The organism is Lentzea terrae, from assembly GCF_003265345.1.
Lineage (GTDB): Bacteria > Actinomycetota > Actinomycetes > Mycobacteriales > Pseudonocardiaceae > Lentzea > Lentzea terrae.
Genome location: NZ_QFWW01000006.1, coordinates 520,011 through 576,712, shown reverse-complemented (window position 1 = coordinate 576,712; position 56,702 = coordinate 520,011). Strand labels below are relative to the sequence as shown.

Below are 56,702 nucleotides of genomic sequence, written 5' to 3'. Positions count from 1 at the left end.
CTCACACGCCTGCACCTACTGCATGGCCGGCGACACCCCGATCCTGCTGGGCAACGGCCGCACCAAACCGTTGGCGGAGCTGCGGGTCGGCGACGAGATCTACGGCACCGAGCTCGTCGGCAACTATCGCCGCTACAAGCTGACGACCGTGCTGGCGCACTGGGAGACGCGCAAGGTCGCGTACCGGTTGACGTTGGAGGACGGCACATCGGTGGTCGCGTCCGGTGACCACCGCTTCCTGACCGACCGCGGCTGGAAGCACGTGACGGGCGAAACCGCGGGCACCGGCCGGCGCCCGCACCTCACGACCGGCAACAAGCTGATGGGCACGGGGGCTTTCGTCGAGCAGCCGACCGTGACCGACGACTACCGCCGCGGCTACCTGCGCGGCATGGTGGACGACGAGCAGGAGTTCCGCATTCCGTTGGCCGACATAGAGGCCATGGACCGCACGCAGGAGTACCTCGACTACTTCGGCGTGCGAGAAGGGAGGGGATTTCTGCACCAAGTGCGCGAGCTCGCGCACTGGCAGATAGCCCCGAACCCCGACTGGCTCAAGGGATTCCTGGCCGGCGCGTTCGACTACCTCGGGACCTGCTCGCGCAGCATCCTGCGCATGTCGACGCGCAACACGGTTGTGCTCGAAGCGATCTGCTTGGCGTTGAAGCACTTCCACTTCGACTTCGCGATCGAGGAGCTGCGCCGCCGTCGTGGCGTGCGGGTCGTGCGCCTGCGCGGCGGGCTGCGGGAGAACCTGCGCTTCTTCCACACCGTCGACCCGGCGATCACCCGCAAGCGCGACATCGACGGGGTGGCGATCAAGTCGCAGCAGCCGCTGGGCGTGGTGTCGGTGGAGCTGTTGGACGAGATGCCGTTGTACGACATCACGACCGGCACCGGCGACTTCATCGCCAACGGCGTGGTTTCGCACAACTGCTTCGCCCGCAAGACGCATTCTTATCTGGATCTTGACACCGGCCGCGACTTCGACAGCCAGCTGATCGTCAAGGTCAACGCGGGGGAGGTGCTGTCGCGTCAGCTCCGTTCGCCCCGGTGGAAGCAGGAGCACGTCGCGCTGGGCACCAACACCGACCCGTACCAGCGGGCTGAGGGGCGGTACGCCTTGATGCCAGGGATCATCGAGGCGCTCACCGCCTCTCGTACGCCCTTCTCGATCCTGACGAAGGGCACGCTGCTGGCCCGCGATCTGCCGCTGCTGTCCGCTGCGGCAGAGGTGGTGCCGGTCGGGATCGCGGTGTCGCTGGCGTTGATGGACCGCGATCTGCACAAGTCGCTGGAACCCGGCACGCCGACTCCGGCCGCTCGGCTGGAGCTGGTGCGGAAGGTGCGGGAAGCCGGGTTGCCGTGCGGCGTCTTCGTGGCTCCGGTGCTGCCCGAGCTGACGGACTCCGTTGAGCAGCTCGACTTTCTGCTGGAGCAGATCGCGGCGGCTGGGGCTACGGGCGTGACGGTGCTGCCGTTGCACCTGCGTCCTGGCGCGCGGGAGTGGTTCGCGGCCTGGTTGAAGCGCGAGCACCCGGATCTCGTCGAGACGTACCGGTATCTGTACGGCAACGGGTCCTATGTGGACAAGCGGTACCGCGCCCGGCTGACGGCGCGGGTGGTTCCGCTGATCGAGAAGCACGGGCTGGCGCCGCGTGGACGGTCCACCGACGCCGTCACCGGTGTGCCCGGTGACGACGACGGCGTGTGGCCCGACGGCAGTCTGCCGGTGGGTGTGCCGGCTCCTCGGGTGGATCAGGAACAGCTCACCCTGCTCTGAATTTCGCGGTGGGACGCCCTCTTCCCCAGGGTGTTTCCCCGGCTTCCTACGCCCAGCCGCCCTGGACCATCGTCTGGAACTTCCACTCGTCGCCGACCTTCACCAGCAGGTCGCCGTAGCGCACGGTGAAGTCGTTGATCGTGCCGTCCGTGATGACGAAGACCAGGTTGTCGTTGATGAAGTGCGGCGTCCTCGTGGACTCCATCTTCACTTCACCGCCACCGCCGAGCTGAGCCCCCATCTCCTTGATGAAGCGCTCCCGGTCCCACGACGTCGCCGAGCCGTCGGTGACCGTGTTGATCGGGAACAACGCCATGTCGGCCATCTTCTCGACGTCGCCCTTGACCGCGAGCTCGTCCCACGTTGCGAACCACTGCATGACCTCGTCGTACGACATACCGTACATTGTACGGACTTTACGCCGTGCCTGCCACTGCATTGGTGTCTTCGCTGGTCACGAGCTTGGAGTCGAGCCCTGCGGCGGTGAAAGCGGCCAGTGCCGCCGGTGCCTGGCGTTCGCTCGTCTCGCTCAGCAGGTGGCCGCCGGGCTTGAGCCAGGCCTTCGCTTGTGCCGCGACCCGCCGCATCACTTCGAGTCCGTCCGTGCCGCCGTCGAGGGCTACTCGTGCCTCGTAGTCGCGTGCCTCGGCCGGCATGAACTCAATGTCGTCGGTGGGCACGTACGGCACGTTGGCCACCACGACGTCGATGTGTCCTCTGAGTTCCGTGGGTAACGCATCGAACAGGTCGCCCTCGAACACGTTCGTGAGGTTCTTGCGCGCGCACTGCACCGCTACGGGGTCGATGTCCGCCGCGTACACCGTGGCGTTCGGCAGCCTGTGTTGCAGCACTGCACCCACCGCGCCGGATCCGCAGCACATGTCGACGACGATCCGCGGGTTCAGTTCGGTGGCGAGGTCGACCAGCAGTTCGGTGCGGTGGCGCGGCACGAACACGCCCTTGGTGATTGCGATCCGTTGCCCGCAGAACTCGGCCCAGCCCACGACGTGTTCGAGCGGCAGCCCGCTGACCCGTTGACTGATCATGTCTTCGAGGTGCTCGGCGGAGGTGGCGGCGTCCTCCAGCAGGGCGGCTTCTTCCTCGGCGAAGACGCAGCCTGCGGCCCTCAGGCGTTCGACGATGCTCATCAGTGCCGGACGCTACCCGTGGCATTTACAAGCAGGCTTGACTGTTTGTTTGTGGGCCGGAACACTCGAAGGCGTGGAGACGAGGCAGCGCCAGGCCGACCGCAGCGCCGGCACCAAGCGGAAGCTGATGGAGGCCACGGTCGAGTGCCTGGTGGAACGTGGCTGGTCAGGCACCACGACCACCGAGGTGGCCGAGCGAGCAGGGGTGTCGCGGGGCGCCCAGCTGCACCACTTCCGCACGCGCGGTGAGCTGGTCGCGGCGGCCGTGGAGCACGTGGGCGCGGAGAGCGTCGAGGTGCTCAAGCGCCGCGCGGAGATCGCGGACAAGAGCACGCACGCCGTGGTGGAGCTGATCGCCGACTTCCACGCCAGCGACCTGTTCACCGCCGCCCTGGAACTGTGGGTGGCCGCCCGCACCGACCCGGAACTGCGCTCCCAGGTGCTCGAACTGCAAGCCCGGCTTGGTCGCGAGGTGTATGCGCTCGCTCTGGAGCTGCTGGACGTCGACGACTCGCGGCCCGGTGTGAAAGACGCCGTGCAGGCAACCCTTGATCTTGTGCGCGGGCTGGCGCTCGCCAACCAGCTCGCCGACGACGCCAAGCGCCGGGCGCACGTCGTGCGCTACTGGGCGCGGATGCTGGAGGAGCAGCTGTGATCACGGAACTGCTGGCCGACCTCGACGCCGAGTCCCGCTCGCTCGACGACCTCGTCGCGGGTGTGGAGGACTGGTCGCTGCCGACGCCGGCCGAGGGGTGGACCATCGGGCACCAGATCGGCCATCTCATGTGGACGGACAAGGCGGCCGTCCTCGCCATCACCGACCCGGAGTCGTTCAAGGCACAGCCGCTCACCGGCGACATCGTGGACCGCACGGCGGCCGAGGCGGCGGCGTTGCCTGATCTTTTGGAGTTGTGGCGAGCCAGCCGTGCCGCGTTGCAGGAGCACCTGGCCAGGGCCACCGGGAAGATCGTGTGGTTCGGGCCGCCGATGAGCCCGGCGTCGATGGCCACCGCGCGGCTCATGGAGACGTGGGCGCACGGGCAGGACGTCTTCGACGCGCTGGGGGTGGTGCGGGAGCCTTCTCCGCGGATTCGGCACGTTTGCCACATCGGGGTGCGGACGATGGGGTTCGCGTTTCTGTTGAACGGGTTGGCGGTGCCTGAGGTCGAGGTTCGGGTGGAGTTGACCGGGCCTGGTGGCGAGTTGTGGACGTGGGGGCCGGAGGGGGCGGAGAACCGGGTTTCCGGGCCGGCGTTGGACTTCGCCTGGTTGGTGACGCAGCGGCGGAATCGCAAGGAGTTGGCGATCGAGGCGACCGGCCCCGTCGCAGAGACCTGGGTGCCGATCGCGCAGGCATTCGCCGGGCCGCCTGGAGGTGGCCGGTGATCAGGATCGGCAATGCGTCCGGGTTCTACGGCGACCGACTCTCCGCCATGCGCGAGCAGTTGGAGGGCGGGGACCTCGACGTCCTCACCGGTGACTACCTGGCCGAGTTGACCATGCTCATCCTCGGCCGAGACCGCATGAAGGATTCGCAGCTCGGCTACGCCAAGACGTTCCTGCGCCAGATGGAGGACTGCCTCGGCCTCGCGCTCGACAAGGGCGTCAAGATCGTCGTCAACGCGGGTGGGCTCAACCCCGAAGGCTTGGCCCGCAAGCTCGACGCCAAAGTCGGGTACGTCACGGGCGACGACCTGAAGGCCCGGTTCCCGGAAGCCCTGACCGCCAACGCCTACCTGGGCGCTTGGGAGATCGCCGACTGCCTCGACCAAGGCGCCCAGGTCGTCGTCACCGGCCGCGTCACCGACGCAAGCCTCGTCGTCGGCCCGGCTGCGGCCCACTTCGGCTGGGCCCGCGACGACTGGGACAAGCTCGCCGGTGCCACAGTCGCCGGCCACGTCCTGGAATGCGGCACCCAGGCCACCGGCGGCAACTACTCGTTCTTCACCGAGATCGACACCACCAAGCCCGGTTTCCCGATCGCCGAGATCGACGAGGACGGCTCCTGCCTCATCACCAAACACGACGGCACCGGCGGGACGGTCACCACAGACACCGTTACGGCGCAACTGCTCTACGAGATCGGCGCGCCCGAATACCTGGGCCCGGACGTCACCACGCACTTCGACACGATCAAGCTCGAACAGCACCCAAGAGGCGTCCGGATCTCCGAAACCAAGGGCAGTCCGCCACCGGACACGCTCAAGGTGTGCCTGAACACGTTGGGCGGGTTCAGGAACTCCACGACGTTCGTCCTCACCGGACTCGACGTCGACGCGAAGGCCGACCTCGTCAAGCGGCAGTTGCAGCAGGCCATCGGCGACGAAGGCCTGACCTGGACCCTGGCCCGCACGGACCAAACCGACGCGCCGACCGAAGAGCAGGCCAGCGCGCTGCTGCACGTGACGATCAAGACCACCGACCCCAAGCGCGCCAAGGGGTTCAGCCGGGCCGCGATCGAGCTGGCACTCGCGAGCTATCCCGGGTTCCACGTCACGGCACCGCCCAGTGATGGGACGCCGTTCGGGGTGTACAAGGCGGCCTACGTCAACCGCGACGAAGTCAGCGCCAAGGCGGTGTTGTTGTGAAGAGGCCGTTGGGAACCATCGCCGGGGCACGCAGCGGTGACAAGGGCGGGGACGCGAACCTCGGCGTCTGGGTCCGCACCGAAGAAGCCTATGAGTGGCTCAGCACCTTCCTGACCAAGGAGAAGCTCAAGGAGCTGCTGCCGGAAGCACAGGAAGTCACGAGGTACGACTTGCCCAACCTCAAGGCGCTCAACTTCGTGCTGCACGGCCTGCTCGGTGAGGGCGTGGCGAGCAGCACGCGGTTCGACCCGCAGGCGAAGGCGCTGGGCGAGTGGTTGCGCAGCAGGGAAGTGGAGATTCCGGAGGAGCTGCTGTGATCACCAAGGACCTCTACGAAGAGCGCAAGGAGCTCAGGAACCTCGTCCGGGAGTTCACCCGCAACGAGATCGTGCCGCACCTCGACGAGTGGGAGAAGCGGGGCGAGGTTCCGCGCGAGCTGCACAAGAAGGCGGCCGAGCTGGACCTGCTGGGCATCGGGTTCGAGCACGGCGACCTGCTCGACACGGTCGTGCTCACCGAGGAGATCATCCAAAGTGGAGGGTCGAGCGGGCTGATCGCGGCGCTGTGCACGCACGGCATCGCGATCCCGCACATCTGGCAGTCGGGCAACGAGGACCTGATCGAGCGGTTCGCGAAGCCCGCGATCAGGGGCGAGAAGATCGGCAGCCTGGCCGTCACCGAACCCGACGCGGGCAGTGACGTCGCGAACATCAAGACGAAGGCCGTCAGAGATGGCGATCACTACATCGTCAACGGCACCAAGACGTTCATCACGTCGGGAATCCGCGCGGACTTCGTCACGACCGCCGTCCGGACCGGCGAGCCGGGCTACCAGGGCATCTCGCTGCTGGTGATCGAGGACGGGTTCACCCGCCGCAAGCTCGACAAGATGGGCTGGCACTGCAGCGACACGGCCGAACTGCACTTCGACGACGTGCGGGTGCCCGCGAAGAACCTGGTGGGCGAGGAGAACCAGGGATTCGTGCAGATCATGCGGCAGTTCCAGGTCGAGCGGATCACGATGGCCGTCGAGGCGTACGCGACGGCGCAGCGCGCGCTCGACCTGACCGTCGAGTGGACCAGGAACCGGGAGACGTTCGGCAAGCCGTTGATCAAACGGCAGGTGGTGAGCCACAAGCTCGCGGAGATGGCGCAGAAGATCGACCTGGCGCGCACCTACACCCGTGAGGTCGCGGCGCGGATCAGCCGCGGCGAGGACTGCGTCACCGAGGTGTGCTTCGCGAAGAACGCGGCCGTCGAGACGTGCGCGCAGGTGGTGGACGCGGCCGTGCAGTTGCACGGCGGCATGGGCTACATGCGGGAGTCCGAAGTGGAGCGGCACTACCGGGATGCCCGCATCCTCGGCATCGGTGGCGGGGCGAGTGAAGTGATGACCGAGCTCGCGGCACGACGATTGGGGTTCGCCTGATGGGCAACAGGGAGGCGCTGCTCGCGAAGATCGCGCAGTTGGACGCCGAGCACGCCAAAGCGCTCGCGGGAGGTGGGCCGAAGTACGTCGAGCGGCACCACAAGCGCGGCAAACTGCTTGCGCGCGAACGGGTTGAGCTGCTCGTGGACGAGGACAGCCCGTTCCTGGAGCTGTCGCCGCTCGCCGCGTGGGGCACCGACTTCCCGGTCGGGGCCAGCGTGGTCACGGGCATCGGGCGGATCGAGGGCGTCGAGTGCGTGATCGTCGCGAACGACCCGACGGTCCGCGGCGGCGCTTCAAACCCGTACACGCTGCGCAAGAGCCTGCGGGCCAACGACATCGCGCTGCAGAACCGGCTGCCGCTGGTGAGCCTGGTCGAGTCGGGCGGCGCGGATCTGCCCACGCAGAGCGAGATCTTCATCCCCGGTGGCCGGGCGTTCCGGGATCTCACGCGGCTGTCCGCGGCCGGCATCCCGACGATCACGGCGGTGTTCGGCAACGCCACGGCGGGTGGCGCGTACGTGCCGGGCATGTCGGACTACGTGATCATGATCAAGGACCGGTCGAAGGTGTTCCTCGGCGGTCCGCCGCTGGTCAAGATGGCGACCGGTGAGGACGCGGACGACGAGTCACTGGGCGGCGCGACCATGCACGGCGCGACGTCGGGCCTCGCGGACTTCGTGGCGGAGGACGAGACCGACGCGATCAGGCTGGCGCGCAGGGTCGTCGCGCGGCTGAACTGGAAGAAGCAAGGCCCTGAACCAATGCCAGTGGAAGAGCCGCACTACGACGCCGACAGCATCCTGGACATCGTGTCCGAGGACCAGCGGGTTCCGTTCGACCCCAGGGACGTCATCGCACGGCTCGTCGACGGGTCGCAGTTCGACGAGTTCAAACCGTTGTACGGCAACAGTCTCGTCACCGGGTGGGCCAGGATCCACGGCTATCCGGTCGGCATCCTGGCGAACGCGCGCGGCGTGCTGTTCAGCGAGGAGTCGCAGAAGGCCACCCAGTTCATCCAGCTCGCGAACCAGAGCGACACCCCGCTGGTCTTCCTGCAGAACACCACCGGCTACATGGTCGGCGCGCAGTACGAGCAGGGCGGCATCGTCAAGCACGGCTCGATGATGATCAACGCCGTCTCCAACAGCAAAGTGCCGCACCTGACGATCACAATGGGTGCGAGCTACGGCGCCGGCAACTACGGCATGTGCGGCCGGGCGTACGACCCGAGGTTCCTGTTCACCTGGCCCAACGCCAAGTCCGCGGTGATGGGTCCGGCGCAGCTCGCCGGTGTGCTGTCGATCGTCGGACGGCAGGCCGCCGCGGCGAAGGGGCAGGAGTACAACGAGGCGCACGACGCCGCCATGCGCAAGATGGTCGAGGCGCAGATCGAGGAGCAGTCGCTGGCGCCGTTCCTGTCCGGGAAGCTCTACGACGACGGCGTGATCGACCCTCGCGACACCAGGACCGTGCTCGCCATCTGTCTCTCCGCTGTCCACAGCGGACCGATCAAGGGCGCCGACGGCTTCGGCGTCTTCCGGATGTGACCCGATGATCAAGACTCTGTTGATCGCCAACCGCGGCGAGATCGCCCGCCGGATCATCCGCACCTGCAACGCGCTCGGAATCCGCACGGTCGCGGTGTTCTCCGACCCGGATGCATCAGCTCCGCACGTACGGGAGGCCGACTTCGCGGTCAACCTGCCCGGCGCGTCGCCGACCGACACCTATCTCCGCGCCGACCTGATCGTCGAGGCGGCGACCAGGGCGGGAGCGGACGCCGTCCACCCCGGTTACGGCTTCCTCAGCGAGAACGCCGACTTCGCGAGGAAGGTGCAGGCTGCGGGCCTGACCTGGGTCGGGCCGGAGCCGGACTCGATCGAGGCCATGGGCTCCAAGGTCGCCGCCAAGAAGAGGATGGCGGCCGCGGGCGTGCCCACGTTGCCCGAGCTCGACCCGGAGACGGTCCCCGAGTTCCCGGTGCTGATCAAGGCCTCGGCCGGCGGCGGCGGACGCGGCATGCGCATCGTGCGTGAAAAGGCGGAGTTCGCGGACGCCCTGGCCAGTGCGCGCAGGGAAGCCGAGTCGGCCTTCGGCGACCCGACGGTGTTCTGCGAGCCGTTGCTGGAGCATGCGCGGCACGTCGAGGTGCAGATCCTCGCGGACACCCACGGCACGGTCTGGGCGCTCGGCGAACGCGAGTGCTCGATCCAGCGCAGGCACCAGAAGATCGTCGAGGAGTCGCCCAGCCCGGCGGTCACCGACGACATCCGCAAGCGCTTGTTCGCGGCGGCAACAGCTGCGGCTGAGTCGATCGGCTACGTCGGCGCGGGCACCGTCGAGTTCATGCTGAAGGGCGAGGACTTCCACTTCCTGGAGGTCAACACCCGGTTGCAGGTCGAGCACCCGGTCACCGAGCTCGTGCACGGCGTCGACCTCGTCGAGTGGCAGCTCCGGATCGCCGAGGGCGCCGAGCTGCCGGCGGAAGCGCCGGAACCGCGGGGCCACGCCATCGAGGTCAGACTGTACGCCGAGGACCCCGCGAACGACTGGCGCCCGGCCAGCGGCACGCTGCACAGGATCCACGTGCCCGGCGACGTCCGGCTGGACAGCGGCGTCGAGGACGGGTCGGAGATCTCGGTCTTCTACGACCCCATGCTGGCCAAGGTGATCGCACACGCGCCAACGCGCCTGGCGGCCGCTCGCAAACTAGCTACAGCACTGGAAAGCGCGCACATCCACGGCCTGATCACGAACCGTCAGCTGCTCGTGGACATCCTCCAGAACGACGCTTTCCTGAACGGCGACACGCACACCGGGTTCCTCGCCGAGCACGACTTCACCCGAACCGTTGACCCGCAACCGTTTGCGCTCGCGGCGGCACTAGCTGCCGCCGCCGGTCGCAAGATCGGACACCTGCCGCTGGGCTGGCGCAACGTCCGCTCGCAGCAGCCGAAGGCGAAGTTCCTGTTCGGGGACACCGAGATCGAGGTCGAGTACGACCCGATGCAGGCCACGCCAGACGTGGTCACGCTCGACCTGGACGGCGTGCGCACGCCTTTCCGCGTTGCCAGGTACGGCGACCTCGTCGAGGTCGACTCGCCGCGCGGATCGGTCAGCCTCAAGTCCGTGCCGCGGTTCCCCGAGCCGGAGACCAAGCTCGCACCGGGCGCGACCATCGCCCCGATGCCCGGCACGGTCGTCCGCGTCTCCGTGCAACAGGGTGACGCAGTCGAAGCAGGAATCGAGCTCCTGGTGCTGGAAGCCATGAAGATGGAACACCGCGTGCTGGCGACCAACGCGGGCACAGTCACCGAGCTTCTCGTCGAAACCGCCCAGCAGGTCAATGCGGGCGACGTCCTGGCCGTAGTGGAGGAACAGTGAGCTTCGTCGAGTCCGAAGAGCGGATCGCGCTCCGCAAGGCCGTCTCCGAGTTCGGTGCCAAGTACGGCCATGACTACTTCATCGCCAAGGCCCGCGCGGGGGAGAAGACCACCGAGCTGTGGGAAGAGGCGGGCAAGCTCGGCTACCTCGGCGTGGCGGTGCCCGAGGAGTACGGCGGCGGTGGCGGCGGCATCGGCGACCTCGCGGCGGTGTGCGAGGAGCTGGCCGCGGCGGGCTGTCCGTTGCTGCTCATGGTCGTCTCGCCGGCGATCTGCGCGACGGTGATCGCGCGGTTCGGCACGGAGGAGCAGAAGTCCAAGTGGCTGCCCGGTTTCGCGGACGGCACAGTGAAGATGGCGTTCGCGATCACCGAGCCGGACGCGGGATCGAACGCGCACCAGCTGAAGACGCACGTCCGCCCCGACGGCGACGACTGGGTCCTCAAGGGCACCAAGACGTTCATCTCCGGCATCGACGAGGTCGACGCCGTGCTCGTGGTCGCCATCCAGAAGACCGGGCCGGTGCTCGTCGTCGTCCCCACCAACGCCGAGGGCTTCACCTGGCACCAGATCGAGATGGACCTCGTCGCGCCGGAGAAGCAGTTCACGCTGTTCTTCGACGACGTCCGGCTGCCATCGGACGCCGTCGTGGGCTCGCCGGACCAGGGCCTGCTGCAGGTGTTCGCCGGCCTCAACCCCGAACGGATCATGGGCGCGAGCATGGCCACCGGTTCGGCCAGGCTGGCGATCAGCAAGGCCGTCACCTACGCGCAGCAGCGCCAGGTGTGGGAGCACCCGATCGGCTCGCACCAGGGTCTGGCGCACCCGCTGGCGAAGATCCACATCGAGATCGAGCTGGCGCGGCTGATGACGCAGAAGGCGGCCGCGCTGTACGACTCGGGCCGCGACAAGGACGCCGGTGAGGCCGCGAACATGGCCAAGTACGCAGCGGGGGAGGCGATCGCGGCCGCGGTCGATCAGGCGATCCAGACGCACGGCGGCAACGGGCTGACGTCCGAGTTCGGGCTGGCGTCGATGCTCGGCATGTCCCGGCTGTCCCGCATCGCGCCTGTCAGCAGGGAGATGGTGCTCAACTTCGTGGCGCAAAACAGCCTGAAGTTGCCTCGCTCTTACTGAGAGACTCCCCGGCATGGGGACTTTCAGCTCGTACGACGGCACCAAGCTCGCGTTCCACGGCCCGGCAGGAGATGACCCGCTCATCTGCCTGCCGGGCGGGCCGATGACGGCGTCGTCCTACCTCGCACCACTTCCGCTGGACAACCTGCTCAGGCTCGATCTGCGCGGTACTGGCGAGTCCGAGGCAGCTCCCAGGGAGACCTACCGCGTGGACCGCCAGGTCGACGACGTGGAAGCGCTCCGGCAGCACCTCGGGCTGGACCGGATCAGATTGCTCGGCCACTCGGCGGGCGGCACCCTCGCGATCCTCTACGCGACGCGACACCCGCAGCACGTCGAGGAACTCGTCCTCATCGCGCCGAGCCCGCGGGTCGTCGGCCTCGACGTCACCGACGACGATCGGCGCGCGATCGCGCTGAGCCGCAGCGGCGAACCCTGGTACGACGAGGCCATCAAGGGCTTCGAGGAGATCTGGGCGGGCAACGCGACACCCGAGGCGTTCGAGAAGATCGCCCCGTTCTGGCACGGGCGCTGGGACGACGAGGTGCGCGCGCTCGACGACCACCCGACCAACGAAGAGGCGGCCGAGGAGTTCTACGCCGAGGGTGCGCTGGACCCGGAGGCAACCCGCGCGGCGCTCAAAACTCTCGACGTGCCAACGCTTCTGCTCTTCGGCGAGGTCGACGTCGCGATCCCGCTCAACCGCGCGCGCGAGTACGCCGAACTACTCCCGCACGCGCGGCTCGTGATCCAGCAGGCAGCCGGTCACAATCCCTGGCTCGACGACCCCGAGGCGTTCGCGGCCGCGGTCCAGCGCATGCCGTAAAGGCCCGGTCCGAAGTCGAGTGCGGCGGCGTGCGCGTAACCCCAGGTGTCCACCGGGGCCGGGCGGGCGCCGCCGAACATTTCCGAACCCGCCGGACCGGACGCGAATTGCTCGCAGGAAGCGGGCGGGGAGTCGGCCGGGAATTTGATCTCCAGCACGTAGTCGTGCACCCGTTCGGCGAACCGCCGGAAATGCGTGTGCTCGACCGTCGGATGTGGATAGATCAATTCGTACTCGATCGCGATCGAGGCGCCGGGGGAGATCGGCTCGTCGAACAACAGCTCCGCGACGAGGACGCCGTTGGTGCGTTCGCGAGCTACCCTGCCGACCCTGCACGAGCGGACGGCGGTCAGGGCCGGGAGTGCGGCGCCCTGGGCGGAACCCGTTTCGTGGCAGAGGATCCAGCGGTCCACATTGGCCGACGTCGCCTGCATGACCTGACGTGACCGGATGCTGCGCACGCCGCCGCAGGGCGCGACGTCCACCCGGTCGTGCTGCGCGGTCAGCATGAGGCCGGAACCGTCCCACGGCGCCCGTGCCGACTGCTCCCGCCTGCGCGAACGGCCGCGCGGCCGGGGTGGGCCGAGCAGCCGGGAGAGCGCTCCCCCTGGCAGGCCGAGCACGTCCTCGAGCTGGGCCAGCGCCATCAGCGACTCCGGTCGCTCGGGTCTGCGCCGGCCCGACTGCCAGTAGCTCAGCGCCGTCACGCTGATCGGCGCGCCACGCACCCGCAGGCGGTGCTGCAGCCGTTCCAGACTGAGACCCCGCACCTGGATCGCGACCCGCAACGCGTCCGCGAACGGACCCGTCACCAGAAGGTCGGCGAGCTCCTCGCGCGGTGGGTAAATCGTCAGCATCCAGTCCTCCGTTTCCCGGAGTCAAGTCCGAGAGGTTATCGGCAGCAAAGGGAACGCGGTACAGCCGATCGGCGGTTTCGGGAGGGTGACAAACCCGGAAAGTTCAGATCTCGGGTCTATTACGCCGCCATAGTCCCGATTGGGTTCCTGATCACCCCTGCGACGAACAGGACAACGCAATGCGCAAGACAGCAACTCTGCTGGGTTCGGCGGTCATGATCGCCGCGTTCGCGGCACCCGCGCAGGCCGCCGTCGGTGAGATCCTCACCTTCGACGGAGCGCAGAACATCCCCGGCAGCTTCGTCGTGAAGCTGAAGGACAACCGCGTCACCGCGAGCGCCGCAACGCTCGGTGCGCGCTTCGGCGGCCAGATCGGGTACGTGTACGACGCCGCGTTCAAGGGCTTCTCGATCAAGATGTCCGACGCCCAGGCGCGCAGACTGGCCGCGGACCCCTCGGTCGAGTTCGTGGAACGCGACCAGGTGCTCAGCATCCAGGCCACTCAGGTCAACCCGCCGTCGTGGGGCCTGGACCGGATCGACCAGCGCAACCTGCCGCTCGACCAGCGCTACACCTACAACACCACCGGTTCCGGCGTGAACGCCTACGTCCTCGACACCGGTGTCCGGATCAGCCACCAGACGTTCGGCGGCCGTGCCAAGAACGGCCGCGACTTCGTCGACAACGACGCCGTCGCGCAGGACGGCAACGGCCACGGCACGCACGTCGCCGGCACGATCGCGGGTGCTCAGTACGGCGTGGCGAAGGCCGCGACGATCGTCGCGGTGCGCGTGCTGAACAACCAGGGCTCCGGCACGCTCGCCGGCGTCAACGCGGGCATCAACTGGGTGGCCGCGAACCACGTCAAGCCCGCCGTCGCCAACATGTCGCTCGGCGGCGGTGCGAACGCGTCGCTCGACAGCGCGGTGCAGGGCGCGATCACGCGCGGTGTCTCGTTCGCGGTCGCGGCCGGCAACTCGAACACCAACGCTGCCAACACCTCGCCCGCACGGGTGGGGGCGGCGATCACCGTCGGCTCGACCGACATCAACGACGCCCGGTCCTCGTTCTCCAACTACGGTCCGGTCGTCGACGTGTTCGCGCCGGGCAGGAACATCACGTCCTCGTGGCACACCAGTGACACGGCCACGAACACCATCTCGGGCACCTCGATGGCGACGCCGCACGTCGCCGGCGTGGTGGCGAGGTACCTGCAGGGCAACTTCAACGTGACGCCCGCGCAGGTTTCGACCGCGATCACCTCCAACGCCACCAACGGCAAGGTGACCAACCCCGGTGCCGGTACGACGACCAGGCTCCTCCACTGGCCGCCGACCAGCTGACCTCTTCTGTTGTGCGGCCCCGGCTCTCTGCGAGCCGGGGCCGTTTTTTCCCTGCGAAGAAAGGAAACTTCCTGTGAGAGCCCTGCTGGCAGTCGCCGCCCTGGCGGCAGCGGTCGTGGTCGCTCCGGCGTCCGCGGCCACGTCCTCGTACATCGTGGTGCTTCGCGATGGTGCCGTGTCTTCGTTCGGCGGTGTTGTCGAACACCGGTACACCAGTGTTTTCAACGGTTTCAGCGCTCGGCTGACAGCTGCGCAGCTGCGTTCGCTGAAGGCCGACCCGAACGTGTCCCACGTGGAGCGTGACGGGATCGTGCACGCGAACGCCACCCAGCTCAACCCGCCGTGGGGGCTGGACCGGATCGACCAGCGCGCGTTGCCGTTGGACCAGCAGTACTCGTACACGAGCACCGGCTACGGCGTGAACATCTACGTGATCGACACCGGCATCCGGGTCACGCACACGGACTTCGGCGGCCGTGCCAGGAACGGCTACGACTTCGTCGACAACGACCCGGTCGCGCAGGACGGCAACGGCCACGGCACGCACGTCGCCGGCATCGCCGCGGGCACGAAGCACGGCGTCGCCAAGCGCGCCACCGTGTGGGGAGTCAAGGTGCTCGGCGACAGCGGCAGCGGCACGATCGCCGGTGTGATCGCGGGCATCGACTGGGTGACGAAGAACGCCGTCAAGCCCGCGGTGGCGAACATGTCGTTGGGCGGCAGTGCTTCCGCCGCACTGGACGACGCGGTGCGCAAGTCGATCGCGTCCGGTGTCTCCTACACGGTCGCGGCGGGCGGCAGCAACACCGATCCGAAGAACACTTCTCCGCAACGGGTTGCGGAGGCGATCTGCGTGGGTGCGTTGACGCGGAACGACACGAAGTCGTCCTCGTCGAACTTCGGTCCGCTGGTGGACATCTGGGCGGCCGGCGTAGATGTTCCCTCCACCTGGAACACGAACGACACGGCGACCAACACGTTGAGCGGATCCTCGATGGCCGCACCGCACGCGGCCGGTGTCGCGGCCCGTTATCTGCAGTTCAACCGTGCCGCCACGCCTGCTCAGGTGGAGCGCGCATTGGTTACCACGGGCACTCCGGGAACGCCACCCGTCACTCGTATCCTTTACTGGCCACCGTCTCTGTGAATGGTGAAAACACAGGTTCGTCCTAATCTTTAGGACACTCTTGGCAGGAGCCGGGTCACAACTTTAGCGTCGAAAGTGTTCGTTCCCCTGCAAAGAACGGAATGCACATGACGCGTAAGACCCGGTTCCTGGCCGGTGCCGGCGTGGCGACTCTCGCCATGTCGGTCCTGATGACGCCCGGAGCGTCCGCCGCAGAGGGCGAGATCCGCTCTCTCGGCGCCCCCGAGAAGATCGCCGGCAGCTTCATCGTGAAGCTGAAGGACAGCAAGACCTCCGCGCACTCCCTGGCTTCCCGCTTCGGCGCGAACGTGGAACGCGACTACGCCAGCTTCGGCGGCTTCAACGTCAAGCTGACCGAGAAGCAGGCCAAGCGTCTCGCGGCCGACCCGTCGGTCGAGTACGTCGAGCAGGACCAGGTGATCCACACCCAGGCGACGCAGACGAACCCGCCGTCATGGGGGCTTGACCGCGTCGACCAGCGCAACCTGCCGCTGAACAGCTCCTACAGCTACACGACCACCGGCTCCGGTGTGAACGTGTACGTCGTGGACACCGGCGTGCGCATCAGCCACTCCACGTTCGGCGGCCGCGCGGTCAACGGCTACGACGCGGTCGACAACGACAACGTCGCCCAGGACGGCAACGGCCATGGCACGCACGTCGCCGGTACCATCGCGGGTTCGCAGTACGGTGTCGCGAAGAACGCGCGCATCGTCGGCGTGCGCGTGCTGAACAACTCCGGCTCCGGCACGCTCGCCGGTGTCGTGGCGGGCATCGACTGGGTGGCGCGCAACGCGGTCAAGCCCGCGGTGGCGAACCTGTCCCTGGGCGGCGGCGCCAACTCCTCGATCGACGACGCCGTGCGCCGCGCCATCGCGGCGGGCGTGACGTTCGCGGTCGCGGCAGGCAACTCCAACGCCAACGCGTCGGGCTTCTCCCCGGCCCGTGTCGGTGAGGCGATCACCGTCGGCGCCACCGAGCGCACCGACGCCCGCGCGTCCTACTCGAACTTCGGCTCGATCCTGGACATCTTCGCGCCGGGCAGCAGCATCACCTCGGCCTGGCACACCGGTGACAGCGCCACGAACACCATCTCGGGCACGTCGATGGCCACCCCGCACGTCGCCGGTGCGGCCGCGCGGTACCTGCAGAGCAACCCGTCGGCCACGCCGGCTCAGGTCGCTTCGTACCTGATCGCGCAGTCGACGCCGTCGAAGGTGACTTCGCCGGGCTCGGGTTCGCCGAACCGTCTGCTGTACCTCGCGCCCACTGCGTGAGTTGAGTTTTGAAGGGGCCGCGGCTTCGGTCGCGGCCTTTTCCTATTCTGGTGTCCATGTTGGAGGGCCTGAACTCCGTTGCGTGGCACGAGATCGACCACGCGTACGGTCCCGCGCTGGACACGCCGGGCCATCTGCGGGCGTTGCTGTCCAACGATCCCGAGGAAGTCGCGCAGGCCATCAGGGACCTCGACCGGACTATCCATGAGGAGGGCGGGTTCGTCTGCCCGGCGGCCACGGCCGTGCTGCCGTTCCTGGTCGAGGTGATGCCCGTGCTCGGCGCCGACCATCGGGCCGCGTTGCTGGACATGATCGAACGGATTGCCTGCTACGGGGACGCCGAGCAGGTCGACCGCGGCTGGCACGCCGCGTGGGCGTCGGCTCGGCCGCAGTTAGAGGACGTGCTCCGCGACCTTCAGTGACACGAGGTAGAGGACGACCATCAGCGCGGCACCGAGGTACGGCCAGTAAGCGCGCGGCTCACGCAACGCGCGGAACCACGTCGCGAAGGTGGCGGACAGGCCGATCACGATGGTGCCGACCGTGGCCATCATGAACGGCGCGTAGCAGGTACCGGTGCACGTCTGGACCGGGGTGAAGCCGAGAATCCCGAAGAAGAGCACGCCGACGCCCACCACGAACATCACGAGCATGCCGAAGACGGCGACCGGGATCCGCATATCGACGCACGCTAGCCAACCGAGATCATCTCCGCCTGGGAAACCCGTGCGAGGGTTTCGGTTGACCGCCGGGATCGGCTGGCTCCGGGTGGGGCCGGTCGAGGTCGCCTGTGTTTGGGCAGGCCCGTGCGAGGGTTTCGGTTGGCCGCCGGGATCCGCTGGCCCAGCGCGCCGGCGGACCGAGATCACTCGCGCTTGGGAGAGTCCGTGCGAGGTTTCGCTCGGCCATCGGGATCCGCTGGCCCCGAGCGCCGGCCAACCGAGATCATCTCCGCAGGAAAAGCCCTGCGTGAAATTCTGTCGGTGGCTCCAGCTAGCCTTGACGGCAAAGCTGACTTCGTCTACAAGGAGCCACCACCGTGTTGCGCACGCACGAGGCCGGATCACTCCGGGCCGAGCACGCCGGGCAGTCCGTCACCCTCACCGGGTGGGTCGCTCGCCGGCGTGATCACGGCGGTGTCATCTTCATCGACCTCCGCGACGCGTCCGGTGTCGCCCAGGTCGTGTTCCGCGAGGGCGAGATGGCCGAGCGCGCGCACCGGCTGCGCAGCGAGTACGTCGTCAAGGTCACCGGCGAGGTGAGCAAGCGGCCCGAGGGCAGCGAGAACCCCGAGCTCCCCACCGGTGCCATCGAGGTCTACGTGAGCGACCTCGAGGTCCTCAACGAGGCCGCGCCGCTGCCGTTCCAGGTCGAGAGCGACGTGGAGCCGGGCGAGGAGGCGCGCCTCAAGCACCGCTACCTCGACCTGCGCCGCAGCGGCCCGGCCAAGGCCATCCGGCTGCGCAGCGAGGTCAGCCGGATCGCCCGCGAGGTGCTGCACGGTGAGAAGTTCGTCGAGATCGAGACCCCGACGCTGACCCGTTCCACGCCCGAGGGCGCGCGTGACTTCCTGGTGCCGGCGCGGCTGCGTCCTGGCTCCTGGTACGCGCTGCCGCAGTCGCCGCAGCTGTTCAAGCAGCTGCTGATGGTCGGCGGCATGGAGCGCTACTACCAGATCGCGCGCTGCTACCGGGACGAGGACTTCCGCGCGGACCGCCAGCCCGAGTTCACCCAGCTCGACATCGAGATGAGCTTCGTCGAGCAGGACGACGTCATCGCGCTGACGGAGAAGCTGCTCGCCGCCATCTGGAAGGAGACGAAGGACGTCGAGCTGCCGCTGCCGTTCCGCCGCATCTCCTACGCCGAGGCGATGGCGAAGTACGGCTCGGACAAGCCCGACCTGCGCTTCGAGCTCGAGCTGACGGAGCTGACCGAGTACTTCAAGGACACGACGTTCCGCGTGTTCCAGGCGCCGTACGTCGGTGCCGTGGTCATGCCCGGTGGTGCGAGCCAGCCGCGGCGCACGCTCGACGCGTGGCAGGAGTTCGCCAAGCAGCGCGGCCACAAAGGGCTCGCGTACGTGCTCGTGCAGGAAGACGGCACGCTCGGCGGGCCGGTCGCGAAGAACCTCACCGACGCCGAGCGCGACGGTCTCGCCAAGGCGGTCAACGCCAACCCCGGCGACTGCATCTTCTTCGGTGCCGGCGACCCGAGGGACGCGCGGGCGCTGCTCGGTGCGGCCCGCGTCGAGATCGCGCACCGCGTCGGCCTGGTCGACGAGAACGCGTGGGCGTTCGCGTGGGTCGTCGACTTCCCGATGTTCGAGTCGGTCGACAAGCTCGAGGCCGGTGACGTCGCGGTCGGTGGCAGCAACTGGACGGCCCTGCACCACGCGTTCACGAGCCCGACGCCGGAGTGGATCGACAACTTCGAGACCGACCCCGGCAACGCGCTGGCCTACGCCTACGACGTGATCCTCAACGGCAACGAGCTCGGCGGTGGTTCGATTCGTATCCACCGCGCGGACGTGCAGCAGCGCGCGTTCAACGTCATGGGCATCGGTGCCGAGGAGGCGCAGGAGAAGTTCGGCTTCCTGCTCGACGCGTTCAAGTACGGCGCCCCGCCCCACGGCGGCATCGCGCTCGGCTGGGACCGCCTCGTCATGCTGCTCGCGGGCGCCGAGTCGATCCGCGAGGTCATCGCGTTCCCGAAGAGCGGTGGCGGCTACGACCCGCTGACCGCCGCGCCGGCGCCGATCACGCCGCAGCAGCGCAAGGAAGCCGGCGTGGACTTCAAGCCGGAACAGAAGCAGCAGTAATGCTGCGGCTGAGGGTGGTCTGCCCGGCAGACCAGTCCGACGCCGCGGTGAAGATCCTCCGCGACCACGCCGGGGCCACCCACCTGGTGGTCCTGCGTGGCGCGGCGATCGATCCCGAGGGTGACCTGATCACCGCCGACGTGGCGCGGGAAGCGGTCGACGAGATCGTCATCGCGTTGTGCGACCTGCACATCGACCACACCGGCGGCGTCACGATCGAGTCGATCGACACGTCGCTGTCCGACGCCGCCGACCGCGCGGAGGAGAACGCGCCGGGCGAGGGCTCGGACGTGATCGTGTGGGAAGAGCTGATCGCGAAGTCCGGCGAGGAGTCCCGGCCCAGCGTCACCTTCCAGGCGTTCCTCACCATCGCCTGCCTGCTGGCGGCGGTGGGTGTCGCGACGAACTCGCCGGTCACGATCGTCGGCGCCATGGTCGTCGGACCGGAGTTCGGCCCGCTCGCCGCGATCGCCGTCGGGCTCGTCGCGAAGCGGTGGGACCTGGTCAAACGGGCATCGATCGCGCTCGGCATCGGCTTCCCGCTGGCCATGCTGATCACGGCCGTGCTGACGTGGTTCGGTGAGCTCGGCGGGCTGTTCGCCAGGGACACGCTCGTCAACGGCCACCAGGTCGACTTCGTCTACCAGTTCGGACCGTTCTCGCTGATCGTCGCACTGCTGGCGGGCGCGGCGGGCATGCTGTCGATGACGTCCGCGAAGTCCGCGGCCCTCGTCGGCGTGTTCATCTCGGTCACCACGGTTCCGGCCGCCGGATACGCCGCGCTGGCCGCCGTTCTCGGAGTGTGGGACAGAGTTGGCCCGGCAGTGGCGCAGTTGGGCATCAACTTGATCGGTATTGTCGTCGCGGCCGCGCTCGTTCTGTTGATCCGCAGGCGCAGGGCAACGGATGGTGTTTCCACACGTCCACTGTCCAAGGGGTGATCCGGAAACAGCGCGAGCCGTTATCAACGAGTGGTGGTAGTCGCAGCCTGGCCGGATTAGCGTCGGTCCGGCTCACGGACATGGGGAGTAGGGTCGGAGGGGATGAGCGTGGAGATCACCGCGGGCCCTCCCGACACGACTTCACCTGAGATCGCTGAAGCTGTCGACGCGGCCGAGCGGGTACTGACCAGGCGTTTGGGCGCGCAGGTGCGTCTCGCGGACCCCGAGGCTCTCGGGGGTACCGGTCGTTCCGTCGTGATCCGGGTGAGAGTCGCCTCCTCGCCGTTCTCGATGCCTCGCACGCTCGTGGTGAAGCGCTATCCGGCTGCGTCCGGCGACCGCGACCCGTGGGCGCACGAGGCCGTCAGCCACCAGCTGCTCACCGCGTTGCCGGCCGAGGAGCGCGCCACACCAGAGCTTTTCGCGCACGACGCGACGTCGCGCCTGGTCGTGCTGGAGGACCTGGGCCGGGCGCCGAGGCTGTCCGAGAAGCTGCACGCGAAGGACGCGCGCGCGGCGGAACGCGGACTGCTCTCGTGGGCGCACGCCATGGGCCGCCTGCACGCCACGACGGCCGGTCGTGACGCCGACTTCGACGCGTTGATGCGCCGGGCCGGTGCGCAGTGCTGCCAGGACCCGATCGCGGTCGACGTGCACGCGGCCATCGCGGGGTTACCGGCGCTGCTCGAGTCCACGTTGGGCGTTGCGACGTCCCCGCAGGCGACCGAGTTCGCGGCCGAGGCCGCCCGCGCGTTCAGCACGTCCCGGCGGCGCGCGTTCAGTCCGTCGACGTCCTGTCCGGACAACCACCTGGTCACCTCGCGCGGTGTCCGGTTCGTCGACTTCGAGGGCGGCTGCGTCCGTGACATCGTGTTCGACGCCGCCGCGCTGCGCGTGCCGTTCCCGTCCTGCTGGTGCGGGTGGGGCCTGCCGCCGGGCATGTCCGAGGCCATGGTCGCCGCATGGCGGGCCGAGGTCGGTTCGGTGTGGCCGGAGATGGACGACGACGCGGTGCTCTTACCGCGGCTGCTGGAGGCCCAGCTGCTGTGGGTGTGGCTCGCGACGTGGCGTGCGCTCTCCAAGCCGATGCCGAGCGTCGACAACGCGCCACCGCGCAGTGTCGTGCTGACCGGCCGGTGGATGCGGCTGCGGGGCGACGCGTTGATCCTGGGCGAGAAGACGGTGGCCTCGCACGCCGACGCGGTGATCGGCGCACTGGCCGACCGCTACGGTCCTGAGGTGCTCGAACTTCCTCTTTACCCAGCATTTCGCTGAACGGTTCCCGCACGGTCATTCCGAGATCACCGGGCACGCTGATCCTGGCCTGTGTGCTGGTGCTACTCGGTGACTCGACAGCGGTCGGTATCGGCGACCTCGTGCCCGGCGGCTGGCGCGGCTTCGGCCCGATCCTCTCGGCCGCCTACCCGGCCGACGGCTACCGCAACTACGCCGTCTCCGGGGCGCGGCTGGCCGACGTCCGACGCACCCAGCTGCCGCGGGCGTTGCGTGACAGGCCCAGTGCCGCCGTCGTCATCGCGGGCGTCAACGACACACTCCGGTCCGACTTCTCGGTGCGGCGGATGCACGAGGACCTCGACCACATCTGCCGCGAGCTGACCGCTGCCGGAGTCTCGGTCGTCACCGTGCGGTTCCACGACCAGGGCCGCGTGTTCAAGCTGCCCGGCCGGTTGCGGCGGGTGCTGAAGGACCGCATCGACGAGTACAACCGCGTGGTCGACGTCGTGGTCGCACGGCACGGCGTGCGGTGCGTCGACCTCCACACGTTGCCCGGCGCGTACGAGCTGGAGACGTGGGCCGTCGACCGGCTGCACCCGTCCGAACGCGGCCACCGGATGCTCGCGCGGGCGTTCGCCGCGGAGTTGCGCGCGGTCGGGCACGCGGTGGGCGAGGTCAGCCTGGAGTGCTCTGGCGGGCGCGAGCTCACGGTGTGGCACCACGTCGCGTGGTTGCTGGTGAAGGGTATTCCGTGGCTGTGGCGGCGAGGTGCGGACCTGCTGCCGTTGCTGTGGAACGACGGGATACCCGTGGAGGCACCCGTCGTTCCCAGTGCCGACCCCGGAGGTCACGCACCCGCAGTCAGGTCGTAGATCGTCTCGCCGCCCGCGGTGACGGACTTGAAGTTCGCCGCGACCCACTCACCGATCTCGCTGTTGCCACCGCTGGGCCCTCCTCGTCCGCCGGCGACGAAGTAGTGCACCTTGCCCTCGGCCACGAGCGCCTTGAACTCGTCCAGCGTCGGCGCGGGATCGCTGCCGTTCCAGCCACCGATCGCGATCACCGACCGGCCGCACGCCAGCTGCAACGACGCCGCGCTCTGGGCCCCGACCGTCGCGGCCGCCCACTCGGTGTCCGTGCCCTTCAACAACTGCACGACCTCGCTCGACGAGGTGCCTTCCCGCATTCCGCCGCCTTGCTGCGTGCGTGGCCCGGACAACGGGATCGAGCCGCTGTGCGTGGTGGCCGCGGTCGCGAACGCGTAGCCGGACGTGCCGAGCAACGCCGCCGCCACGAGCACGGCAGCCAGCCAGCGGCGTCCGTTGACGCCGAACACCAGCGCCAGCACGGCGATCACGGTGACCGCCAGCACGACCCAACGCAGCCACGGCATCCAGTCCGGCGTGCGGTCGAGCAGGATGAAGCCCCAGACATCGGTCGCCGCGACCATCGCCATCAACGCAATCCGCACCGGGAAGTGCGTCCGCCCACGCCACAGCTCACGTCCCACAATTCCCACGAGAGCGGCGATCGAAGGCGCTAGCGCGACCGTGTAGTAGGGGTGCGTTGTGCCGCTCATGAAGCTGAACACCACACCCGTGACGAGCGTCCAGCCACCCCACACGATCAGCGCCGCACGAGTGCGGTCGGTGCGCGGCGCGCGGCGCAGGAACCACAGCCCGGTGCCGAGGCCGATCAACGCGGCGGGCAGCAGCCAGGAGATCTCCGGGCCCATGCTGACGCCGAACAACCGGCCGATGCCCGTCTCGCCGCCGAAACCGATGTTCCCGCCCATGGCACCGCCACCGGAGCTGCCGAAGATGCGACCGAGACCGTTGTAGCCGATCGCCAGCTCCCACAACGAGTTGTTGGTGGACCCGCCGATGTACGGGCGGCTGTCCGCTGGCCACAGCGCGACCAACGCGATGAACCACCCGGCCGACACGATCACGGCGACACCGGCGCCCAGCAGGTGCAGGAGCCGCTTCAGCACCGAAGTCGGTGCGGCGACCAGGTAGGCCAGCGCCAGCGCGGGCAGCACCAGGAAACCCTGCAGCATCTTGGTGAGGAACGCGAAACCGATCGCCGTGCCCGCGAGCGCCAGCCACCACGGGCACGCCTTCTCCAACGCTCGCACCGTGCAGTACGCGGCCGCGACCATCAGCAGCACCAGCAACGCGTCCGGCAGGTTGAACCGGAACATCAGCGTGGCCACGGGAGTCAGCGCGAAGGCCGCACCGGCGAACAACGCGGCACCCGGACCGGACGTGCGCTTGACCGTCGCGTACAGCAATCCCACCGTCGCAACACCTTCCAGCGCCTGTGGGGCGAGCACGGTCCAGCTGGAGAACCCGAATACCTTGGCGAACAGGCCGCTCACCCACAGGAACGCGGGCGGCTTGTCGACCGTGATCGTGTTGCCGGGGTCGAGCGAGCCGAACAGCAACGCCTTCCAGCTCTGCGAAGCAGCCTGGGTGGCCGCGGCGTAGAAGTCGTTGCCGTAGCCCGTCGCGGTGAGGTTCCACAGGTACAGCACCGCGGTTCCGGCCAACAGGCCGAGGAACGCGATGCGGTGCAACGTGTTCCGCTGCATGGCGGTCATGACCCGTCCAGTCGGTAGAGGGTGGTACCGCTGACAGTGGTCGCGGTGTAGTTCTGCGCCACCCACTCCGCGATCTCGTGGGCGTCGTCGCTGCCGGTGTCGCCCTGCATCATCCGACCGGCCGCGGCGTAGTAGTGGATCTGTCCACTTCGGACTATCTCCCGGAACTCGGCCAGGGTCGGCGCGGGATCCGTGCCGTTGAACCCGCCGAGCGCCATCACCGGTTCTCCGCTGGCGAGCTGCAGTCCGGCCGCGTTGTTGGACCCGATGGTCGCAGCGACCCACTTGTACTGATCAGCGTTGTCCTGCAAGAGGGTCACGACTTCGATGCTCGGCGTGGTCGAGCCCAGCAGCCCACCTCCACCGCCCATCCGCCCGCTCGACGGGCCCGCGACGGGGATAGCGCCGGTGTGCGGGGTGGTGACCGTCGCGAAGGAGTAGGTGGTCGGGCCGAGCAGCGCGGCGACGAGTGCGACCGGGATGGCCCAGCGCATCGACAGCACGAGCCCGACGGCTGCGATCAGCCCGGCCATCAGCACGAGCACGGCAACGGGCGTGGAGAAGGCGTTGATCAGCACGTAGCACTGCAGTGCGCTCAACGCGACCGAGCCGGAAAGCACTGCTGCCGCAACGGGTTCGTGCCGGTAGTTCCAGAGCTCCACGGCGGCGATGCCGATGATCGCGGCGATCGCCGGAGCCAGTGCCACGGTGTAGTAGGAGTGGATGATCCCGTTCATGAAGCTGAAGACCCCGGCGGTGACGACGAGCCAGCCGCCCCACAACCCGAGCGCGGTGCGGGCACGGCCCTTCGTCAGCCACAGCCCGGCGATCAGCAACACCAGCGCGGCGGGCAGCAGCCAGGCGATCTGACTGCCCATCTCCTCGCCCAGCAGGCGGCTCCAGCCGGGTGTGCCCCAGCCGCGGCCACCGCCGACGCTGCCGACCTCGTCACCGGTGAGCCGGCCGAGCCCGTTGTAGCCCAGCGTCAGCTCCAGCACGCTGTTCGACTGCGAGCCGCCGATGAACGGCCGGTCTGGCGTCAGCTCGACGGCGACGATCCACCAGCCGCCCGCGACGATCATGGCGCCCAACGCGCCGAACAGGTGCAGCAAGCGTTTGCCCACCGATGTCGGCGCAGCCAGCAGGTACACCAAGGCGAACGCGGGCAGGACCAAGAAGGCTTGCAGCATCTTCGTCAGGAACCCGAACCCGACCGCCACCCCGGCGAGGGCGAGCCAGAACGGGCTGGCGCTCTCCACCGCGCGGGTCACGCAGTAGGCGCCCGCGATCAACAGCAGCACCAGCAACGCGTCCGGGTTGTTGAAGCGGAACATCAGCACCGCGACCGGCGTCAGCGCGAGCACAGCACCGGAGATCAACGCGGCGGCGGGGGAGAACCAGCGGCGCACCGTCGCGTACAGCAGCCACACGCTGCCGACGCCCATCAGCGCCTGCGGCACCAGGATGCTCCACGCGTTGACGCCGAACAGCCGCGCGGACAGGCCCATCACCCACAGCGAGGCGGGCGTCTTGTCCACGGTGATCGCGTTCGAGGCGTCCGACGAGCCGAAGAACCACGCCTTCCAGCTCGTCGCACCGGCCTGCGCGGCGGCGGAGTAGTAGGCGTTGGCCCAGCCCGAGTCCCCGAGCCGCCACAGGTACAGCACCGTGGTCGCGATCAGCAGGACCGCCAGAGCCAGGCGTTCTCGTCTCATGCGGACGAGACTCGCGGCCTAGCCTGGGTCGGTCGTGTGCTCTCGCTGTGAACCACCTGTGCGCAAGGAAACCGTGAACGTGGTGCGGCCCGGCACGCTCTCGACGGACACCTCACCGCCGTGCGCGCCGACCACGGCCTCCACGATCGAAAGCCCCAGTCCGGTGCTGCCCGCCGCCCGCGAGCGCGAGGAATCCCCGCGCGCGAACCGTTCGAAGACCTCCAGGCCGTGCGGGATGCCCGGTCCGTCGTCGGTGACGGTCAGGTCGACGCGTCCGTTGTGGACGGACAGCCCGGTGGTGACCGTGGTGCCCGGCGGGGTGTGCGTGCGGGCGTTGGACAGCAGGTTGCCGATCACCTGGTGCAGCCGTTGCACGTCACCGGACACGACGACGGGATCCTCCGGCAGCGCGAGCTTCCAGCTGTGGTCCTGGCCCGCGATCCTGGCGTCGCCGACGACGTCGAGCACCAGCCGGGAGAGGTCGACGTCCTTGCTCTCCAACGGCCGGCCCGCGTCGAGGCGGGCCAGCAGCAACAGGTCCTCGACCAGTGACGTCATCCGCAGCGCCTCGGACTCGACCCGGCCCATCGCGTGCGCGATCTGCGGGGGTACGTCCTCGGCCGAGCGCCGGGTCAGCTCGGCGTAACCGCGGATCGCGGCGAGCGGTGTTCTGAGCTCGTGCGAGGCGTCGGCGACGAACTGCCGGACCCTGGTTTCGCTGTCGTGCCTGGCTTTCAGCGCCTCGTCGATGTGGCCGAGCATCCGGTTCAGCGCGAGGCCGACCTTGCCGACCTCGGTGGCCGGATCGGTGTCCTCCTCCGGCACCCGCTCGGCGAGCGCGACTTCTCCTTCGTGCAACGGGAGTTCGGAGACGCGCGTCGCGGTCTCGGCGACCCGGTCCAACGGCACCAGCGCGCGCCGCACGATCACCCTGCCTGCCAACGCCACCGCCGCCGCGCCCGCGACGATGAGCCCGGCGAGGATCCAGACCATCTGCCACACCACGTCCGTGACGGGTGCCATGGGCAGACCCTTGACCCTCATCCGGTCGGTCAGCACGCGGAACTCGCCCGGCTCGCCCAGGTCGACCGTGTGCAGGCCCGCGGGCACCCGTTCGAGAGCGGTGATCTCGTCCTCGGTGAGCGGGCGCGGTTGCTGCCAGCCGGGCAGCTCGATGGTGCCGTCGATCCTGCCGTCCCGCCCGATGATCGCGTTGAGGCCCCAGGAGTACGGCGAGCCGGGCGGTGGTGGCCGGAGGTTCGTGACCTGCTGGTCGAGGTTGCCCAGCAGGAACCCGTGCAGCGCGAGCACCGCGATGCCGCCGATCACCAGGCTCAGCGCCGTCAGCAGGACGATCTGGCCCGAGACCAGCTGCGCCCGCAGGGTCTTAGGTCGCAGGCTTGAGGACATAGCCCGCGCCTCGCATCGTGTGGATCATCGGAGCGCGCCCGGCGTCGATCTTCTTGCGCAGGTAGGAGATGTAGAGCTCGACGATGTTCGCCTGACCGCCGAAGTCGTAGCTCCAGACCCGGTCGAGGATCTGCGCCTTGCTGAGCACGCGGCGCGGGTTGGCCATCAGGTAACGCAGCAGTTCGAACTCCGTCGCCGTCAGGTCGATCGCCACGCCGCCGCGCTCGACCTCGCGCGTCTCTTCGTTCAACGACAGGTCGCCGACGATCAGGCGGGCTCCGGCGTCCGCGTCGGTCACGCCGGTGCGGCGCAGCAACGCGCGCAGCCGCAGCACGACCTCCTCCAGCGAGAACGGTTTGGTGACGTAGTCGTCGCCACCCGCGGTCAGGCCGGCGATGCGGTCCTCCACGGCGTCCTTCGCGGTCAGGAACAACACCGGCAGCACGGGGGAGTCCGCGCGCATCCGGCGCAGCACCTCGAAACCGTTGAAGTCCGGCAGCATCACGTCGAGCACGACGACGTCCGGCCGGAACTCGCGCGCGGTCCGCACCGCCGTCTGACCGTCGAGAGCCGTGCGGACGTCCCACTTCTCCATCCGCAGCGCCATCGTCATCAGCTCGGCCAGAGTGGACTCGTCGTCGACCACGAGCACCCGTACCGGCTGCCCGTCCGGCCTGCGGAGTTCACTCTTCATCGCGCGCATGGCTCCCATCGTGAACGCGGATCCTGTGTACCAGCTGTGAGCGCGGCGCACAGCTCAGCCCTACGTCAGACACAGGTTCGGCACAGGCGGCGTGGTCACGGTGGCTGACATGACCGAACAACAGCCGTCCCCGGAGTGGGGCGCACCCCAGCCCGAAGCAAAGCGCCCGGCCTGGACCGCGAAGAAGACCGTCGCGGCCGCGGCCATCGCCGTGGGCATCGCCGCGGCCGGAGGCGTCGCGATCTACGCGGCCAGCGGCACGAACCAGCAGACCGCAGGCATGGGCGGTCCCGGTGGCATGGGTGGAACGCCGCCGGACGGTGGCAACGGCATGCGCGGCCCTGGTTTCGGGCTCGGCTCCGGCTCGGCCACGCACGGCGAGTTCCAGACAGGTGAGGTGACGTCGATCAGCGACACGTCGTTGGAGGTGAAGTCCACCGATGGCTACACGAAGACGTACGTGATCGACGCCGACACGGTGAAGGAAGGCGTCGAGCAGGGTGACACCGTGACGGTGATCGCTACCACAGAGGACGGCAAGACCGTTGCTTCCAGCGTTGTCGAGCCTGGTCAGCGCGGGCAGCAGGGCCGGCAGACGCCTCCGACCCGTTAGCTGGGTGTTTGGTCAAGTGTGAGTGGTTATGGTCGAGTTCAGGGCCCGACCACAACCGGAGGTGAGCGGTCTGCGCACGTTCACACTGACGGTGATGGGCACAACCGACCTGCACGGCAACCTCTTCAACTGGGACTACTACCGGGACCGCGAGTACGACGACTACGCGCACGACGACGTGGGGCTCGCGAAGATCTCCACGCTGGTCTCCGGGATCCGAGACGCCGTGGGGCGGCACCGGACGTTGCTGCTCGACGCCGGTGACACCATCCAGGGCACGCCGCTCGCCTACTACTACGCGAAGGTCGAGCCGATCACGCGCTCGCACGTGCACCCGATGGCGGCCGCGATGAACGCCATCGGGTACACGGCCGCGGCGCTGGGAAACCACGAGTTCAACTACGGGCTCGAGGTGCTGCGGACGTTCGAACGGCAGCTGGACTTCCCGCTGCTCGCGGCCAACGCGCTCGACGTCGCCACCGGCCGGCCCGCCTTTCCGCCGTACGTCGTGAAGACGGTGTGGCGGACGGGCGGGCCACCGTTGCGGGTCGGGATCCTCGGGCTGACCAATCCGGGGATCGCGGTGTGGGACCGCGCTGTCGTGGAAGGGGTGCTGACCTTTCCCGGGCTCGTCGAACAGGCTTTGCACTGGGTGCCGGAGGTGCGCGCGAAGTCCGATCTGGTGATCGTGGCGGCTCATTCAGGCGCCGATCTCTCGTCCTCACTGGGTGATCAGGTGCCGTTCCCGGAGAACTGCGCGGAGTTGGTCGCGGAGACCGTGCCGGGGATCGACGCCGTGCTGGTCGGGCACGCGCACGTGGAGATCCCGCAGCGGTTCGCCATGAACAAGGTGACCGGGCGGCAGGTGCTGCTGACCGAGCCGTTGTTCTGGGGCAAGCGGTTGTCGCTGATGGAGTTCGACCTGGAGTTCGACGGCGGCCACTGGTCGGTGACGTCGTCGCGGTCCTCGGTGTTGTCCTCGGCTTCGGCTCCCGAGGACCCGCGGATCGTCCGGCTGCTGCGGCACGACCACGAGAAGGTCGTCACGTACGTCAACGGGCGGATCGGCACGTGCCTGTCGGCGATGTCCGCGGCGCGCTCACGGTTCGAGGACACGCCTGCTCTCGGGTTCATCAACCACGTGCAGGCTCTCGAGGTTGCCAAGTCGACGTCGTTGCCCGTGCTGTCGTTATGTGCGCCGTTCAACCGTTCGGCGGCGATCCCGGCCGGTGAGGTGTCCATTCGGGACGTCGCCGGGCTCTACATCTTCGACAACACGCTGCTCGGGGTGCGGCTGACCGGGGCTCAGCTGCGGGACTTCCTGGAGGAGTCGGCGCGGTACTTCCGGCAGGTTTCCTCGGCTGGTCCTTTTGCAGCTGCTGAAGTGTCCGCTGATGTGCCGGACTACAACTTCGACATCGCCTACGGGTTGACCGCGCCGTTGCGGTACGACATCGACATCGCTCAGCCGGTGGGGTCGCGGATCGTCGGGCTCTCCTATGACGGAGTGCCGGTTTCGGACTCGTTCGAGTTCGCCGTGGCCGTGAACAACTACCGGCAGGCCGGTGGCGGCGACTTCCCGCACATCGCGTCCGCGCCCGTGCTGCACAACCAGCAGCAGGAGATCCGCCAGCTGCTGATCGACTGGGTCAAGGCCGCCGGCGTCCTGGATCCCTCGGCTTTCGTCCGTTCGGACTGGCGGCTCGTGGCGTTCGGCGAGCCCGTGATCGTCTCCACGAACGGGTGAATTCGGGCGTGTTGTCCTGGGGGTTCTGCTCCAGGTGGTGGCATGCGATCGGCCGAATGAGATAGGTCAGGCGCGTGCAGTTACCGCAGCGCGTCTTCGTCGGCGCCCTAGTCGTGCCGATGCTGCTCGCCTCGGTGGGCACGGCGTTCCGGGGCGAGCCCGAGATCGCGGCCGGTCACCTCGTGTTCGCGGTGCGGTCGTCGGAGATCGTCCTGGCCGGCACCGCGGCTTCGGCTGGGGAGCGCCAGGAGATCGTGGACGCCGTGCGCGGGCTGACCGCCTCCCACCGCATCACCGACATGATCACCCCCAACGTCGGCGAACGCATGCCCGTAACTCCTGCGGTGGCTGCCTCGTTGCTCGGGGTGGTGCTGGACCAGGGCGTCGCGGACTTCACCGGCGTCGTCCACAAAGGACACTTCAGCGCGTCGGCCCGCGTCGCGGACCCGGAACGCGCGGGCCTGCTGAGCGACGGCCTGCGCGCCGCCGCACCCGGCCTGCGGGTCGACGAGGACTTCACTTCGGACTAGGAGCTCTGCGTTGTTCGGCTTCTTCATCCAGATGTTCCTGCTGTGCGCGGGCGCGTTCCTCGCGGGCGTGCTGCTGACGTGGCTGACCATGCGGACCCGCGCTTCGGAGGCACCGGTGGTCGAGTCGCGGCTGTCGATCATGGAGGAGCCGGTGGTGCTGCCGCCCGCGATCAAGGCCAACTCGCGGACGATGATGTTCCACACGCCGGAGTCGCCCTACTACAAGCGGATGAAGGGCGATGCGTTCTTCCACTCGCCGGAGGACGCGCGGCGGGCCGGGTACACGATGTGGACGCCTCGGCCGCGCGTGCCCGCGACCACCTAGGCGGTGCGGAGCCAGGCGTCCAATTCGAGGTAGTCCGCGTCGGTCAGGCCGTGGCGCGGGTCGACGCGGTGCAGAAGGGCCCGGTCGTGGTGTTCGGTGACCCAGGCCCGGTCCGCATCGGTGAGCTCGTCGTCCACCCAGGCGAACGGTCTGTCTCCCGCGAGCGCGACCAGGCCGCGGGTCTTCCAATGCAGGCCGTGGCGGATGTCCGCGGTCTCGGTCGCCGCGTCGTCCGGCCAGGTCGCCACTCGCAGCTTCGGCAGATCGAGCAGCGGTGCGAGGTGCTCGTTCGCGTCGTCCATCCACGTCGTGGCCCAGACGAGCTCACACGGCAGGGCGGCGAGCCACGGCCCGTGCAGCGGGTCCAGGCGGGCGAGACCGGGTGCGCCCGCCACGCCCTCGCCGAACGGGAGCAGCGGGCCGTCGACGTCGAGGAAGAGGATCGGGGTCACGGCAACACCGTAGGCTTGATCGCGTGATTCCCGACGTGCTCAAGTCAGGCCTGGACGTGCTCTTCTGCGGCATCAACCCCGGCCTCGTGTCGGAGGCGACCGGCCACCACTTCGCGCGTCCGGGAAACAGGTTCTGGCCCGCCCTCCATTTGTCCGGTTTCACCCCGAGGCTGTTCGCCCCGGCCGAGCAGGACCAGCTCCTCGACCTCGACCTCGGCATCACGAACGTGGTCGCCCGACCGAGCGCCAAAGCCGACGAATTAACAATTGACGAATTGCGCGCCGGGGGTCAAGAGCTCGCCGAAAAGGTCGAGCGGTATTCGCCGAGGGTTCTCGCGGTGCTGGGCGTCACGGTGTACCGGGCGGCGTTCAACCGCAAGAAGGCGCAGGTCGGGCCGCAACAAGAACTGGTGGGCGGCGCACGGGTGTGGCTGCTGCCCAATCCGAGCGGGTTGAACGCGCACTGGCAGCTGCCGGCCCTCGCCGAGGAGTTCGCACGGCTCAAAGCAAGCCTCTAGAACTGGAACGAAAGTTCACATTCATGCCCACTGAAAGTGGGCGGGACGGACCAAAGTCTCGGCTGGTTGCAGCGACTTTGCGTCCATTCGAGTGGCCTTCACCTTAAAGTGGAACCTGGGGATCCGGACTGCGTCAGAGTTTGGCGATGTCGCGCAGAACTTGGTGAATCATCAACACTGGTGGGGGCACAGTGGAGGTCAGGATTCTCGGGCCGGTCGAGCCGTCAGTGCCGCCGAAGCCCGCGCAGATCCTAGCGGTCTTGGCGGTCGAGTGCGGGAAGATCGTGCCCGTCGAGCGGCTCATCGATCTGATCTGGGGTGAGGAGCCGCCTCCTCAGGCCCGCAAGTCGCTGCAGGTGCACATCAGCAGCCTGCGCAGGACCGGGCTGCCCGTCGAGCACCGGGCGGCGGGCTACGTGCTCAACGCCGACCCGGACGATGTCGACCTGCACCTGTTCCGGAAGAAGGTCGCGCAGGCAGCGGACGAAGCCGACCTCAAGATCAAGGCACAAACGCTCAACAGCGCCCTGAAGCTCTGGCGTGGCACGCCGGTCGTGTTCGCGCAGACGCTCGACGTGCAACGGCTCGCGGCCGCGGAGACGTGGGTCGACGTCGAGCTCGCGCTGGGGCGGCACTCCGAGCTGATCGACGCGCTCGGGATCTTCGTCAGCGAGTACCCGCTGGCGGAACGGCTGCGAGGACAGCTCATGACCGCGCTCGCGCGGGCCGGGCGCCGGGCCGACGCGATGCGGGTGTTCCGGGAGACGCGCAAGGTGCTCATCGACGAGCTGGGCGTCGAGCCGGGCGAGCAGCTGCAGCAGCTCTACCGCGACGTGCTGGAAGGGGCGCGGGACAGCAGGCGCAACTACCTGCCGCGCGACGCAGGCGACTTCACCGGCAGGCACAGGGAACTGAGCAGGCTGCTGGACAGCGACGGCGGTGTCTGGTGGATCGAGGGGCCCGCGGGCGTGGGCAAGTCGGCCCTCGCCGTGCACGCGGCGCATCGGCTGGCCGACCGGTATCCGGACGGGCAGTTGTTCGTCGACCTGCACTCGCCGTCGGGGGCGTTGGACTCGTTGCTGCGCGCGATGGACGTGCCGAGCGAACGGATTCCGGAGTCGGCCGAGGAACGCGCGGCGCTGTGGCGGGCCACGGTCAGCGGTCGGCGGGTGGTGATCGTGCTGGACGGCGTCACGAGCGTGTCGCAGGTCCGGCCGTTGCTGCCCGGCAGTCCGGGCTGCCTGACGTTGATCACGAGCCGGAGCCGGTTGTGCGGGCTCGAAGGCGTGAAACGCATCCCTCTCGACGTCCTGAGCAGCGACGAGGCGGTGACCCTGCTGAAGCGGATCCTCGGCGACGGCCGGATCGCGACGGAACCGGACCAGGCAGAAGAGGTCGCGCGGCTGTGCGGGTACCTGCCGCTCGCGGTGCGGATCACCGGGGCGCGGCTTGCCGGACGGGCGCACTGGCCGGTGTCGAAGCTGGTCAGGAGGCTCGCGGACGAGCGCAGCCGGCTCGACGAGCTGGTCGCGGACGACCTGGCGGTGCGGTCGAGCCTGGAGCTCACGTACCGGGCGCTGGACGAGCAGACCCGAAGGGCGTACCGGACCTTCGGGTTCCTCGGGCTGCCCGAGGTGCCGAGCTTCCTGTGGACTCAGCTGCTCGACGAGGACGTGCTCGACGAGCTCGTCGACGCGCGGCTGCTCGACGCCGTCGGCAGCGCGCGGTACCGGATGCACGAGCTGGTGCGGCTGCACGCCCGCGAGCTCGCGGAAGCCGAGGATCCCCAACAGGACCGCCAAGACCTCGTCCGCCGAGCGGTGGTCGCTGCGCTGTCCACTGTGGATGGATGGACCGAGCAGCTCTTCCTGGCGGTGCCGCGCATGCAGGACTCGCTGGGGATTGTCGCCACGGCGGCGCGCCCCGCGAACAAGGACGCGTGGTTCGCGCGCGAGGAGATCGTCCTCATCAAGCTCGTCGAACGCGCGGCGGAGCTCGGGCTCGCGGAGATCGCGTCGCAGCTCGCCGAGGTGCTGGTGTTCGCCTGGTTCGGGCTCAGAAACCGTTATGACGCTTGGGAACGAACACACACAGCGGCGCTGGAGGCCGTGTGGAAGACGGGGAACGTGCGCCTGGAAGCGGTGCTGCGCTGCAGCCTCGGCCAGATGCACTACAAGCGGGACAACCTCGCGGAGGCGCGGTCGTGGTTCGACACCGCGCAGACGCTGTTCGTGAACCTGGGTGACAAGCGCGGTGAAGCCGTTGCGATGAACGGCATCGGCATGGTGTGCCGCGACCTGGGCGAGTACCCGTGCGCGCTGGAAGCGTTGGGACGGGCCCGCGAGCTGCTGGAGTCGCACGATCCGGAGGGCGTCGGCCACGCGCTCTACGGAATCGGCTCCATCAAACGAGAACTCGGTGACGACGAGGCGGCGCTCAACACCCTCGCGCTCGCGGAGACCACCTACCGCGCGGCGCAGAGCAGGAGAGGCGAAGCACTGGCGGCGCGGGGGATCGGGCTCGTGCACCGCGCCAGGGGAGAGCTGGACCTCGCCGAGGCGCACATCGTGCGCGCCTACGAGATCGTGGCGGGCACCGGGGACGAGCTGCTCGGCTGCTACACCGCCCAGGCGTGGGCGAAGGTGTTGCTGCGCAAGGGTTTGTTCGAGCCGGCGGAGAAGCTGCTGGCCACCGCGAGGGACGGCTGTCGCGACGTCGGTGACCGATTCGGCGAGGCGCTCGTCCGTCGCACGCTTGGGGAGCTGCGGCTCGCGGCCGGCGACCACGCCGGCGCGCGGATCGTGTTGACCGAGGCCCTGGCGTCCTTTGTTGCCCTGGGGCTGCCATTGTGGCGGGCACGGACGCTCAGGGACCTCGGAGCGGTCCACGCCTGTCTGGGGGCTTTCGAAGACGTGGACCGCTGCTGGGGGGAGGCTGCCGAACTGTTCGCGCGGCTGGGCACCCGTGAGTCAGCAGAAGTGCCCAGCTGGCGCGCTCAGTGGCACCTCGCGATCAGCCAGTGATCTTCTTGTACTTCCACGGCGCGTAGCCACCGTCCTTCAGCGTCGCGAGCGACACGGTCTCGTGGTCCATGTCGGTCGCGGTGCTGCCCTCCTCGTAGATCCACATGGAGGTGTGGGCCGAGTTGGCCCACTTCTCGAACAGCTTCACGTGGCCGTTGCGCAGGATCATGTCGCCCGGCTTGAGGTTCGCCCACGAGATCTTCGTCGCGACCTCGTCCAAAGTGGACGTGTTGCGGCTCGTGGTGAGCTTCCACGCCATGGAGACGAAGCCCGAGCAGTCGGTGCGGTACTTCTTGCCCCGGTTGATGTCGTAGGCGTAGGCGCTCTGGCTGTACGGGATCTTGCGGTCCCACCAGTCCTTGGCCCGCTTCATGACCTCGGTGCGCGAGATCGAGCCGCCGTATCCGGCCGCGGCCTCGACCTGCGAGATGGCGGTCTCCTGCTCGGCAGGACCCTCCGGTGCGGCCTGGGCGATGCCGGTGATGCCGGACAGCAGTCCGAGCGAGAGTGCGGTCGCCGCGACGGCGTGGCGGATGCGCATCGTTGTTGCTCCGATCGACTTGTTGGTGACCGGGACTGTCCACGCCGGCGCCAAAGATCGGCCAAAGGTCGATTTAGGCGTCTCTTTACCGCCTCTTCCTAGCTTCTGCGCGTCTTGCTTTGGGCATAAGGAGAGAGAGCATGTTCGTTCGCACGATCGCAGCTGTGGTCGCGATGTTCGCCGCACTGCTGATGGGGGCGTCGGTCGCGTCGGCGGCTCCCGCCAAGTACACCCACGCGCAGGCGACCGCGCAGCTGCGCGCGGCCGGCATCACCTGGACCTCGAGCGGCGGCTGCAGTGACCGCAACCGTCCGAACTGCACCTCGTTCGAACAGATCAACCAGACGACCATCGCGGGAGCCAAGACGTTCAAGCGGGCGTCGGGCTGTGCGCTGACCATCACGGGCGGCACCGAGACCGGCCACGCGTCGGGCACCTACTCGCACTGGAACGGCTACAAGGTCGACTACCGGCTGTCGACCTGCGTGAACAACTACATCACCAGGACCTTCACGTCCATCGGTGGCAACAAGTGGAAGTCGGCCGCGGGCAACATCTACTACCGCGAGTCGAACCACTGGGACGTCACCTACCACAACGCCGGCTGATCCAACTCTGTTGCTGAAGCACGGCCGGGGCCGGTAGTAGTGGACGGGTGACCACACTCGGCGCTGTCTACCGGCCCCAGCTTCCGCCTGAGAACCTGCGTTCCGTCGTCCTCGCCGCCGAGGAGTCCGGTGTGGACTCCTTGTGGCTGTGGGAGGACTGCTTCCTGGAGAGCGGCATCGCGGCCGCCTCCGCCGCGCTCGCCTGGACCTCCCGCCTGAAGGTGGGTGTCGGCCTGCTGCCGGTGCCGTTGCGCAACGTCGCGCTGACCGCGATGGAGGCTGCGACGCTCGACCGGTTGTTCCCCGGCCGCGTCACGATCGGCGTCGGGCACGGGCTGCAGTCGTGGATGGGCCAGGTCGGCGCGCGGGTGTCGTCCCCGTTGACCCTGTTGCGCGAGTACACCAACGCTTTGAAGGCATTGCTGGCCGGCGAACGGGTGACCTGCTCCGGCACGTACGTGTCGCTGACCGACGTGGCGCTGGACTGGCCGCCACCCGCGCCGATGCCGATCTACGTGGGCGGCCTCGGGCCGAAGACCCTCGAGCTCGCCGGTGAGGTCGGTGACGGCACGATCCTGGACGCGTCGGCTGATCTCGACCGGGTCCGCGCGATGCGGGCCACCCGTGAGCACCCGATCGTCGTCTACGTGGAGACGGACTCGCGGGACCGGGCGTTCGTCACGGACCTGGTCTCCCAGGTGGCTGCCGCCGGCGCGACCAGCGTGATCTTGCAGCAGTCGGAGACGTGCGAGGACCCCGAAGGATTCGTTCGTTTCGTGGGTTCACTCGATGGTGTGAGTGCATAGCGCGGTAGATAACGGTGGATTCCTCCTTGCGATGGAACGGTCGTGGGCCTTTCGTCGCTGTTCGGGGAGGTAATCATGTTCGGGCGCAAGAACCGCCGGGTCGCTGAGCTGGAGCGGGCTGTGGAAGGCCTGCAGGAGCTGCTCGCTCGAATCGGTGACGCCCGAACAGCGCAAACCGAGGCGCTGGAGGAGGCCGACCGGGCTGGTGCGGAACTGGTGGCGTTGCGCCACCGGATCAAGAACGCGCGCGCCGAGCTGCAACCGTTGAAGGAAGAGCTGACCTTCCAGCGGGCCGGTGTGTTCCGCACCGACGCGGCCGCCGACCACCAGGCCCAGCTCGACCTGATCCACGACGAGATGAAGACGCTGATCAAGACCGGTGCCGCGATCGAGGGCGGCGGGCAGGTCACCTACAACGGGTCGGACGCCACCGGGCGCAGGCTCGTCGAGGACTGGTCGGCGCTGATGCTCCGCTCGTACAACTGCGAGGCCGAGAACTGCCTGCGCATGTTGCGAGCCGGTGGCCTGGACGCCGCCCGCAGGCGGCTCGATCGCGCGGCGTCGGCGATCGAGCGGCTCAGCGGCACGTTCGCCCTCCGGATCTCGCCGCGCTACCAGGCCCTGCGGTCCTACGAGCTGGAGCTCACCGCCGACCACCTGCAGCGCAAGGCCGAAAGCCGCCGCACGCGCCGGATTGCCTCGTAATCCTGCGGGTACCTCGTCAGGGTGGCTGAGGTCTCTCTGAACGTCGAAGCGCCCATCGAGGCTGTCTGGGCAGTGCTCGCCGACGGCTGGTCGTACGCGGGCTGGGTGGTGGGCGCGTCGCACATCCGCGACGTGGACACCGGCTGGCCCAAGTCCGGCACGCGCATCCACCACAGCGTGGGGCCGTGGCCGCTGGTCATCCAGGACACCACCGAGGTGGTGCGCTGCGAGCCCGGTTCCTCGCTGGAGCTGGACGCCCGGCTGTGGCCGGTGGGGGCTGCGCGGATCGCCATCACCGTGGAGGCGCGGTCCGAGACGCAGACCCACGTCCGGATGGCCGAGCGCGTGGTGCGCGGGCCGACGGCATACCTGCCGAAGTTCGTGCAGGACCTGATGCTCATTCCACGCAACAAGGAAACGCTGCAGCGCCTCGAGGCCCTGGCGCGCGGACGGGGTTGAACAACCCTTTCACTAGTTAAGTAGTGAAAGGGTGATACGGTTGCTCCCATGTCAGAGAGGGAGCACCCGCCCGTCGTGGCGGAGAACCTGGGGAAGAAGTACTCGCGGGGCTGGGCGTTGCGGGACTGCACGCTGCGGGTCCCGGCGGGCCGGATCGTGGCCCTGGTCGGCCCGAACGGTGCCGGCAAGAGCACGCTGATGGGCATGATCACCGGACTGATCCGCCCCACCGCCGGCCGGATCGCCGTGTTCGGCGACGTGCCGAACGGCCGCGGGATGCACCCGGCGGTGGCGTTCCTGACGCAGGCCAAGCCGCTCTACCCGCAGTTCACCGTGGCCGAGACGCTGCACTACGGCCGCAGCGCCAATCCGGGCTGGGACCAGGCGTACGCCGAATCGCTCGTCGAGAGGGCGAGGGTGCCGTTCGCGGCGAAGGTGGGGACGTTGTCCGGCGGTCAGCGCACGCGGGTCGCGCTGGCGTTGGCGCTGGGCAAGCGGCCGCGGTTGCTGATGCTGGACGAGCCGCTCGCGGACCTCGACCCGTTGGCGCGCGAGACCGTGCTGCGGACGCTGGTGGAGGAGTGCCGGACGCAGTGCATCACCGTGCTGCTGTCGTCGCACGTGCTGGCGGAGTTGGAAGGTGTGTGCGACCACCTGGTGCTGCTGACCGACGGCCGCGTCCGGCTGGCGGGTGACGTCTCCGAGCTGTTGCGGGCGCACGCCGGGCAGCCCGGTATGCAGCGGCTGGGCGAGCTCGCGCTCGCCTACATGCGGGCGGAGGTGGCGGCATGACCTGGATCGTGTGGCGGCAGCAGCGCCCGGTGCTCATCACACTCGCGGCAGGGCTGGTCGTGGCGGCGGCGGCCATCCTGCTGCTGCGGGCGGGAATGGTCTCGGATCTGCAGACCCGCAACATCGTGGACTGCGTGCGGGACGGCACCCTGCAGGCATGTCGTGGCGAGGGCCCCCGCGCCTTCCAGAAGAGCTGGTACGACCTGATCCACTTCGCGCAGCTCCTGGTGATCGTGGTGCCCGCCTTGGTCGGCCTCTTCATCGGTGCGCCGTTGTTCGCGCGCGAGTTCGAGCAGGGCACGCACGTGCTGGCGTTCACCCAGTCCGTCAGCCGGACGCGCTGGATGGCGACGAAGTTCGTGGTCGCCGCGTTGCCCGCGCTGCTCTTCGTGGCGGTGCTGCAGCTCCTCGTGCGCAGCTGGGTCAACGCGGCGGGCCAGCTCGGGCCGCTGGCGGGAGGGCCGTACTACTTCTCCACCTTCGACGCTCAGGGTGTGTCGCCGATCGCGTACACGCTCTTCGCCTACACGCTGGGCGTGTTCGTCGGCGCGCTGTTCCGGCGGACGCTCGTCGCGATCACGTTGACGCTCGGCGTCTTCGTCGTGACGCGCGGCTTCCTCTCCACGTGGCGGGAGAGCACGATCGAGCCGGTCCGCGTGCTGTCGAACGAGCTGACGGATCCCTACGCCGGAATGGGCCCTGGCCAGGTCGTGAAGAACACGGGTTTCCTGGACGCCAAGGGAGCCGTGGTGACCGACGTGAACGCGGCACAGGCCAAGTGCGTCCCCAACGCGCGGATCGAGGTCTCGGTCGAGGACAGGACCGCCTGCTGGCAGCAGAACGGCCTTGCGCGGTCGTTCCGCGAAGTCCTCCCGTTCGAGCAGGCGACCACGGTGCACCTGCTCGAAGCGTCGATCTTCGCCGGGCTCGCGGTGCTGTTCGTGCTGGGCTCGGTGTGGGCTGTGCGCAGGCAGGCCTGAGAGAGTGGGCACCCTATGCTGGGCGGCGTGATCGAGTTTCGCATCGATCGGCACTCAGGGGTGTCCACCTACCTCCAGATCGCCGCGCAGGTCAAGCAGGCGATGCGGATGGGACTGCTGGGCCCCGGCGACAAGCTGCCGACGGCACGGGAGGTGGTGGAGGCCACCAGGGTCAACCCCAACACCGTGCTGAAGGCGTACCGCGAACTCGAACACGAGGGCCTCGTCGAAGGCCGCCGGGGCATGGGCACGTTCATCACGGCGTCGCTCGCCACCTCCTTCGCACGGCCGGACGCGCCGTTGCGGCAGGACCTCGACCAGTGGATGGGTCGCGCCGTGGACGAGGGCCTGTCGGTCGACGAGGTCGACGCGATCTACACGGACGTGCGGTCGGCGCACTACTGATGTCCACTGTGGAGTCTTGATGAACGCCAGCCCGGTGCACGCTTCGAACGTGGCCAAGCACTTCGGCCGCGTGCGCGCGCTCGACGACTGCAGCTTTTCCTTGCCTTCGGGCAGCGTCACGGGGCTCGTCGGGCCGAACGGGGCCGGCAAATCGACGTTGCTGTCGTTGATCGCCGGTCTCGCTCGGCCTACTTCCGGCACGGTGAGCGTGCACGGCACCCCGGTGCGCGGCCAGATGCATCCCGACGTGTCGCTGCTGACCCAGAAACGTCCGTTGTACGACCAGTTCACCGTGCGCGAGATGATGCGGGCGGGCGCCGCGCTGAACGACTGCTGGTCCGCCGCCCGCGCCTTCGAGGTGCTCGATCTCCTTGCGGGCGTGGACAAAGACGCTCGCGTGGGCAACCTGTCCGCCGGCGCGCGCACGCAGGTGGCGATCGCGTTCGCGCTGGGCCGGTTGCCCAAGGTGTTGCTTTTGGACGAGCCGTTGTCCGACCTCGACCCGTTGGCGCGCGACGAGACGTTGCGGATCGTCATGACCGAGGTGGCGGAACGGGGGACGACGGTTTTGCTGTCTTCCCATCTGTTGACCGACCTCGGGGATGTGTGCGACCACCTGTTGCTGCTCGACCAGGGGCGGGTGCAGGTGGCTGGGGAGATCGACGAGATCTTGGGCGACCATCGGGTCGTGGTCGGGCCTGCTGAGGTTTCGTTGGAGACGGACGGTGTTGTGGTCGATTCCTCGCACACGGCGCGGCAGACGACTGCGTTGGTGCGTGGTGGATCTGTGCCTTCTGGTTGGGACAGCACGCATCCCGACCTGGAGGCGTTGGTGATGGGGTATTTGCGGGCGGCGCGGACGCGCAAGCTCGCTCGTCAGTAGAGCGCTTTCTGCATGCCCTGGATCAGCGCCTTGTACAGGCCGCCCGCCGCGCCCCACCGCGCCAGCGCCGCCCGTGCCGCGTTCGCCCCCGCCGCCCCGTGCACGCCACCGCCCGGCCACGCCGACGAGCCCGCCAGGTAGAGCCGGTCGAACGGCGTGTCCGCGCGGCCGAGACCGGGCACCGGCCGGAAGATCAGCTGTTGGTGGATGGCCGCCGTGCCGCCGTTGACCGTGCCGATCTGCTCGGGACCCAGGACCGAGCGCTTGACGATGCGGGAGCGGAAGCCCGGCGCGCGTTCCTCGATGACCTGCTCGATGCGGTCGGCGCGGCGCTTGAGGCGGTCGTCCGTCCACTTGCCGCCCAGCGGGACGTGCGTGTAGCCCCAGGCGGCCTCGGTGCCGGCGGGGGAGCGGGACGGGTCGGTCGTCGTCATCTGGCCCATGATCATGAACGGGGTGCGCGGGACCTTGCCGCAGGCCAGCTCGTGAGCGAAACCCGCCATGCCGTTCAGGTCGCCGCCGAGGTGGACGGTGCCGGCCTGGGCTGCTTCCGGGTTGGTCCACGGGATCGGGCCGGACAGCGCCCAGTCCACCTTGATCGTGTCGCCGTCCCACTGGAACTTGCGCAGGTCCTCGGCGAGGCGGGACGGCAGTGCGTCGCCGCCGATGAGGTCGAGGTAGAGCGACGGTGCGGGGATGTCGGCCAGGACGGCTCGGCGTGCGCGCACGACGGAGCCGTCTGCCAGACGCACACCAACAGCGACACCACGGGCGTGGAGGACACCAGACACACGCGCGTTGGTTTCGATGCGCCCGCCGAAACGGCGCACCAGAGAAGCCGTCAGTTCGCCTGCGCCGCCGCGCGGGACCGGGTTGCCGACGTCCTGGCCGAGCATGGCCAGGAGCCAGCCGAAGCCCGCGCCGCCGGCCTGGTCCGGGCCGAGGTCCGTGTGCATCGTGTTGCCTGCCAACAACACACGTGCGCCGTCGCCTTCGAACAGTTCCTCGCCCAGACGGCGCACCGGCAGCGTTAGCGTGCGCGCCAGGCGTAGGGCGTCGGCAACGCCTGCGGACCGCAGCAGCGAGAGACCGCCACGCACCGGTGGGAACGGACGCAGCAGTGAGTCGAGCACGGCGTCACGGACGGAGAGCCAACGTGCGAACTCGGCCTGCCAGCGGTCGGCGTCGGCGTGTGCGAAGGCGCCGACGGACTTCGCGGTGGCTTCCACCTCGCGAGAGAGGAGGGCCACGCGGTCGTCGGGCAGGACGTGGGCGAGCACGGCCGGTGCGTGTTGCCACTGCACGTCGAGGTTCAACGCGCCGATGACCGGCGAACCGAGGCCGAGGGGGTAGAACGCGCTGTAGACGTCGTTCGTGAAGCCCGGTGCGGTGATCTCGGCCGACGTGACGGCGCCGCCGGGCGTGGCGCGCTGCTCCAGGACCAGGACGTCCCAGCCCGCGTCCGCCAGCAGGGTCGCCGCGACCAGGCCGTTCGGGCCTGAGCCGATGACGACCGCGTCAACCTCGTTCACGCACGCCTCCCATTGCCGTGACCACCTCACGCAGCACATCACGTGCGTCGTGTTCCGGCCACCATTCCAGATCTTGATGCGCTCGGGTGGTCCGCACCAGAGGCGCCTGATCGGCCATCCGGACCCACTCGGGGGTCAGCGGCTGCAGTCCGATCCGAGCCGTCGCGCCCGGCCAGCTTCTCGATCAGCGGGTACGGCATCGCGAGCCGGCCGGCGCCGACGTGCTGAGCGATCATCGGCGCGGTCAGGACCGGTTCGGCGGCGAGGTTGAAGGCGCCCAACGCGCGTCGCTGCACAATCTGCACGATCGCGCGCGCCACGTCGTCGGAGTGCACGAGCTGAAGGCGCAGGTCGTTCCACAACGGGATCGGCAGCAACGGCAGCAGCTTCGGGGAGAGCCAACGGCTGAGGAGCCACCGTCGCAGCTGCTGGGCGGCCGACGCCTGCGCGATGCCGCACGGCCTGATGACCGTGCACGGCAACGGGTAGCGCCTGATCATCTCTTCCAGCCGGACCTTGTGCGCGCTGTACGTGCTGCCAGGGATGCCTGTCGTCGGCCACGACTCGTCCACACGGCTGTAGCGCGCCGACGGTGCGTAGGCCGCGACCGACGACGCACAGATCAGGTGGCCGACATCTTCTTTGACGCAGGCAGCGAGCACGTGCTCGCTGCCGTCGACGTTCGTCTGGCGGTCGGTCGGTTTGATCGCCCACGCCAGGTGCACGACGACGTCGGCACCGCTGATGGCGTCCCTCAATGACGACAGCGTGCGCACGTCCACACCGATGTCATCGAACTCGAGGTGACGCCTTAGTGCGGTGCCGACGTTACCGCTGCCGCCGGTGACGACGACCCTCACCCGAGCACCTTGCGGATCGCGTCCCTGGCCTTGTCCACCACGGCCACGAGCGGGCCGAGTGCCAGGTTCGCGACCGGGCTCTCGACACCGGGGTGCGGGTGGGTCGGCGCGATCGCTTCAGCGGCCTCCACCGCGCGCGCCATCCGTTCGAGCCGTTCCTGGTCGTGCACCTTGCGCAGCAGCGGGAACTCGGCCTGCTCCTCGTGGTCCGCGTGCGCGAGCACGTCGTCACGCAGCTGCACGAGCAGGGTGTCGAAGCCCTCGGCGTCGGGCCCCATGTCGTCCATCGTGCTGAGGAGCTCCTTGGCGCGTCGCTCCTCCGCGACCCGTGCGTCCACGATCGGCTCGCCGCCGCTCACGCGCTTGATGGCGGGATGGACGATCTCCTCCTCCGCGGTCTCGTGGACGGAGAGCAGACGCACCAACCGATGCCACGCGTCTTTGCGTTCGTCGCCAACGGCAGCCTCGACCTCGGCGAACAGCGTTCGGATGTTCTCGTGCTGGCGGTGCAGCAAGGTGATCACGTCATCAGCCATGCCGTTCGGATACCCGAAAAGTGATCGACAACGCCGTATCTCATTTCGTTCGGCGCCGAAGAAATAGCACACACAGTAGTCGAACGGTAGTCACATGAACCTAACGATTGTGTGGCACGTAGCACATAGAGAGGCAATTCTGTGACAGCTCAACGAATACTGAGCTACCGCTTAGTATGTCGCGAACTCTCGAACGAGGACTCTGCATGCCCTTCCGCCGTCGTGTACTGCCCACCGCCTTAGCGCTCGCCGTCCTAGCGGCCGGCTGCGGGGCGAAGGAAGACCAGAAACCCCAGGTCAAAACCGGACCGGGCGTCACTGGTGACACGATCTCGCTCGGCATCCTCACGGACATGACAGGTCCGTTCAAAGCCTCTGCGCTGACCCGCATGAAGGGCTACGAGCTGTACCTGAAGCAGGTCAACGACCGCGGTGGCATCTGCGGCCGGCGGGTCGAGCTCAAGCTGAAGGACCACGCGTACGACGTGCAGAAGGCGCTCGACGCCTACTTCGACCTGGAGCCGCAGGTCCTGGGCCTGCTGGAACTGGCGGGCACGCCGATGACCGCGGCCATCGAGCCCGACATCATGCAGACCCGCACGCTGACCGCGCCCGCGTCGTGGGCCGCGTCGCTGCTCGGCAACCCGCACATGATGATCGTGGGCACCACCTACGACCTCGACGTCATCAACGGGCTCGACCACTACAAGCGCCGTGGCGTCATCAAGGAGGGCGACACGGTTGGCCACGTGTACGTCACGGGCAGCTACGGCGACAACGCCGTCGAGGGCAGCCGGTTCGTCGGCCAGCAGTGGAACATGAAGATCGCCGAGCAGCCGATCGACGAGACCAGGGCCGACTTGACGCAGCAGATCGCCGCGCTGAAGGCCCAGGGCGCCAAGGCCATCGTGCTGAGCACCGCGCCCGCGCAGACCGCCGCCGCGGTGGGCGTCGCAGCGGCGTTGAAGTGGGACGTGCCGTTCATGGTCAACGTCGTCGGCTACGACCCCGCGCTCCTGGACTCGCCGGTCGCCGCCGCGGTCGAGAAGCAGGTGTCCGTGGTGACGTCCGTGGCACCGTTCACCGGCACTCAGGCCGGCCCACGTGAGGTGGCGGCGGCGTTCAACAAGAACTACCCCAACGACAAGCCCGCGCTCTACGTCGACCACGGCTACACCGTCGCGAAGGTGTTCCTCGCGGTCGTGGAGAAGGCGTGCAAGAACGGCGACCTCACGCGCGACGGCGTGCTCAAGGCGTTCCACGACACCAACGGTCTGGACACCCAGGGGCTGACCGGTGCGCTGCACTACTCGCTGGTGGGGCGGCCCTCGTCCACGCAGTCGTACATCACCAAGGTGGACCGGTCGGCGCCCGGCGGTCTGACGACGGTGGAGGAGCTCTTCGAGTCCGAGCTGGTGAAGGCCAAGGGCACCCGCGCCAAGTAAGGCTTGCCTCATGAAAAGGGGCCTCACCGTCCGGTGAGGCCCCTTTCGGCTTGGTCGCGACTGTTTCAGGATGACAAATGCGACGTATGACGAAGCCTGGTGGGCCAGTCACGGTGTGTGTTTGCGGTTGCCCCAATTCGGTGAAGTGCGTATGACGTCCCATTCTGCACGAGTTGGAATTGCGCGGTCCTCACAATATTCCGGCGTCGGTTGTGAGTTGCGTTCGCTTCCGGGGCGCATCCCCTGCCGTACAACGCTTCTCGCCGCCTGCAATCCACTGTGGATGCTCTTGCTCCCGGTGTGGCCGACTGCCGCGAACCCGGAGAACCAATCGGTCCGGCGCCGGCGCCGGCGCTGCGGGTGACCAGGTCGCACAAACCGGGGTGTTAGCGCGTTTCAGGAGACTCTGGTACCACATGAAGGCGTTTGGACTCGTGGGCGCCACCGATAGTCGCCTGATGGGGAATCGAGCCTTTCAAGAGCACAAGGGCGTGCTGCCGTCGTGCTCGGACAAGTGGGGGAAATGGGCGAATCCAGGTATGCGCGCGAGTTCGTCGCGGGGCTGGTCGACGGCTTCGTGCTGGTGTCGCGCGATCACGACGACCGGGTGTCGTTCCGCGTGGCCATCGGCGCTCCCGGTGCAGAGCCGGAGGACTGCGACCACGTCGAGTTCGTGCTGAGCGACGAGGCGATGCAGGACCTCGGTCACGCGCTGAGCGCAGGTGACGCCAACGGCGGCACCCCGATTCCCTGCTCGGTGGGTGTGCGCAGGCGGGCGCGTTCCCAAGTCACCTGACCGACGCGAGTTAGTCCTGGGGGGCAAAGATGGAAGTCAGCGACGCCGGCGGCTACGGCGACATCGAGCACGTCCCGGTCGAGCGGGTCCGCGACGGCTACTCACCTCGGCTGGCGGGAGCGAGCAGCGAGCACGTGCGGCTGCTCGCGGAGTTGGACACGCGGCTGCCGCCGATCACGGTGCACCGCGCCACCATGAAACTGATCGACGGGGCACACCGGCTCGCCGCGGCCAAGCTGCGCGGGCGGGCGACCATCGAGGTCAGGTTCTTCAACGGGACCGAGGGCGAGGCGTTCGTCGAAGCCGTGCGCGCGAACATCGCGCACGGTCTGCCGTTGACGCTCGCGGACCGCAAGGCCGCGGCGGCCCGGCTGCTGAGGACGCACGGCGAGTGGTCGGACCGCCTGATCGCCGGGATGATCGGCCTGTCGCCCAAGACGGTCGGCGCGGTGCGGCGCACGATTGAGGAAGTTCCTCAGTTGGCGGCCCGGATCGGCCGCGACGGCAGAATCCGAGGCACTCCGGCGGTGCGCAGGCCGCGCGCGCCGGAACCGCGGCGCGAGGACGAGACGGTCTGTCGGGAGCCCGAGTCGCCGCAGGATCTGGTCGAGCTCAAACGCCTCTACGACCCGTTGCGGCAGGACCCGTCGATGCGGATGACCGAGACAGGGCGTTTCCTGCTGCGCCTGTTCGATCTGCATCTGGTGCGCAGCCGGGATTGGGCGCGAGTGCTCGAAACCATTCCGCCGCATCATCTGGAATCCGTGGCGCAACTTGCCGGGGAGTGTGCGAAGACGTGGTTGTCGCTCGCCGAAGAGGTCGCCCGGCGCAGCAAATCGTCGGAGCACAACCACTGAGGAACGGGCGTTGACACGTTCGAACACCCGGCAATACGCTGCGAAAGCAGCAGATCAGGTCGGTGATTGCCGGGCGCTGTTTCTTCCGGAGGGTTTTCGTGTACTGGAAATTTGTGGACGAACCTGCCGTTCTGTCGAATGATTCCGGTGTTTTCGTGGCTACTTCGGAATCGGATCTGGACAACGTCGACACGTTGTGGCGCGAGGTCTACGGGCAGGAGTACGGCTGGCTGCCGGCGGATTCACCGGCATTGCACAAGGACTGGTACCACCCGCATTCGGCGTATCTGGTCGCGGCGGTGAACGGCAGGGCCGTCGGCACGATGCGGCTGGTCGCGGACTCGCCGCAGCAGCTGCCGATCGAGCAGTTCACGTCCATCGAGCAGCTGCGCGACCCCGGCCGCCGGCGGCTGATCGAGTGCCAGCGGCTGATGGTGCTGAAGGAGTACCGCAACACCCGGCAGGCGGGCATGCCGTTCGGCGTGTTCGGAGCCCTGGTCAAGGGCTGTCTGCACTGGTGCCTGCGCAACGGTTTCTCGCACATCGTCGCCGACTTGTTCGTGAACACGGCGACGACACCCATGGCACCGCTGCTCGCGATCGGGTTCGAGGAGACGGGCATCGAGTTCGTCGACACCGAGCTCGACGAGCCCGACCTCAGCGTCGCCCTCCTGCTGGACCTCGGGGAGCTCTTTTCCCGGTCGTTCCGGTCCAGCTCGCCCTTCTACCGCTACCTGATGGAGCACGACGCGCACGTCGCCGTTTATTCCTGATCGCCGCACGAATTCGCGGAAGCGAGAGGACAACTGTGCCCGAAGAGCTTGCCAACTATGACGTCGTGGTGATCGGTGGTGGCCCCGGTGGGTCGATGTCCGGCACCCTCCTCGCCGATTACGGAAAACGTGTCCTCATTCTTGAGGCAGAGAAGTTCCCGCGCTACCACATCGGTGAGTCGCTGTTGTCGGGAACGGCCGAGCTGATGCAGCGGATCGGTGTTCTCGACCGAATCGAGAATGACGGCTACATCAAGAAGCACGGCGTGGAATGGGTGTGGGGCGAGAACCGCGAGCCCTGGACCGTCTACTTCAAGGACGCGCTCGCGATGCCGTACGACTACGGCTACCAGGTCGAGCGCGGCGAGTTCGACAAGCTGCTGCTCGACAACGCCCGCACGCACGGCGCCGAGGTGCGTGAAGAGCACCGGGTCACCGACTTCACGATCGGCGAGGACGGCGACTCGACGGTCACCTTCCAGGGCCCGGACGGCGTCAGCACCACCGTGCGCACGAGGTGGATCGTCGACTCCTCCGGTCAGGGAGGGCTGGTCACCAAGCGGCTGCACGAGCAGAGCTGGGACCCCTACCTCAAGAACCTCGCCGTGTGGAGCTACTGGACCGGTGCCGAGCGGCCGCCCGGCCTCGACTCCGGCAACACCTTCCTGCCCACGTTCGACGAGGGTTGGTGGTGGTTCATCCCGTTGCGCGAGGACCGCACCAGCATCGGCATGGTCGTGGACAGCAAGGTGGTGCACGAGAACCGCGGCGCGGGCATGGAGGCGTACTACCTCGACTGCCTGTCCCGCACGCCGGAGCTCGCCAAGCGGCTGGAAGGCGCGCAGCGGGTCGACAAGATCCACGTGGCGAGGGACTGGTCGTACTCCTACGACCGGTTCAGCGGCGACGGGTACATCGCTGTCGGCGACGCGGCGTGCTTCATCGACCCGTTGTTCTCCACGGGCGTGCACCTGGCCATGCTCAGCGGGTTCCTCGCCGCGGTCACGGTGAACACGATCCTCGACCAGACCGGCGTCACCGCCGCCGACGCGCTGCGCTTCTACGAAACGGCCTACCGCAAGGAGTTCGCGCGGCTGCGGGCACAGGTCTACTTCCTCTACGGCGGCCACGGCAGTACCAAGGACTCCTACTTCTGGCACGCGCGCAGCCAGTTCGACGTGCCGGACATCGCGCCGGAGAAGGCGTTCATCTCCCTGATCGCCGGCGCGTTCCAGCACCGCTCCTGGTACAGCCGCTACCTGAAGCGGCTCGACGTGCCGTCGGAGCTGCGCGACACCATCGAGCAGATCTTCGACGGCAAGTCCACCGGCATCGGCGTCGACCCGCACCAGGCGGTCGTGCCCGCCACCGGCCTGAACTACGTCGACGACCTCGCGATCGATGGCTCGTACCTGCGGCCGGCCCGCTCCCTCGTCACGCCGAGCGGGGTGACGGTGCCGGTCACCACCGGGCTGGAGCAGCTGCTCGCGCTGGCGGAGCAGGGCCGCTCCAGCGTCGAGCTCGTCGACGAGCTCGCCACCGGCGGAACGGATCGGGACGCCGCGCAGAGCCTCGTCCACGAGGTCGTCAGCTACGGGCTGTTGCAGCCGGCCGAGTGAGAGGAGATCGGACATGGCACTGGTCGACATGCTCGGTGAGCGCAACGTTCCGCCGGAGGTCGCGCAGCTGTTCCAGGCCGTCGAACGCGAGTACGGGTTCGTGCCCAACATCCTGCGGGTGATGGCGCATTGCCCGGACCTCGTCACGGTGTTCGTGCCGCTGTGGGCACAGGTCTACAAGTCGCCCTCGATCGGGCCGAGGCTGCGGGCGCTGGCCGCACTCGGCACGGCGAAGGCGCAGGACTGCACCTACTGCGTGGCGCACATGACCGCGTCGGCCCGGCGGGCGGGGGTCGCGGAGGAGCAGATCTCCGCGGTGGGCGACCTGCTCGACGTCCGCGAGGCGTTCGAGGACCGCGAGGCGCTGATCCTGGAGACCGCGGACGTGCTCACCCGCGACCCCGACGGCGTCACCGACGAGCTGCGGGCACGGCTCACTGCCGAGTTCGGCGCGGACGAGATCGTCAACATCGTGCTCGCGATCGGGATGTACAACCTCACGAGCCGTTTTCTGAAGGCGCTCGCCATCGACGTCGAGAGCGTCTTCGACGCCGCGGCGCCGCAACCCACCACCGCATGAAGGAGAGCGGCATGACCGCGACGACCGTGGAACGCGACCCGTCGATGACGCTCAAACAGGAGATCATCGAGAAGTACGGCCGCAACGCCTGGGACCTGATCCTGACGGTCTACGTCAACTTCTACTACTCCGAGCTCGACATCATCGATCTCTGCGCGCGGTGGCTGCCGCGGCGCAAGGGCTTGCGGGAGAAGAACTTCCTGATCCGGCACGCGGCCGACGAGGTGGTGCACGCCCGGTTGTTCCGCGAGGGCGTGGAGATGCTCGGCCAGCCGTGGCACGACTTCGACCACGAGCCGTACAAGATCGACGACATCGGTGACCGGTTCGCCAAGCTCTTCTACAGCGACGACGAGATCGAGGTCCTGATCGGGCTGAACCTCTACGCGGAAGGCGTGCTGGCGATGGAGGAGCTCGTCCAGCTCGCCCGCAGCAACACCCCGTACTTCCACCAGTTCGAGCGCATCGAGCGGGAGGAACGCCGGCACGTCGCGTTCGGCATCACGGTCGCGAACCAGGTGCTGGACAGCAACCCCGAGGCGCGCAAGCGGGCCGTCGATCACTGCAAGTGGTACCGCGAGCACCTCGACGGCTACCTCGACGGCCAGCTCAAGGAGTCGATCCAGTTCGCGATGGACGCCGGGTTCGTGTCCGCCGACTACATCGACCGCACCCGCGCTCGGTTCGACGACGTGATGTCCAAGATCGGAATCATGGAGGTCGTGGCATGACCACTCCCTACGAGAAGGCGTTGGCGGAGACGGACAGCACGCTGCGGTCCGACGTCGTCGAGCACCCGTTCATCGACCTGATCCTGCGCGGTGACCTCACCGAGGAGGTCTACGCCGCCTACCTGCGGGAGACCTACCACCTGGTGACCCAGACGCCGTACTTCCTGTCGGCGGCGGCCTCGCGCAGCGACGAGGGTTGGCTGCAGGACTTCTTCCTCAACCTCGCCATCGAGGAACGCCACCACGACCGGCTGTGCGTGCAGGACCTGAAGCGGCTCGGCTACGACACCGACACCTACCTCGGGGGCCTGCCCGGTATCGGCACCTGGACGATGGTCGGCCAGAACCACTGGGCCGTCTCGATGAAGGACCCGCGGTCCCTGCTCGGCTTCGCGGCGGCGACCGAGGGACTCGGCGCCTCGCTCGGGCCGAAGGTCACCGTCGCCATGGCGCAGTACGAGTTCGCGCAGAAGGCGCTGACCTTCCTCAAGGTGCACTCGGAGGAGGACCAGGAGCACATCGAGATGGTGCGCAAGGCGTTCAACCGCGCGGCCACCACCCCGGAGCGCTACGACCTGATGGTCACCACCTGGACCTACACGCTTCGCGCGTACGGCCAGTTGTTCACCGACGCCATGAGCAAGGCGACGGTGAACGCGTGAGCGTGGTGACCACGGCGCCGTCGGCCTGCGAGCTGCCCGGTGTCCTCGACGCCATGGCCGGCAACGACGCGTCCCTGATCATCTTCCGGCGCAACGGTGCGCGCGCCGTCGAGGTCACGCACGCACGGTGCCGGGCGGAGGCCGGTGCGCTGGCCGCGGCGTTGCGGGCCAGAGGGTGCGGGCCCGGCGCCGTGGTCGCCATCCACGGTGCGACCGGGTACGAGTGGGTGCTCGCCGACCTGGCGTGCGTGCTCGCCGGTGCGTTGTCGGTCGCGCTCTACCCGAGCGCGCCGGTGCCGCGGGTGGTGGCGACGGCTGTGGAGAGCGGCTGCCGCACGGTGTTCACGGACAACCGCGACGCGGTCGAGGCGTTTCGCGCGGCCGGTCTCGACGTGATCTTCCTCGGGTCCCCGCCGCACGGGATCGAGTCGGTGGACGAACTGGTGGAGCAGGCCGACGCGAAGGAGCGCACCGCGCCCGCGCCGGCCCGCACCGGCCCGTTCACCGTGGTCTCGACGAGCGGCACCCTGTCCGAACCCAAGCTGTTCACCGTCGCCGCGGCCCCGTTGCTGTACACAATGGACAGGTTCGCCGAGATCTACGGCTTCGGCCGCGGTGACCGTTTGTTGCTGTACTTGCCGTTGTCGCACCTGCCTCAGCGGATGATGCTCTACTGGGGCCTGCGCGCCGGGCTCGACTTCGTTCTGTCCGACCCCGCGCACATGGCCGCCGACAGCGCAACTCTGCAACCGACGCTGCACGTCACGGTGCCGCGCGTGCTGGAGCACGTCCGCTGGCGGGTGGCCACCAACACCCGCGGCGAGAACGTCCCGCGCGCGGCGGCCTACCGCGCGGTCTTCGGCGACGCGATCCGGGCGATCTTCGTGGGCAGCGCGCCCACCGACCCGGCGCTGATGGCCGAGCTGATCGAGGCGGACCTCCCGGTCTTCGAGGTCTACGGCACGACCGAGCTCGGGATGATCGGTCTGAACAGGCCGGACGCCCGCAGGCCCGGCACCGTGGGCAAACCGATCCCGTGGGGCGAGGTCCGTCTCGACGAGGAGACCCGCGAGGTGCTGGTGCGCACCCCGACCCCGTTCCTGCACGGCCGGCTGACCGCCGGCGGGATCGAGGAGAAGGTCTGGGACCCGGAGAGGTTCGAGCCGACCGCGGACGTCGGCGAGATCGACGCGGACGGGTTCCTGCGCGTGCTCGGCAGACTGCGCGACTTCACGGTGCTGCCCAGCGGCGAGAAGGTCTTCGTCGCGCCGATCGAGACCGCGCTGGCCGTCGCCACCGGCGCCGGGCTGTGCCAGCTCACGACGCTGCCAGAGGGAAAGCTCGGCGCGCTGCTGTTCTTCGAACCCGGCGGTGTGCCGGGCAGCAGGGATCTCGAAGCCGCCGTGCAGGGCGTGAACCGCAGTCTGCACCCGTGGGAACGGGTGCGGGCGTACGCCGTGATCGATCGCCTGCCGACCGTCGAGGAGGGCTGTCTCACCGAGACGACCAAGCCGCGCCGGCACGTGATCGACGAGGTGCACGGCAGCAAGGCCGACTGGCAACCGCTCAAAGCCGTACCCAGCTGACCCACGGGAGACACGACAGTGGAACTCATCGAAGTGGACGGTGGCCGGATCAGCCACCGGATGCGCGGCAGCGGACCGCCGCTGGTGCTGCTCGCCACGCTGCAGGGCAGCTGGATGCGCCAGGTTTCCGCGCTGAGCAAGGACTTCACCGTGCTCACCTACGACATGCGCGGGTTCGGCGACTCGCCGTCGGAGACCGGGTTCCCGACGAACGCGCAGCACGCCGACGACCTCGCCGCGGTGCTCGACCACCTCGGCATCGCCGAGGCCGCGGTCGTCGGCATGTCGCACGGCGGGCTCGTCGCCCAGCACTTCGCCGCCAAGCACGCCGAGCGGCTCACCGGGCTCGGCCTGATCGCCACGTTCGCCGCGGCGCACGGGCCGACGTCGTTGCTGCTGCGGATGCTCAACGGCTTCCTGGAACGCGGTGACCTCCCCGGGTTCTGGGAGGTGCTCAAGAGCATGCTGTTCTCCGCAGCGGGCGCGCCCACCCTCCTGCGCCGCGAGACCGCGTTGCGGCAGGCCATGTTCGACCAGTACGACGTGGCCGCGCTGAGCAGCATCTACACCCAGGCGATCGAGCACGACAGCAGCACGTGGTTCGGTGGCGTGACCTGTCCGACGCTCGTGGTGGGCGGGGCGGAGGACATCCTCTTCCCGCCGGTGCTCACCGAGCGGCTGGCCGCGCTGGTGCCGGGGGCGCGCCTGGAACTGCTGCCCGCGGCGCACATCCCGCCCGTCGAGGCCCCGTTGGTGTTCAACGAGCTGGTGACCGAGGTGTTCGGCCGATGACGGCCGGCCCACTGGCTCTCGGGGAGAGCAGCACGATCCGGTTGCGCGACGCGGACCTGCGGGTCTACCAGACCGGTCCGGCCGACGGCCCGCCCGTCGTGCTGCTGCACGGGTTCCTGACGTCCGCGGTGACGTGGCGCGACGTGCATCCGGGCCTGGCGCGGCGGCATCGCGTCGTGCTGGTCGACCTGCCCGGCTGCGGTGGTTCGCCGGCCCCTCGTGCCCGCGACTGGACGGCGGCGCGGGCGGCGGGTCTGCTCGTCGAGTTGTTCGACGCGCTCGGCCTGGCCGCGCCGGCGGTCGTCGGCAGCCAGATGGGCGGGTCGCTGGCCGCGTGGCTGGCCGCCCTGCATCCCGGGCGGGTGTCCCGGCTGGTCGTGATGGCCGCCGGTGCGCTCGGCGAGGGAGCGGCGAACCTCGGCCTGTACCGCGCGCTCGCCGCGCCCGTGGCCGGTCCGCTGCTCGCGGCACTGTTCCCGTACCGCCCGTTCGCCGAGAAGTGGGCCGCCGCACACGGCCCCGGTTTCGTGCCGGATCCGGCCGTGGTGCGCGGCTATCACCGCCAGTTGCGCCGCCGGGGTGCGGTGATGGCGCGCTTCGGGCTCGGCGTCCGGCTGAGCTACGGCGAGGACTTCGACGCGCTCGCCGGACCACTCGACGGGCTCGCTATTCCGGCGTTGTTGTTGTTCGGCGCCGAGGACCGCCTCGTGCCGCCGTCGACCGGCCACCGGTTCGCGGAGCTGATCCCGGGCTCCCGGCTGGTGCTGCTGCCCGGCTGCGGCGACTTCCCGCAGGAGGAAGCTCCCGCCGCCGTCGTCGCCGCCCTGACCGACTTCCTGACCGGAAACGAGTGAGCACCGATGAACGAACCTGCACTGCCGGCCTGGGTCCGCGGGCTGGTGAACCACGTCCGCAAGACCTTGGAGGTGGACGGCTACGCCCACCTGCGGAGCCTGCCGGCGGAGTTCGACCACCGGCGGTTCGCGACCTCGTTCGGCACACCGATGCCGCAGTACGACGGTGAGCTGGTCTGGGACCTGCGCCCGCAGCCGGACCTCGACGACGTCTACGACTCGCGCAACACGCGGGCGCTCGTGCCGCACACCGAGGGCTACGAGCTCGACACGCAGCCACCGCAGTTCGTCGTGCTGTGGTGCGTCCGTCCGGCGCAGGGTGAGGGCGGTGAGACGCTGCTCGCCGACGGAAAGTCCTTTGTGGACGGACTGGCGGCCGAGGACCGCGCCCGGCTGGCGAGCGAGAAGTTCGACTGGCGGTCCAGCGAAGGCCTGGCCCGCCAGGGAATCGAGCTGAACGCGACCCACCCGGCGCTGGAGGAGGTGAACGGTAGGCTACTCATCCGCTTCTCCGAGAACAACGTGCTGGCCGGCTCCGACACCGGTCTGCTGGAGCGGTACGTCAAGGAGGGCCGCACGTACTTCGACGAGGCCTGCTTCGGCGTCCGGCTCGACATCGGCGACCTGCTCATCTGGGACAACTGGCGAATGTTGCACTCGCGCAGCGCCTTCACCGACCGGCGACGGCACCTGCGGCGCATGCTGATCGCGGCATGAGCGGCCGGTACCGGCGCGGCATCGGCGTCATCGGTGGTCTCGGCCCCGCCGCGGGCGCCTACTTCTACCGCTGCCTCGTCGAGGCGGTGCAGGGCGCGGACGACCAGGACCACCCGCACGTCGTGCTGATCTCCGACCCGGCGATCCCGAGCAGACTGCGGCACCTCAGCGACGGCGGCCCCGACCCGACGACGGCGCTGCGCGACGTGGCGCGCCGGCTGGAGGACAGCGGCTGCGGGCTGCTGGTGCTGACCTCCATCACGACGCACGCCTACTACCAACCGATCGCCGCGGCGGTGCGGGTGCCGGTGCTCGACGGGCGCACCGCCGTCGCCACGGCGTTGCGTGCCTCCGGTGTCCTGCGCCCCGCACTCGCTGTCACATCGGCGGCCCGCTCGCTGCGCCTGCTGGAACCCGCGCTGCACGCCGCCGGGATCACGCCGGTCTACCCGGACCAGGTGAGCCAGAAGGGCATCGACGCGGTGGTGGAGGGCGTGAAGAGCGGCTGGGAGGCGGGTGAGGCCGCGTCGCTGCTGGAGGCGAACCTGAACCAGGACTGGGCGCGCGGCAGTGACCGCGTGCTCATCGGCTGCACCGATCTCGCGTTGCTGGCGGGGCATCTGACGACG

Annotated in this window: 55 protein-coding genes and 2 pseudogenes (1 of these 57 only partly in view); 44 read left to right on the top strand and 13 right to left on the bottom strand. The window is 68.6% G+C overall.

Annotated features, from left to right (window positions below; genetic code table 11):
* Positions 1–1,783 carry the 3' portion of an intein-containing Rv2578c family radical SAM protein gene (locus DI276_RS11805; protein WP_112263293.1) on the top strand. It extends 194 nt beyond the left edge of the window, so 1,783 of the gene's 1,977 nt are visible here — the last part of the coding sequence; the start codon falls outside the window, past its left edge; the stop codon is at positions 1,781–1,783.
* Positions 1,784–1,829: 46 nt separating this feature from the next.
* On the opposite strand, the gene DI276_RS11800 is transcribed toward DI276_RS11805, so the two are convergent.
* Both DI276_RS11800 and DI276_RS11795 read right to left on the bottom strand, forming a co-directional pair.
* Positions 1,830–2,180 (bottom strand): nuclear transport factor 2 family protein, encoded by a 351-nt coding sequence (locus tag DI276_RS11800; protein ID WP_232836586.1) that lies wholly within the window; start codon positions 2,178–2,180, stop codon positions 1,830–1,832.
* Positions 2,181–2,199: 19 nt separating this feature from the next.
* On the bottom strand, positions 2,200–2,931 hold the full coding sequence (locus DI276_RS11795) for a putative protein N(5)-glutamine methyltransferase (RefSeq protein ID WP_112263291.1): 732 nt from the start codon (positions 2,929–2,931) through the stop codon (positions 2,200–2,202).
* A 127-nt stretch (positions 2,932–3,058) separates the two neighbouring features.
* Here DI276_RS11795 and DI276_RS11790 point away from each other — a divergent pair, with 127 nt between their 5' ends.
* The 8 genes and pseudogenes from DI276_RS11790 (at position 3,059) to DI276_RS11755 (ending at position 12,297) form a co-directional block, all read left to right on the top strand.
* Entirely contained in the window at positions 3,059–3,586 is a 528-nt protein-coding gene (locus DI276_RS11790) for a TetR/AcrR family transcriptional regulator (RefSeq protein WP_408610531.1), read from the top strand.
* Positions 3,583–4,317 carry a TIGR03084 family metal-binding protein gene (locus DI276_RS11785; RefSeq protein WP_112263289.1) on the top strand — a complete coding sequence of 245 codons (735 nt, stop codon included), beginning with the start codon at positions 3,583–3,585 and terminating at the stop codon, positions 4,315–4,317. Before DI276_RS11790 ends, DI276_RS11785 begins: the two co-directional genes overlap by 4 nt.
* 47 nt (positions 4,318–4,364) lie before the next feature.
* Positions 4,365–5,836, top strand: a pseudogene (locus tag DI276_RS11780) (acyclic terpene utilization AtuA family protein).
* Positions 5,833–6,948: an acyl-CoA dehydrogenase family protein gene (locus DI276_RS11775; RefSeq protein ID WP_112263288.1), complete on the top strand. Its 1,116-nt coding sequence runs from the start codon at positions 5,833–5,835 to the stop codon at positions 6,946–6,948. Before DI276_RS11780 ends, DI276_RS11775 begins: the two are co-directional and overlap by 4 nt.
* The gene (locus DI276_RS11770; protein WP_112263287.1) at positions 6,948–8,498 is read left to right on the top strand and encodes an acyl-CoA carboxylase subunit beta; all 1,551 of its coding nucleotides are present in this window, start codon (positions 6,948–6,950) and stop codon (positions 8,496–8,498) included. Before DI276_RS11775 ends, DI276_RS11770 begins: the two co-directional genes overlap by 1 nt.
* Before the next feature lie 4 nt (positions 8,499–8,502).
* The gene (locus DI276_RS11765) at positions 8,503–10,335 is read left to right on the top strand and encodes an ATP-binding protein (protein ID WP_112263286.1); all 1,833 of its coding nucleotides are present in this window, start codon (positions 8,503–8,505) and stop codon (positions 10,333–10,335) included.
* Positions 10,332–11,471 (top strand): acyl-CoA dehydrogenase family protein, encoded by a 1,140-nt coding sequence (locus DI276_RS11760; protein ID WP_112263285.1) that lies wholly within the window; start codon positions 10,332–10,334, stop codon positions 11,469–11,471. The genes DI276_RS11765 and DI276_RS11760 overlap by 4 nt, the downstream gene beginning before the upstream one ends.
* A gap of 13 nt (positions 11,472–11,484) precedes the next feature.
* Positions 11,485–12,297 (top strand): alpha/beta fold hydrolase, encoded by an 813-nt coding sequence (locus DI276_RS11755; RefSeq protein ID WP_112263284.1) that lies wholly within the window; start codon positions 11,485–11,487, stop codon positions 12,295–12,297.
* Here DI276_RS11755 and DI276_RS11750 read toward each other — a convergent pair.
* Positions 12,237–13,154 (bottom strand): helix-turn-helix domain-containing protein, encoded by a 918-nt coding sequence (locus DI276_RS11750; RefSeq protein WP_112263283.1) that lies wholly within the window; start codon positions 13,152–13,154, stop codon positions 12,237–12,239. The two genes, DI276_RS11755 and DI276_RS11750, sit on opposite strands and share 61 nt — an antisense overlap.
* Positions 13,155–13,333: 179 nt before the next feature.
* On the opposite strand from DI276_RS11750, the gene DI276_RS11745 reads away from it, so the two are divergent.
* The 4 genes from DI276_RS11745 to DI276_RS11730 all read left to right on the top strand — a co-directional run bounded on the left by DI276_RS11745 (position 13,334) and on the right by DI276_RS11730 (position 17,343).
* Positions 13,334–14,497, top strand: coding sequence for a S8 family peptidase (locus DI276_RS11745; protein WP_112263282.1), 1,164 nt, complete (start codon positions 13,334–13,336; stop codon positions 14,495–14,497).
* 73 nt (positions 14,498–14,570) lie between these two features.
* Positions 14,571–15,644, top strand: coding sequence for a S8 family peptidase (locus DI276_RS11740; protein WP_332874635.1), 1,074 nt, complete (start codon positions 14,571–14,573; stop codon positions 15,642–15,644).
* A gap of 101 nt (positions 15,645–15,745) precedes the next feature.
* A complete protein-coding gene (locus tag DI276_RS11735) occupies positions 15,746–16,921 on the top strand; it encodes a S8 family peptidase (protein ID WP_112263281.1) in 1,176 nt (391 codons plus the stop codon).
* A gap of 56 nt (positions 16,922–16,977) precedes the next feature.
* Positions 16,978–17,343, top strand: a complete 366-nt coding sequence (locus DI276_RS11730) for a hypothetical protein (RefSeq protein WP_112263280.1) — start codon at positions 16,978–16,980, stop codon at positions 17,341–17,343.
* Here DI276_RS11730 and DI276_RS11725 read toward each other — a convergent pair.
* Positions 17,314–17,601, bottom strand: coding sequence for a hypothetical protein (locus DI276_RS11725; RefSeq protein ID WP_112263279.1), 288 nt, complete (start codon positions 17,599–17,601; stop codon positions 17,314–17,316). The genes DI276_RS11730 and DI276_RS11725 overlap by 30 nt on opposite strands.
* A 359-nt stretch (positions 17,602–17,960) precedes the next feature.
* On the opposite strand from DI276_RS11725, the gene aspS reads away from it, so the two are divergent.
* The 4 genes from aspS to DI276_RS11705 all read left to right on the top strand — a co-directional run bounded on the left by aspS (position 17,961) and on the right by DI276_RS11705 (position 22,788).
* A complete protein-coding gene (gene aspS, locus DI276_RS11720; RefSeq protein WP_112263278.1) occupies positions 17,961–19,739 on the top strand; it encodes an aspartate--tRNA ligase in 1,779 nt (592 codons plus the stop codon).
* Positions 19,739–20,680, top strand: coding sequence for a DUF389 domain-containing protein (locus DI276_RS11715; protein WP_112263277.1), 942 nt, complete (start codon positions 19,739–19,741; stop codon positions 20,678–20,680). Before aspS ends, DI276_RS11715 begins: the two co-directional genes overlap by 1 nt.
* A gap of 102 nt (positions 20,681–20,782) precedes the next feature.
* On the top strand, positions 20,783–21,955 hold the full coding sequence (locus DI276_RS11710) for a hypothetical protein (protein WP_112263276.1): 1,173 nt from the start codon (positions 20,783–20,785) through the stop codon (positions 21,953–21,955).
* Between the two features lie 53 nt (positions 21,956–22,008).
* Positions 22,009–22,788, top strand: coding sequence for an SGNH/GDSL hydrolase family protein (locus DI276_RS11705; RefSeq protein WP_232836584.1), 780 nt, complete (start codon positions 22,009–22,011; stop codon positions 22,786–22,788).
* Here the strand turns inward: DI276_RS11705 and DI276_RS11700 are convergent.
* From DI276_RS11700 to DI276_RS11685, 4 genes are read right to left on the bottom strand one after another with little or no spacing between them, the layout of a single operon-like run.
* Positions 22,764–24,518, bottom strand: coding sequence for a glycosyltransferase family 39 protein (locus tag DI276_RS11700; protein WP_112263274.1), 1,755 nt, complete (start codon positions 24,516–24,518; stop codon positions 22,764–22,766). The genes DI276_RS11705 and DI276_RS11700 overlap by 25 nt on opposite strands.
* Complete coding sequence (locus DI276_RS11695; protein ID WP_112263273.1) at positions 24,515–26,233, bottom strand: ArnT family glycosyltransferase; 1,719 nt, start codon at positions 26,231–26,233, stop codon at positions 24,515–24,517. Before DI276_RS11695 ends, DI276_RS11700 begins: the two co-directional genes overlap by 4 nt.
* 18 nt (positions 26,234–26,251) lie before the next feature.
* A complete protein-coding gene (locus DI276_RS11690) occupies positions 26,252–27,643 on the bottom strand; it encodes a sensor histidine kinase (RefSeq protein WP_112263272.1) in 1,392 nt (463 codons plus the stop codon).
* Positions 27,621–28,346, bottom strand: coding sequence for a response regulator transcription factor (locus DI276_RS11685; RefSeq protein ID WP_269814250.1), 726 nt, complete (start codon positions 28,344–28,346; stop codon positions 27,621–27,623). Before DI276_RS11685 ends, DI276_RS11690 begins: the two co-directional genes overlap by 23 nt.
* Before the next feature lie 109 nt (positions 28,347–28,455).
* On the opposite strand from DI276_RS11685, the gene DI276_RS11680 reads away from it, so the two are divergent.
* From DI276_RS11680 to DI276_RS11665, 4 genes are all read left to right on the top strand, one after another.
* Complete coding sequence (locus tag DI276_RS11680) at positions 28,456–28,959, top strand: hypothetical protein (protein WP_157984658.1); 504 nt, start codon at positions 28,456–28,458, stop codon at positions 28,957–28,959.
* Between the two features lie 94 nt (positions 28,960–29,053).
* Entirely contained in the window at positions 29,054–30,706 is a 1,653-nt protein-coding gene (locus tag DI276_RS11675) for a bifunctional metallophosphatase/5'-nucleotidase (protein WP_232836583.1), read from the top strand.
* A 74-nt stretch (positions 30,707–30,780) separates the two neighbouring features.
* Positions 30,781–31,236 carry a hypothetical protein gene (locus tag DI276_RS11670; RefSeq protein ID WP_112263268.1) on the top strand — a complete coding sequence of 152 codons (456 nt, stop codon included), beginning with the start codon at positions 30,781–30,783 and terminating at the stop codon, positions 31,234–31,236.
* A gap of 10 nt (positions 31,237–31,246) precedes the next feature.
* Complete coding sequence (locus DI276_RS11665) at positions 31,247–31,561, top strand: sunset domain-containing protein (protein WP_112263267.1); 315 nt, start codon at positions 31,247–31,249, stop codon at positions 31,559–31,561.
* On the opposite strand, the gene DI276_RS11660 is transcribed toward DI276_RS11665, so the two are convergent.
* Positions 31,558–32,013, bottom strand: a complete 456-nt coding sequence (locus tag DI276_RS11660; RefSeq protein ID WP_112263266.1) for an HAD domain-containing protein — start codon at positions 32,011–32,013, stop codon at positions 31,558–31,560. The two genes, DI276_RS11665 and DI276_RS11660, sit on opposite strands and share 4 nt — an antisense overlap.
* 23 nt (positions 32,014–32,036) lie before the next feature.
* Here DI276_RS11660 and mug point away from each other — a divergent pair, with 23 nt between their 5' ends.
* A complete protein-coding gene (gene mug, locus DI276_RS11655; RefSeq protein ID WP_198680571.1) occupies positions 32,037–32,531 on the top strand; it encodes a G/U mismatch-specific DNA glycosylase in 495 nt (164 codons plus the stop codon).
* A 191-nt stretch (positions 32,532–32,722) separates the two neighbouring features.
* Entirely contained in the window at positions 32,723–35,554 is a 2,832-nt protein-coding gene (locus DI276_RS11650) for an AfsR/SARP family transcriptional regulator (protein ID WP_112263265.1), read from the top strand.
* Here the strand turns inward: DI276_RS11650 and DI276_RS11645 are convergent.
* A complete protein-coding gene (locus tag DI276_RS11645; protein ID WP_112263264.1) occupies positions 35,544–36,095 on the bottom strand; it encodes an NlpC/P60 family protein in 552 nt (183 codons plus the stop codon). The two genes, DI276_RS11650 and DI276_RS11645, sit on opposite strands and share 11 nt — an antisense overlap.
* A gap of 140 nt (positions 36,096–36,235) precedes the next feature.
* On the opposite strand from DI276_RS11645, the gene DI276_RS11640 reads away from it, so the two are divergent.
* The 8 genes and pseudogenes from DI276_RS11640 (at position 36,236) to DI276_RS11605 (ending at position 41,733) form a co-directional block, all read left to right on the top strand.
* Positions 36,236–36,703 carry a hypothetical protein gene (locus DI276_RS11640; RefSeq protein ID WP_112263263.1) on the top strand — a complete coding sequence of 156 codons (468 nt, stop codon included), beginning with the start codon at positions 36,236–36,238 and terminating at the stop codon, positions 36,701–36,703.
* A gap of 47 nt (positions 36,704–36,750) precedes the next feature.
* Entirely contained in the window at positions 36,751–37,509 is a 759-nt protein-coding gene (locus DI276_RS11635) for an LLM class flavin-dependent oxidoreductase (RefSeq protein ID WP_112263262.1), read from the top strand.
* 75 nt (positions 37,510–37,584) lie between these two features.
* Positions 37,585–38,214, top strand: coding sequence for a DUF4041 domain-containing protein (locus DI276_RS11630; RefSeq protein WP_157984657.1), 630 nt, complete (start codon positions 37,585–37,587; stop codon positions 38,212–38,214).
* A gap of 21 nt (positions 38,215–38,235) precedes the next feature.
* Entirely contained in the window at positions 38,236–38,673 is a 438-nt protein-coding gene (locus DI276_RS11625) for an SRPBCC family protein (protein WP_112263260.1), read from the top strand.
* Between the two features lie 48 nt (positions 38,674–38,721).
* Positions 38,722–39,228: pseudogene (locus tag DI276_RS11620) on the top strand (ATP-binding cassette domain-containing protein); the annotation flags it as partial.
* 233 nt (positions 39,229–39,461) lie between these two features.
* On the top strand, positions 39,462–40,445 hold the full coding sequence (locus DI276_RS11615) for an ABC transporter permease (RefSeq protein ID WP_112263258.1): 984 nt from the start codon (positions 39,462–39,464) through the stop codon (positions 40,443–40,445).
* A 27-nt stretch (positions 40,446–40,472) separates the two neighbouring features.
* A complete protein-coding gene (locus tag DI276_RS11610) occupies positions 40,473–40,850 on the top strand; it encodes a GntR family transcriptional regulator (protein WP_198680570.1) in 378 nt (125 codons plus the stop codon).
* A 19-nt stretch (positions 40,851–40,869) separates the two neighbouring features.
* Positions 40,870–41,733, top strand: a complete 864-nt coding sequence (locus DI276_RS11605) for an ABC transporter ATP-binding protein (RefSeq protein ID WP_232836582.1) — start codon at positions 40,870–40,872, stop codon at positions 41,731–41,733.
* On the opposite strand, the gene DI276_RS11600 is transcribed toward DI276_RS11605, so the two are convergent.
* The 3 genes from DI276_RS11600 to DI276_RS11590 are packed head-to-tail and all read right to left on the bottom strand — an operon-like array spanning position 41,727 to position 44,661.
* Positions 41,727–43,304 (bottom strand): phytoene desaturase family protein, encoded by a 1,578-nt coding sequence (locus tag DI276_RS11600; RefSeq protein WP_112263255.1) that lies wholly within the window; start codon positions 43,302–43,304, stop codon positions 41,727–41,729. The two genes, DI276_RS11605 and DI276_RS11600, sit on opposite strands and share 7 nt — an antisense overlap.
* Positions 43,304–44,125, bottom strand: a complete 822-nt coding sequence (locus DI276_RS11595) for an NAD-dependent epimerase/dehydratase family protein (protein ID WP_112263254.1) — start codon at positions 44,123–44,125, stop codon at positions 43,304–43,306. The genes DI276_RS11600 and DI276_RS11595 overlap by 1 nt, the downstream gene beginning before the upstream one ends.
* Entirely contained in the window at positions 44,122–44,661 is a 540-nt protein-coding gene (locus DI276_RS11590) for a hemerythrin domain-containing protein (protein ID WP_112263253.1), read from the bottom strand. Before DI276_RS11590 ends, DI276_RS11595 begins: the two co-directional genes overlap by 4 nt.
* 176 nt (positions 44,662–44,837) lie before the next feature.
* On the opposite strand from DI276_RS11590, the gene DI276_RS11585 reads away from it, so the two are divergent.
* From DI276_RS11585 to DI276_RS11525, 13 genes are all read left to right on the top strand, one after another.
* Complete coding sequence (locus DI276_RS11585; protein ID WP_112263252.1) at positions 44,838–46,106, top strand: ABC transporter substrate-binding protein; 1,269 nt, start codon at positions 44,838–44,840, stop codon at positions 46,104–46,106.
* A 523-nt stretch (positions 46,107–46,629) separates the two neighbouring features.
* Complete coding sequence (locus DI276_RS11580) at positions 46,630–46,902, top strand: hypothetical protein (protein ID WP_112263251.1); 273 nt, start codon at positions 46,630–46,632, stop codon at positions 46,900–46,902.
* Between the two features lie 29 nt (positions 46,903–46,931).
* Positions 46,932–47,759 (top strand): ParB/RepB/Spo0J family partition protein, encoded by an 828-nt coding sequence (locus DI276_RS11575; protein ID WP_112263250.1) that lies wholly within the window; start codon positions 46,932–46,934, stop codon positions 47,757–47,759.
* 155 nt (positions 47,760–47,914) lie between these two features.
* Positions 47,915–48,532: an N-acyl amino acid synthase FeeM domain-containing protein gene (locus DI276_RS11570; RefSeq protein ID WP_157984655.1), complete on the top strand. Its 618-nt coding sequence runs from the start codon at positions 47,915–47,917 to the stop codon at positions 48,530–48,532.
* A gap of 35 nt (positions 48,533–48,567) precedes the next feature.
* Positions 48,568–50,151, top strand: a complete 1,584-nt coding sequence (locus DI276_RS11565; RefSeq protein ID WP_112263248.1) for an NAD(P)/FAD-dependent oxidoreductase — start codon at positions 48,568–48,570, stop codon at positions 50,149–50,151.
* 13 nt (positions 50,152–50,164) lie between these two features.
* Positions 50,165–50,731 carry a carboxymuconolactone decarboxylase family protein gene (locus tag DI276_RS11560; protein ID WP_112263247.1) on the top strand — a complete coding sequence of 189 codons (567 nt, stop codon included), beginning with the start codon at positions 50,165–50,167 and terminating at the stop codon, positions 50,729–50,731.
* 11 nt (positions 50,732–50,742) lie between these two features.
* Complete coding sequence (locus tag DI276_RS11555) at positions 50,743–51,462, top strand: hypothetical protein (protein ID WP_112263246.1); 720 nt, start codon at positions 50,743–50,745, stop codon at positions 51,460–51,462.
* Positions 51,459–52,124: an iron-containing redox enzyme family protein gene (locus DI276_RS11550; protein WP_112263245.1), complete on the top strand. Its 666-nt coding sequence runs from the start codon at positions 51,459–51,461 to the stop codon at positions 52,122–52,124. Before DI276_RS11555 ends, DI276_RS11550 begins: the two co-directional genes overlap by 4 nt.
* Positions 52,121–53,710, top strand: coding sequence for an AMP-binding protein (locus tag DI276_RS11545; protein ID WP_112263244.1), 1,590 nt, complete (start codon positions 52,121–52,123; stop codon positions 53,708–53,710). The genes DI276_RS11550 and DI276_RS11545 overlap by 4 nt, the downstream gene beginning before the upstream one ends.
* Before the next feature lie 18 nt (positions 53,711–53,728).
* Positions 53,729–54,502, top strand: coding sequence for an alpha/beta fold hydrolase (locus tag DI276_RS11540; protein ID WP_112263243.1), 774 nt, complete (start codon positions 53,729–53,731; stop codon positions 54,500–54,502).
* A complete protein-coding gene (locus DI276_RS11535; RefSeq protein WP_112263242.1) occupies positions 54,499–55,356 on the top strand; it encodes an alpha/beta fold hydrolase in 858 nt (285 codons plus the stop codon). Before DI276_RS11540 ends, DI276_RS11535 begins: the two co-directional genes overlap by 4 nt.
* A gap of 6 nt (positions 55,357–55,362) precedes the next feature.
* Entirely contained in the window at positions 55,363–56,073 is a 711-nt protein-coding gene (locus tag DI276_RS11530) for a TauD/TfdA family dioxygenase (RefSeq protein WP_112263241.1), read from the top strand.
* Positions 56,070–56,702, top strand: a 633-nt coding sequence (locus DI276_RS11525) for an aspartate/glutamate racemase family protein (protein ID WP_112263373.1), incomplete at its 3' end; no start/stop codon positions are given. The genes DI276_RS11530 and DI276_RS11525, both read left to right, overlap by 4 nt.

Bases quoted from the DNA above. Each gene is read 5' to 3' on its own strand.
- DI276_RS11700 (WP_112263274.1), bottom strand. From the start codon at position 24,518: ATGACCGCCATGCAGCGGAACACGTTGCACCGCATCGCGTTCCTCGGC.
- DI276_RS11735 (WP_112263281.1), top strand. From the start codon at position 15,746: ATGCACATGACGCGTAAGACCCGGTTCCTGGCCGGTGCCGGCGTGGCG.
- DI276_RS11615 (WP_112263258.1), top strand. From the start codon at position 39,462: ATGACCTGGATCGTGTGGCGGCAGCAGCGCCCGGTGCTCATCACACTC.
- DI276_RS11715 (WP_112263277.1), top strand. From the start codon at position 19,739: ATGCTGCGGCTGAGGGTGGTCTGCCCGGCAGACCAGTCCGACGCCGCG.
- DI276_RS11675 (WP_232836583.1), top strand. From the start codon at position 29,054: ATGGGCACAACCGACCTGCACGGCAACCTCTTCAACTGGGACTACTAC.
- DI276_RS11630 (WP_157984657.1), top strand. From the start codon at position 37,585: ATGTTCGGGCGCAAGAACCGCCGGGTCGCTGAGCTGGAGCGGGCTGTG.
- DI276_RS11535 (WP_112263242.1), top strand. From the start codon at position 54,499: ATGACGGCCGGCCCACTGGCTCTCGGGGAGAGCAGCACGATCCGGTTG.
- DI276_RS11755 (WP_112263284.1), top strand. From the start codon at position 11,485: ATGGGGACTTTCAGCTCGTACGACGGCACCAAGCTCGCGTTCCACGGC.
- DI276_RS11585 (WP_112263252.1), top strand. From the start codon at position 44,838: ATGTCGCGAACTCTCGAACGAGGACTCTGCATGCCCTTCCGCCGTCGT.
- DI276_RS11645 (WP_112263264.1), bottom strand. From the start codon at position 36,095: ATGCGCATCCGCCACGCCGTCGCGGCGACCGCACTCTCGCTCGGACTG.
- DI276_RS11725 (WP_112263279.1), bottom strand. From the start codon at position 17,601: ATGCGGATCCCGGTCGCCGTCTTCGGCATGCTCGTGATGTTCGTGGTG.
- DI276_RS11560 (WP_112263247.1), top strand. From the start codon at position 50,165: ATGGCACTGGTCGACATGCTCGGTGAGCGCAACGTTCCGCCGGAGGTC.
- DI276_RS11695 (WP_112263273.1), bottom strand. From the start codon at position 26,233: ATGAGACGAGAACGCCTGGCTCTGGCGGTCCTGCTGATCGCGACCACG.
- DI276_RS11590 (WP_112263253.1), bottom strand. From the start codon at position 44,661: ATGGCTGATGACGTGATCACCTTGCTGCACCGCCAGCACGAGAACATC.
- DI276_RS11555 (WP_112263246.1), top strand. From the start codon at position 50,743: ATGACCGCGACGACCGTGGAACGCGACCCGTCGATGACGCTCAAACAG.
- DI276_RS11690 (WP_112263272.1), bottom strand. From the start codon at position 27,643: ATGTCCTCAAGCCTGCGACCTAAGACCCTGCGGGCGCAGCTGGTCTCG.
- DI276_RS11765 (WP_112263286.1), top strand. From the start codon at position 8,503: ATGATCAAGACTCTGTTGATCGCCAACCGCGGCGAGATCGCCCGCCGG.
- DI276_RS11575 (WP_112263250.1), top strand. From the start codon at position 46,932: ATGGAAGTCAGCGACGCCGGCGGCTACGGCGACATCGAGCACGTCCCG.
- DI276_RS11710 (WP_112263276.1), top strand. From the start codon at position 20,783: ATGAGCGTGGAGATCACCGCGGGCCCTCCCGACACGACTTCACCTGAG.
- DI276_RS11790 (WP_408610531.1), top strand. From the start codon at position 3,059: ATGGAGGCCACGGTCGAGTGCCTGGTGGAACGTGGCTGGTCAGGCACC.
- DI276_RS11750 (WP_112263283.1), bottom strand. From the start codon at position 13,154: ATGCTGACGATTTACCCACCGCGCGAGGAGCTCGCCGACCTTCTGGTG.
- DI276_RS11685 (WP_269814250.1), bottom strand. From the start codon at position 28,346: ATGCGCGCGATGAAGAGTGAACTCCGCAGGCCGGACGGGCAGCCGGTA.
- DI276_RS11640 (WP_112263263.1), top strand. From the start codon at position 36,236: ATGTTCGTTCGCACGATCGCAGCTGTGGTCGCGATGTTCGCCGCACTG.
- DI276_RS11730 (WP_112263280.1), top strand. From the start codon at position 16,978: ATGTTGGAGGGCCTGAACTCCGTTGCGTGGCACGAGATCGACCACGCG.
- DI276_RS11800 (WP_232836586.1), bottom strand. From the start codon at position 2,180: ATGTCGTACGACGAGGTCATGCAGTGGTTCGCAACGTGGGACGAGCTC.
- DI276_RS11680 (WP_157984658.1), top strand. From the start codon at position 28,456: ATGACCGAACAACAGCCGTCCCCGGAGTGGGGCGCACCCCAGCCCGAA.
- DI276_RS11795 (WP_112263291.1), bottom strand. From the start codon at position 2,931: ATGAGCATCGTCGAACGCCTGAGGGCCGCAGGCTGCGTCTTCGCCGAG.
- DI276_RS11745 (WP_112263282.1), top strand. From the start codon at position 13,334: ATGCGCAAGACAGCAACTCTGCTGGGTTCGGCGGTCATGATCGCCGCG.
- DI276_RS11770 (WP_112263287.1), top strand. From the start codon at position 6,948: ATGGGCAACAGGGAGGCGCTGCTCGCGAAGATCGCGCAGTTGGACGCC.
- DI276_RS11580 (WP_112263251.1), top strand. From the start codon at position 46,630: ATGGGCGAATCCAGGTATGCGCGCGAGTTCGTCGCGGGGCTGGTCGAC.
- DI276_RS11605 (WP_232836582.1), top strand. From the start codon at position 40,870: ATGAACGCCAGCCCGGTGCACGCTTCGAACGTGGCCAAGCACTTCGGC.
- DI276_RS11530 (WP_112263241.1), top strand. From the start codon at position 55,363: ATGAACGAACCTGCACTGCCGGCCTGGGTCCGCGGGCTGGTGAACCAC.
- DI276_RS11550 (WP_112263245.1), top strand. From the start codon at position 51,459: ATGACCACTCCCTACGAGAAGGCGTTGGCGGAGACGGACAGCACGCTG.
- DI276_RS11600 (WP_112263255.1), bottom strand. From the start codon at position 43,304: ATGTGCTGCGTGAGGTGGTCACGGCAATGGGAGGCGTGCGTGAACGAG.